At 31.9% G+C, this 57,671-nt stretch carries 57 protein-coding genes, 1 other RNA gene and 1 pseudogene (1 of these 59 running past the window's edge); 10 read left to right on the forward strand and 49 right to left on the reverse strand.

Translation table 11 applies throughout. The features are described from left to right. A partial coding sequence (cspA, locus tag ACF91D_RS19020) for a cold shock protein CspA (protein ID WP_392437545.1) occupies positions 1 to 190 on the reverse strand: 190 nt, incomplete at its 3' end. A 182-nt stretch (positions 191 to 372) separates the two neighbouring features. After that, the gene (gene msaA / locus ACF91D_RS19025) at positions 373 to 681 is read right to left on the reverse strand and encodes a regulatory protein MsaA (RefSeq protein WP_069793083.1); all 309 of its coding nucleotides are present in this window, start codon (positions 679 to 681) and stop codon (positions 373 to 375) included. Positions 682 to 1,040: 359 nt separating this feature from the next. Between msaA and ACF91D_RS19030 the strand changes: the two genes are divergently transcribed. The 3 genes from ACF91D_RS19030 to ACF91D_RS19040 are packed head-to-tail and all read left to right on the forward strand — an operon-like array spanning position 1,041 to position 3,108. After that, the gene (locus ACF91D_RS19030) at positions 1,041 to 1,310 is read left to right on the forward strand and encodes an acylphosphatase (RefSeq protein ID WP_039066545.1); all 270 of its coding nucleotides are present in this window, start codon (positions 1,041 to 1,043) and stop codon (positions 1,308 to 1,310) included. A 13-nt stretch (positions 1,311 to 1,323) separates the two neighbouring features. Then, a complete protein-coding gene (locus ACF91D_RS19035; RefSeq protein WP_039066544.1) occupies positions 1,324 to 1,947 on the forward strand; it encodes a 5-bromo-4-chloroindolyl phosphate hydrolysis family protein in 624 nt (207 codons plus the stop codon). Between the two features lie 30 nt (positions 1,948 to 1,977). Beyond that, positions 1,978 to 3,108 carry a toxic anion resistance protein gene (locus tag ACF91D_RS19040; protein ID WP_069793082.1) on the forward strand — a complete coding sequence of 377 codons (1,131 nt, stop codon included), beginning with the start codon at positions 1,978 to 1,980 and terminating at the stop codon, positions 3,106 to 3,108. A gap of 281 nt (positions 3,109 to 3,389) precedes the next feature. Here ACF91D_RS19040 and ACF91D_RS19045 read toward each other — a convergent pair whose 3' ends face one another. The 6 genes from ACF91D_RS19045 to ACF91D_RS19070 form a co-directional block, all read right to left on the reverse strand. Further along, on the reverse strand, positions 3,390 to 4,979 hold the full coding sequence (locus ACF91D_RS19045; protein WP_327620700.1) for a BCCT family transporter: 1,590 nt from the start codon (positions 4,977 to 4,979) through the stop codon (positions 3,390 to 3,392). A 463-nt stretch (positions 4,980 to 5,442) separates the two neighbouring features. After that, on the reverse strand, positions 5,443 to 6,786 hold the full coding sequence (gene brnQ3, locus ACF91D_RS19050) for a branched-chain amino acid-like transporter carrier protein BrnQ3 (RefSeq protein ID WP_101093788.1): 1,344 nt from the start codon (positions 6,784 to 6,786) through the stop codon (positions 5,443 to 5,445). A 123-nt stretch (positions 6,787 to 6,909) separates the two neighbouring features. Beyond that, positions 6,910 to 8,799 (reverse strand): vWA domain-containing protein, encoded by a 1,890-nt coding sequence (locus tag ACF91D_RS19055; protein WP_101093787.1) that lies wholly within the window; start codon positions 8,797 to 8,799, stop codon positions 6,910 to 6,912. Positions 8,800 to 8,811: 12 nt separating this feature from the next. Continuing rightward, positions 8,812 to 9,603 carry an ATP-binding protein gene (locus tag ACF91D_RS19060; RefSeq protein ID WP_039066536.1) on the reverse strand — a complete coding sequence of 264 codons (792 nt, stop codon included), beginning with the start codon at positions 9,601 to 9,603 and terminating at the stop codon, positions 8,812 to 8,814. A gap of 163 nt (positions 9,604 to 9,766) precedes the next feature. Continuing rightward, positions 9,767 to 9,970, reverse strand: coding sequence for a DUF6501 family protein (locus tag ACF91D_RS19065; protein WP_039066534.1), 204 nt, complete (start codon positions 9,968 to 9,970; stop codon positions 9,767 to 9,769). Positions 9,971 to 9,988: 18 nt separating this feature from the next. Further along, positions 9,989 to 10,801, reverse strand: a complete 813-nt coding sequence (locus ACF91D_RS19070; RefSeq protein WP_069793080.1) for a VOC family protein — start codon at positions 10,799 to 10,801, stop codon at positions 9,989 to 9,991. A gap of 217 nt (positions 10,802 to 11,018) precedes the next feature. Between ACF91D_RS19070 and ACF91D_RS19075 the strand changes: the two genes are divergently transcribed. Then, positions 11,019 to 11,219 carry a hypothetical protein gene (locus tag ACF91D_RS19075; RefSeq protein WP_039066532.1) on the forward strand — a complete coding sequence of 67 codons (201 nt, stop codon included), beginning with the start codon at positions 11,019 to 11,021 and terminating at the stop codon, positions 11,217 to 11,219. A 103-nt stretch (positions 11,220 to 11,322) separates the two neighbouring features. Here the strand turns inward: ACF91D_RS19075 and ACF91D_RS19080 are convergent, their stop codons facing one another. From ACF91D_RS19080 to ACF91D_RS19110, 7 genes and pseudogenes are all read right to left on the reverse strand, one after another. Next, positions 11,323 to 12,024 carry an ABC transporter permease gene (locus tag ACF91D_RS19080; RefSeq protein ID WP_119605256.1) on the reverse strand — a complete coding sequence of 234 codons (702 nt, stop codon included), beginning with the start codon at positions 12,022 to 12,024 and terminating at the stop codon, positions 11,323 to 11,325. A gap of 1 nt (position 12,025) precedes the next feature. Beyond that, positions 12,026 to 12,844 carry an ATP-binding cassette domain-containing protein gene (locus ACF91D_RS19085; protein ID WP_039066529.1) on the reverse strand — a complete coding sequence of 273 codons (819 nt, stop codon included), beginning with the start codon at positions 12,842 to 12,844 and terminating at the stop codon, positions 12,026 to 12,028. A 33-nt stretch (positions 12,845 to 12,877) separates the two neighbouring features. Beyond that, positions 12,878 to 13,455: pseudogene (locus tag ACF91D_RS19090) on the reverse strand (dihydrofolate reductase family protein). Positions 13,456 to 13,588: 133 nt separating this feature from the next. Then, positions 13,589 to 14,596, reverse strand: coding sequence for a Gfo/Idh/MocA family protein (locus ACF91D_RS19095; RefSeq protein ID WP_039066527.1), 1,008 nt, complete (start codon positions 14,594 to 14,596; stop codon positions 13,589 to 13,591). A 26-nt stretch (positions 14,597 to 14,622) separates the two neighbouring features. Next, positions 14,623 to 15,768, reverse strand: a complete 1,146-nt coding sequence (locus tag ACF91D_RS19100; RefSeq protein ID WP_327620600.1) for a Gfo/Idh/MocA family protein — start codon at positions 15,766 to 15,768, stop codon at positions 14,623 to 14,625. Next, positions 15,768 to 16,658, reverse strand: a complete 891-nt coding sequence (locus ACF91D_RS19105; RefSeq protein WP_327620599.1) for a sugar phosphate isomerase/epimerase family protein — start codon at positions 16,656 to 16,658, stop codon at positions 15,768 to 15,770. The genes ACF91D_RS19100 and ACF91D_RS19105 overlap by 1 nt, the downstream gene beginning before the upstream one ends. Positions 16,659 to 16,736: 78 nt before the next feature. Then, complete coding sequence (locus tag ACF91D_RS19110) at positions 16,737 to 17,603, reverse strand: sugar phosphate isomerase/epimerase family protein (RefSeq protein ID WP_039066524.1); 867 nt, start codon at positions 17,601 to 17,603, stop codon at positions 16,737 to 16,739. 120 nt (positions 17,604 to 17,723) lie between these two features. Here ACF91D_RS19110 and ACF91D_RS19115 point away from each other — a divergent pair, with 120 nt between their 5' ends. Further along, positions 17,724 to 18,602 carry an AraC family transcriptional regulator gene (locus ACF91D_RS19115; protein WP_039066522.1) on the forward strand — a complete coding sequence of 293 codons (879 nt, stop codon included), beginning with the start codon at positions 17,724 to 17,726 and terminating at the stop codon, positions 18,600 to 18,602. 255 nt (positions 18,603 to 18,857) lie between these two features. Further along, positions 18,858 to 19,406 (forward strand): helix-turn-helix domain-containing protein, encoded by a 549-nt coding sequence (locus ACF91D_RS19120; protein ID WP_039066521.1) that lies wholly within the window; start codon positions 18,858 to 18,860, stop codon positions 19,404 to 19,406. Positions 19,407 to 19,644: 238 nt separating this feature from the next. Here the strand turns inward: ACF91D_RS19120 and arsB are convergent, their stop codons facing one another. The 20 genes from arsB to ACF91D_RS19220 form a co-directional block, all read right to left on the reverse strand. Then, the gene (gene arsB, locus ACF91D_RS19125) at positions 19,645 to 20,934 is read right to left on the reverse strand and encodes an arsenite efflux transporter membrane subunit ArsB (RefSeq protein WP_039066519.1); all 1,290 of its coding nucleotides are present in this window, start codon (positions 20,932 to 20,934) and stop codon (positions 19,645 to 19,647) included. A gap of 1,528 nt (positions 20,935 to 22,462) precedes the next feature. After that, positions 22,463 to 23,734 (reverse strand): dihydrolipoyllysine-residue succinyltransferase, encoded by a 1,272-nt coding sequence (gene sucB / locus ACF91D_RS19130; protein WP_039066515.1) that lies wholly within the window; start codon positions 23,732 to 23,734, stop codon positions 22,463 to 22,465. Positions 23,735 to 23,747: 13 nt separating this feature from the next. After that, positions 23,748 to 26,549: a 2-oxoglutarate dehydrogenase E1 component gene (locus ACF91D_RS19135; RefSeq protein ID WP_069793072.1), complete on the reverse strand. Its 2,802-nt coding sequence runs from the start codon at positions 26,547 to 26,549 to the stop codon at positions 23,748 to 23,750. 315 nt (positions 26,550 to 26,864) lie between these two features. After that, complete coding sequence (locus tag ACF91D_RS19140) at positions 26,865 to 28,220, reverse strand: HAMP domain-containing sensor histidine kinase (protein WP_039066512.1); 1,356 nt, start codon at positions 28,218 to 28,220, stop codon at positions 26,865 to 26,867. Continuing rightward, a complete protein-coding gene (locus tag ACF91D_RS19145; protein WP_039066511.1) occupies positions 28,217 to 28,879 on the reverse strand; it encodes a response regulator transcription factor in 663 nt (220 codons plus the stop codon). Before ACF91D_RS19145 ends, ACF91D_RS19140 begins: the two co-directional genes overlap by 4 nt. A 530-nt stretch (positions 28,880 to 29,409) precedes the next feature. Next, complete coding sequence (locus tag ACF91D_RS19150; RefSeq protein WP_039066510.1) at positions 29,410 to 30,024, reverse strand: phosphatase PAP2 family protein; 615 nt, start codon at positions 30,022 to 30,024, stop codon at positions 29,410 to 29,412. 14 nt (positions 30,025 to 30,038) lie between these two features. Continuing rightward, entirely contained in the window at positions 30,039 to 31,112 is a 1,074-nt protein-coding gene (locus tag ACF91D_RS19155; RefSeq protein WP_107549101.1) for an undecaprenyldiphospho-muramoylpentapeptide beta-N-acetylglucosaminyltransferase, read from the reverse strand. A gap of 10 nt (positions 31,113 to 31,122) precedes the next feature. Further along, the gene (locus ACF91D_RS19160; protein WP_069793070.1) at positions 31,123 to 31,632 is read right to left on the reverse strand and encodes a GNAT family N-acetyltransferase; all 510 of its coding nucleotides are present in this window, start codon (positions 31,630 to 31,632) and stop codon (positions 31,123 to 31,125) included. A gap of 21 nt (positions 31,633 to 31,653) precedes the next feature. Beyond that, positions 31,654 to 33,129: a S41 family peptidase gene (locus ACF91D_RS19165; RefSeq protein ID WP_039066506.1), complete on the reverse strand. Its 1,476-nt coding sequence runs from the start codon at positions 33,127 to 33,129 to the stop codon at positions 31,654 to 31,656. A gap of 156 nt (positions 33,130 to 33,285) precedes the next feature. Further along, a complete protein-coding gene (locus ACF91D_RS19170; RefSeq protein WP_029377293.1) occupies positions 33,286 to 33,507 on the reverse strand; it encodes a YozE family protein in 222 nt (73 codons plus the stop codon). After that, positions 33,507 to 34,007, reverse strand: a complete 501-nt coding sequence (locus ACF91D_RS19175; protein ID WP_039066504.1) for a PTS sugar transporter subunit IIA — start codon at positions 34,005 to 34,007, stop codon at positions 33,507 to 33,509. Before ACF91D_RS19175 ends, ACF91D_RS19170 begins: the two co-directional genes overlap by 1 nt. A gap of 14 nt (positions 34,008 to 34,021) precedes the next feature. Continuing rightward, on the reverse strand, positions 34,022 to 34,450 hold the full coding sequence (gene msrB, locus ACF91D_RS19180; RefSeq protein WP_069793068.1) for a peptide-methionine (R)-S-oxide reductase MsrB: 429 nt from the start codon (positions 34,448 to 34,450) through the stop codon (positions 34,022 to 34,024). Continuing rightward, positions 34,443 to 34,970 carry a peptide-methionine (S)-S-oxide reductase MsrA gene (gene msrA, locus ACF91D_RS19185; RefSeq protein ID WP_039066502.1) on the reverse strand — a complete coding sequence of 176 codons (528 nt, stop codon included), beginning with the start codon at positions 34,968 to 34,970 and terminating at the stop codon, positions 34,443 to 34,445. Before msrA ends, msrB begins: the two co-directional genes overlap by 8 nt. 126 nt (positions 34,971 to 35,096) lie before the next feature. Beyond that, complete coding sequence (locus ACF91D_RS19190; protein WP_039066501.1) at positions 35,097 to 35,936, reverse strand: DegV family protein; 840 nt, start codon at positions 35,934 to 35,936, stop codon at positions 35,097 to 35,099. Positions 35,937 to 35,945: 9 nt separating this feature from the next. Continuing rightward, positions 35,946 to 36,431 carry a dihydrofolate reductase gene (locus tag ACF91D_RS19195; RefSeq protein ID WP_039066500.1) on the reverse strand — a complete coding sequence of 162 codons (486 nt, stop codon included), beginning with the start codon at positions 36,429 to 36,431 and terminating at the stop codon, positions 35,946 to 35,948. 100 nt (positions 36,432 to 36,531) lie between these two features. Then, positions 36,532 to 37,488 carry a thymidylate synthase gene (locus ACF91D_RS19200; protein WP_039066498.1) on the reverse strand — a complete coding sequence of 319 codons (957 nt, stop codon included), beginning with the start codon at positions 37,486 to 37,488 and terminating at the stop codon, positions 36,532 to 36,534. Positions 37,489 to 37,757: 269 nt separating this feature from the next. Then, entirely contained in the window at positions 37,758 to 38,192 is a 435-nt protein-coding gene (brxA, locus tag ACF91D_RS19205; protein ID WP_039066497.1) for a bacilliredoxin BrxA, read from the reverse strand. 42 nt (positions 38,193 to 38,234) lie between these two features. Further along, positions 38,235 to 39,353: a conserved virulence factor C family protein gene (locus ACF91D_RS19210; RefSeq protein ID WP_107549087.1), complete on the reverse strand. Its 1,119-nt coding sequence runs from the start codon at positions 39,351 to 39,353 to the stop codon at positions 38,235 to 38,237. Between the two features lie 17 nt (positions 39,354 to 39,370). Further along, complete coding sequence (locus ACF91D_RS19215) at positions 39,371 to 39,628, reverse strand: NifU N-terminal domain-containing protein (RefSeq protein ID WP_039066494.1); 258 nt, start codon at positions 39,626 to 39,628, stop codon at positions 39,371 to 39,373. 16 nt (positions 39,629 to 39,644) lie between these two features. After that, complete coding sequence (locus tag ACF91D_RS19220) at positions 39,645 to 39,839, reverse strand: zinc-finger domain-containing protein (RefSeq protein ID WP_080750252.1); 195 nt, start codon at positions 39,837 to 39,839, stop codon at positions 39,645 to 39,647. Positions 39,840 to 40,093: 254 nt separating this feature from the next. Here ACF91D_RS19220 and ACF91D_RS19225 point away from each other — a divergent pair, with 254 nt between their 5' ends. Beyond that, complete coding sequence (locus ACF91D_RS19225) at positions 40,094 to 40,798, forward strand: queuosine precursor transporter (protein ID WP_039066492.1); 705 nt, start codon at positions 40,094 to 40,096, stop codon at positions 40,796 to 40,798. A 16-nt stretch (positions 40,799 to 40,814) separates the two neighbouring features. Here the strand turns inward: ACF91D_RS19225 and ACF91D_RS19230 are convergent, their stop codons facing one another. Then, positions 40,815 to 41,387, reverse strand: coding sequence for an RBBP9/YdeN family alpha/beta hydrolase (locus ACF91D_RS19230; protein ID WP_327620597.1), 573 nt, complete (start codon positions 41,385 to 41,387; stop codon positions 40,815 to 40,817). Positions 41,388 to 41,559: 172 nt separating this feature from the next. Here ACF91D_RS19230 and ACF91D_RS19235 point away from each other — a divergent pair, with 172 nt between their 5' ends. Then, complete coding sequence (locus ACF91D_RS19235) at positions 41,560 to 41,964, forward strand: ribonuclease HI family protein (protein ID WP_039066489.1); 405 nt, start codon at positions 41,560 to 41,562, stop codon at positions 41,962 to 41,964. 120 nt (positions 41,965 to 42,084) lie between these two features. Here the strand turns inward: ACF91D_RS19235 and ACF91D_RS19240 are convergent, their stop codons facing one another. The 9 genes from ACF91D_RS19240 to ACF91D_RS19280 form a co-directional block, all read right to left on the reverse strand. Further along, positions 42,085 to 42,966 (reverse strand): 5'-3' exonuclease, encoded by an 882-nt coding sequence (locus ACF91D_RS19240; RefSeq protein ID WP_039066487.1) that lies wholly within the window; start codon positions 42,964 to 42,966, stop codon positions 42,085 to 42,087. 20 nt (positions 42,967 to 42,986) lie between these two features. Beyond that, positions 42,987 to 46,427 carry a dynamin family protein gene (locus tag ACF91D_RS19245; RefSeq protein ID WP_101093778.1) on the reverse strand — a complete coding sequence of 1,147 codons (3,441 nt, stop codon included), beginning with the start codon at positions 46,425 to 46,427 and terminating at the stop codon, positions 42,987 to 42,989. 323 nt (positions 46,428 to 46,750) lie between these two features. After that, the gene (locus ACF91D_RS19250; protein WP_039066485.1) at positions 46,751 to 47,386 is read right to left on the reverse strand and encodes an SDR family oxidoreductase; all 636 of its coding nucleotides are present in this window, start codon (positions 47,384 to 47,386) and stop codon (positions 46,751 to 46,753) included. A gap of 285 nt (positions 47,387 to 47,671) precedes the next feature. Then, entirely contained in the window at positions 47,672 to 48,577 is a 906-nt protein-coding gene (gene rarD, locus ACF91D_RS19255; RefSeq protein ID WP_069793061.1) for an EamA family transporter RarD, read from the reverse strand. A gap of 38 nt (positions 48,578 to 48,615) precedes the next feature. Then, on the reverse strand, positions 48,616 to 49,749 hold the full coding sequence (locus tag ACF91D_RS19260) for a THUMP domain-containing class I SAM-dependent RNA methyltransferase (protein ID WP_039066482.1): 1,134 nt from the start codon (positions 49,747 to 49,749) through the stop codon (positions 48,616 to 48,618). Positions 49,750 to 49,916: 167 nt separating this feature from the next. After that, positions 49,917 to 50,291: RNase P RNA component class B (rnpB, locus tag ACF91D_RS19265), an RNA gene on the reverse strand. A gap of 139 nt (positions 50,292 to 50,430) precedes the next feature. Next, complete coding sequence (gene gpsB / locus ACF91D_RS19270) at positions 50,431 to 50,787, reverse strand: cell division regulator GpsB (RefSeq protein WP_039066480.1); 357 nt, start codon at positions 50,785 to 50,787, stop codon at positions 50,431 to 50,433. Between the two features lie 10 nt (positions 50,788 to 50,797). Continuing rightward, the gene (locus ACF91D_RS19275) at positions 50,798 to 51,364 is read right to left on the reverse strand and encodes an SLOG family protein (RefSeq protein ID WP_107549761.1); all 567 of its coding nucleotides are present in this window, start codon (positions 51,362 to 51,364) and stop codon (positions 50,798 to 50,800) included. Further along, positions 51,361 to 51,699, reverse strand: coding sequence for a DUF1798 family protein (locus tag ACF91D_RS19280; RefSeq protein ID WP_039066477.1), 339 nt, complete (start codon positions 51,697 to 51,699; stop codon positions 51,361 to 51,363). Before ACF91D_RS19280 ends, ACF91D_RS19275 begins: the two co-directional genes overlap by 4 nt. Before the next feature lie 250 nt (positions 51,700 to 51,949). Here ACF91D_RS19280 and recU point away from each other — a divergent pair, with 250 nt between their 5' ends. Both recU and ACF91D_RS19290 read left to right on the forward strand, forming a co-directional pair. Continuing rightward, positions 51,950 to 52,576, forward strand: a complete 627-nt coding sequence (gene recU, locus ACF91D_RS19285; RefSeq protein ID WP_039066476.1) for a Holliday junction resolvase RecU — start codon at positions 51,950 to 51,952, stop codon at positions 52,574 to 52,576. Further along, entirely contained in the window at positions 52,573 to 54,747 is a 2,175-nt protein-coding gene (locus ACF91D_RS19290) for a transglycosylase domain-containing protein (RefSeq protein ID WP_069793057.1), read from the forward strand. The genes recU and ACF91D_RS19290 overlap by 4 nt, the downstream gene beginning before the upstream one ends. 225 nt (positions 54,748 to 54,972) lie before the next feature. On the opposite strand, the gene ACF91D_RS19295 is transcribed toward ACF91D_RS19290, so the two are convergent. From ACF91D_RS19295 to asnS, 4 genes are all read right to left on the reverse strand, one after another. Beyond that, on the reverse strand, positions 54,973 to 55,302 hold the full coding sequence (locus ACF91D_RS19295; RefSeq protein WP_039066473.1) for a YpoC family protein: 330 nt from the start codon (positions 55,300 to 55,302) through the stop codon (positions 54,973 to 54,975). Between the two features lie 5 nt (positions 55,303 to 55,307). Beyond that, complete coding sequence (gene nth / locus ACF91D_RS19300) at positions 55,308 to 55,967, reverse strand: endonuclease III (protein ID WP_039066472.1); 660 nt, start codon at positions 55,965 to 55,967, stop codon at positions 55,308 to 55,310. Next, positions 55,957 to 56,643, reverse strand: coding sequence for a DnaD domain-containing protein (locus ACF91D_RS19305; protein WP_069793055.1), 687 nt, complete (start codon positions 56,641 to 56,643; stop codon positions 55,957 to 55,959). The genes nth and ACF91D_RS19305 overlap by 11 nt, the downstream gene beginning before the upstream one ends. 85 nt (positions 56,644 to 56,728) lie before the next feature. Continuing rightward, on the reverse strand, positions 56,729 to 57,671 hold the 3' portion of the coding sequence (asnS, locus tag ACF91D_RS19310; RefSeq protein ID WP_327620596.1) for an asparagine--tRNA ligase. It continues 350 nt past the right edge of the window; the window shows 943 of its 1,293 coding nt (coding positions 351-1,293); the start codon falls outside the window, past its right edge; its stop codon occupies positions 56,729 to 56,731.

The raw sequence follows: 57,671 nt of genomic DNA on the forward strand, positions 1-57,671 counted from the left end.
CAACGTTTGCAGCTTGAGGACCGCGGTCGCCTTCAACTACTTCAAATTCAACTGATTGACCTTCTTCTAATGATTTGTAACCTTCTTGGTTAATTGCTGAGAAGTGTACGAATACGTCGTTTTCTCCTTCAACTTCGATAAAACCAAATCCTTTTTCAGCGTTAAACCATTTTACTGTACCTTGTTTCATAAATGTGAAACCTCCAAGACTAATATTCATTCAATATGCGTTATTCGCATATTACAAAAAATACAATGAAACAGTATAAGCCTGTTAGTACAATATTCTTTGCAATATGGAATAAAACAATTGCTTGACTAATATTATAGGATATTTTCAGTTGAATTGCAAGGCAAACGTTAATTAATTGTTTATTCAATTATAGGTAAATTAAAATAAACTTCATTTTTATTTAAAACTATAAAACTATAGAATATTTGTAAATCTTCATCGCAATCTTCACAAAATCCTAATTCGCAATTGTTATAAAAAGCATGAATATTATGTTTTCCAACTAAATAATTATCAAACGTATTTTTGCTCTTTAAAATTAATGATGTATAAAATTTTAACATTTCGTCGTAAGTCTCGAAGTCATATTGTTCTACAATATGATCAGTCCAGTCACTAAATAACCACCAGCCTTCATAATCAGCTCGAATTTTTGCAACTGTCCACATTATAAATCTTCACCCTTTCATATATAGTCTAAATCACTTTTTTGGCGTAGCTAATTTCGCACCTCGCTATTTAGACCTATAGAACAAAGTGCTTATACTTATGTATGTATTTCGATCACACATATACTCTAAATTAAATCCCCCATGTTTATAAATAGATATAAATAAAACTAAATATAGACGTTCTTACTTTGATTTAGAGACGTACAATTTTTGCCTATGTGTAATATTTTAACGAGTTAAGATACAAAATCAAGTTATCTGGCTCATACTTTTGGCCGATAGACTATCAATTTATAAACTTAAATATTAGTTTTGTAGCGTTAAATTTCGTATAATGTTAATTAAGAGGTGATTTTATGAAACGCAAACACATTAAAGTATTTGGGATGGTACAAGGTGTAGGTTTTCGTTATTATACCCAAAAGATAGCGCAACAATATCATATTGTTGGTACCGTTGAAAATGTAGATAATTACGTTGATATATATGCTCAAGGTGATGAGCAATCTTTAACACAGTTTATTAACGCAGTTACTGAAGGTGCTTCCCCAGCATCTCATGTGGAAGACTTTACTACTGAAGAGATAGAAATTGAGCAATCATTGAAAGATTTTAAAACTATATAAAGGAAGATGAAGTTTGAGATATAATATTTCTCGTATTTTCGGGACAATTATTGCTTTACCAGCAGCAGTTATCGCATGGTTTGTTAGTATATTTGCCTTAGATATTTATTTTATTTTTGATTTGTTGATTTCTGTAGCAACATTTATAACGTTTTACTTTCCTACTCAACGTTTAACTTCTAGAAAATATTTAAAAGAAATTGGTTTAACTCGTCGAGATTATCACTTTGTCAATGGTCAATTGAATAATGCTCAAGATAAAATTAGACGTATATTTAAATCATTTGTCAATGTCAGATCTATCAAAGACTTTAGGCAAGTAAATGAAATTTATCGAATATCTCGAGCTATATTTTATGCAGTTAAACAACAACCAAGTTCATTTTTTAAAGTCGAAAGTTTCTTTTATTCACATATTGATAATGCATTAAATTTAATTGAAGCATATACAAGATTATCTAAATCACCTAAGAAAAGTAAAGAAGAAAAACAAAAATTAGAACAAACAAGAATTACTTTGGATGAAGTGAAAAGGACATTAGTAGCTGATTTAAGAAGAATTAATGACGAGGATTATAGTAAGTTAGATATAGAGATGGAACTAAACAAGATAGAACAAAGCCGAAATAAAAAATAGTAAATCACAATAAGAATGGAGAGAGATTTTATGGCAAGAGAACAAGACTATATAAATTCACATCCATTAGACAAATATATAGAAGAAAATTCTACAAGTGAATCTGAAGTCGTAAATTCTAGGCAATATAATCAAAAGGATCAACAAAAGATTAATGAATTAAGCGAAAAAATAAAACCAATGGATCATGATGCTTTATTAAATTATGGTACAGAAGCACAATCTCATATGTCCCAATTCTCACATCGTATATTAAATGAAGTTAAAACAACTGACGTTGGACCAGTCGGTGAATCATTGAATGGGCTAATGAGTAAACTGAAATCAGTAAACCCTGACGAGCTAAATTCAGAAAACCAATCAAAATTAAAACGTCTATTTAGAAGGACAAAAGCCTCTGTAAATGAAGTTTTTTCAAAGATGCAATCGGTTGGCTCGCAAATAGATCGTATATCAATTGAGTTAGATAAGCATAAAAATAACTTAGTAAAAGATGTAGATATGCTAGATGAATTATATAATATGAATAAAGACTATTTTGATGAATTATCACTGTATATAGAAGCAGCAAAAAAGAAACAGCATGATCTGCAACAAGAGGAAGTGCCTAAATTAAGAGCGCAGGCAAAATCAACAGGTAATCAAATGGATGTTCAAGCTGCATCGGATATGGAACAATTTATCGATCGATTAGACAAGCGTATTTATGATTTACAACTATCTAGGCAAATTGCTATACAAACGGCTCCTCAAATACGTATGATTCAAAATGTTAACCAAGCATTAGCAGAAAAAATACAAAGTTCGATTCTTACAAGTATTCCATTGTGGAAAAATCAAATGTCAATTGCATTAACTTTAATGAGGCAACGAAACGCAGTATCAGCTCAAAAAGCCGTTACTGATACGACAAATGATTTATTATTAAAAAACTCTGAACTATTGAAACAAAATGCTCTAGATACTGCTACTGAAAATGAACGTGGCGTCGTTGATATTGAGACTCTAAAAACAACGCAAAATGATATTATTGAAACAATAGAACAAACACTACAGATTCAAGAACAAGGTCGTAATAAACGTAAACAAGCTGAATCTGAATTAAATCAATTAGAATCTGAATTACAAAATCAACTTTTAGATATGAAACAAAATAAATAGTTTCTACATTTAATTAAGTAGTTATTTTGAGAAATGACTCCGGGACATAAGTAGATGTCTCGGTTTTTTTATGGAGTAGTAGATAAAGTAGTAAGTATCTGGTTATAAGCGTATTCTCAGATATAGTCGTTCTACGTCAAAAATAATTTGTTATAGGAAAAGGCGTATCCATTTTTTATATATGGATACGCCTTTTTTAAATTTAGTATAAGCTTACTTTTAACTTGATGTTATTTTAGTGTTAAACAAAAACACTTCTAGTACATGCTTATACTTTACTATTAGTTTATGTCATTATTAGAAGATTTTTCAGCTAGAATATTGTTTTCTGAAGTTTCTTTTTTAATTGCTATATTTTGTTCAATAGCTAATTTATGTGCAATTTTTGGTGCCGTCCAAACTGCTGGCAACATGATAATTGATATTGGAACTGCTGTAATAATTATGAAAGATTGAATAGCATTGATACTACCTTCTCCTATATTAATTAAAATAATTGATATAACGCCCATAATGACAACCCAAAAGAGCCTTATTATTTTTGGTGGATCGCCTTCTCCTGTAACAGACATCGAAATTGAATAAGACATCGTATCAGCAGTAGTGATAACAAATATTAATGTCAATAATAATAAAACAATGACCATTACAGTGCCTAATGGTAAATGAGATGCAATTGAAATAACTGCTGCTGGGAGTCCATTATCCGATAATGGACCACTGATTGTACCACTGTTTTTTGTCTCATAAAATAGGCCACTACCGCCAAGAATAGAAAACCATACATGAGAAACTACTGCAGCTACTATTGATACAAGTAAAAATATTTCTCTAATTGTACGACCTCTAGATACACGAGCAACTAACATTCCCATTAAAGGCCCATATCCTATAAACCAACCAAAGAAAAATAACATCCAAGCGCCAGCCCATTTATCATTGCCTCTAAATGTACTGATTTCTAGAAAATGAGTTATATAAACGCCATATGAAGAAATAAATGTATCTATAATAAAATGCCCAGGGCCTAACAATAATATAAATGCTGCAAGTGCTAGCGCTAGCCAGACATTTAATTTACTTAAAAATTGAATTCCCTTTTCGATACCGGTAGTTGCAGAAATCATTACAATAACCATTAAACCTGCGACAGATAATATTTGAGTAACTATGTTATCTGGTATACCAAAAATACTATGTAACCAGTAACTAAATTGAAAGCCGAAGAATCCAATTGTTCCAATAGTACCAGCAACAGCACCTAAAATACAAAAAACATCGATAAGCCATCCAATTTTATTTTTTTCTATTTTATTACCAAATATTGGATATAGTAGCGTTCGAGGACGCATTTTTAAATGTTTATTATAATGCGCATACATGATAATAATACCACTAATGGCCCCGTAAACTGCCCATGCCGTAAAACCCCAAGAGGTAAAACTTTGTGCCATAGCAGCTGATATGGCTGGAGTACTGGCATTTTTAATGTCGGAATCCATTGTTGGTGGTACATCAATAAAATAATACATCGGTTCTGCTGCAGCCCAGAAAATGGCCCCAGCGCCTAAGCCTGATGTTATTACAATAGCAGCCCATCTAAAATAACCCATTTCTGGTTTAGAAGCGTTACCTAGTCGAACACGACCATACTTTGAAAATGCTAAAAATGCACCTACTGCAAATGTTGCAAGAAGTAATATTTGCCAAAAAGCTCCGAAATAAGTAATGGAGATTTGGAATCCCTTTTGTACGAAATTCGAAGTTGCCTGCGTAAAAACAGAAGACAACAGTACAAATAAAACTAGGATGCCCCCACTAATTAGAAATACTGGCCAATCTAACTTATCTTTCCATTGTGAATATTTAATATTATTCGACCCCTCTATTATACGTGTTTTAAACAATATGCATATTGAGTATGTGATGTTATTTTCAATAATTTTGATAAGATACTTCTTGGTATATTAAATAGTAAAGATGAATCTAAAATATGAGAGGCATGAAGTCACAAATAATTTAATTAAGTTTAGTTTTATCTATATTAAAAAATCATATTCTATGAAATACACGATTTGGTACTTATGTAAATACAGGTTATCTATCACCATAAAACCCTTATATTGCTTTTTAATGAAACACTTGAAGTAAAGAGTATAGCTTACTTTTTAAAACTAATCAAATAGACTTTTGAAATTTATTTTAAGTTTTTAGATTTATAAATTATCTTCATCGATATATTAATGGCTAAATAGAAGCTTCTATTTAGCCATTAATTACATAAAAAAGCAAATCAACACTAATTTAAGCGCTGACTTGCTTTTATTTTAAATATTATTCTTTTTCATAAACAATTGGTTTTTGATTTTTAACCATTGTAGCTACAATGTAACCTATGATTGTTGTCACTACAGCGATTGGGAACCATTCAAGTGAATACTCTTTTAATGGCAAGCTATCAATGAAACTCAATTTTAGCCATCCTTGTGTATGAATGACACTTAAGATAGAAACGATTGTAACGATAGCAACAGGAATTTGTTGTGCAATTGGTTTTGTTGGTATAAAACGTGCTAATAAAATAAGTAACACTGATGTGATTGCTACTGGATATACAATACTCAACACTGGTACAGACATTGTGATGACCGAGTTAAGCCCTTGGTTAGCTAAAATAAAGCTAATTAGTGTAAAACCAATCACATATATTTTGTAAGAAATCCTTGGGAAAATTCTATGGAAATATTCTGATACGGACACAATCAAACCACAAGCTGTTGTGAGACAAGCAAGCGCCACAATAATACCTAATAAATATTTACCAAATGTCCCAAATCCAACACTGGCCATAGTTGTTAATAAATATGTACCGATGTTTTGATCGTTTGCAGTTAAGCTCGCTATTTTTTCTTGAGGTACTGCCATATGATTACCTATAAATCCTAAAGAAATATAAATAAACATTAAAGCTACAGCTGCAATTATACCTGCCATTAACGTTTGTTTGAAAATTTGATTGGCATGTGTAATACCAGTTGATTTCACTGCATTAACGACAATCATTGAGAAAGCTATAGCTGCAATAGCATCCATAGTAAGATAACCATTTGTGAACCCTTGTGAGAAACCTGCAAAGTTCGATGTAAATGCTTCAGCAGCTTGACTATGTGAATTGCTACCATAATCAACAAATCCTTTGATAATCATTGCTAAAATAGTAATCAATAATAAAGGTGTTAATAGCGAACCAATACGATCTACCATTTTAGTTGGGTTAATACATAAATATAGAACTATCAAGAAATATATAACAGTAAAGATAAGCAATGCTAAACTACTATTTGTGTGTGCAATCGGTGTCACTGTCATTTCAAACGATGTCGACGCTGTACGAGGAATCGCGAACAGTGGTCCAATTGTAAGATAAATGATGACTAGGAATATGATAGAGAACTTAGGTGAAATTTTATTTAATGACCCAATATAACCTTGTTTATCTAATGCGCCTACGATAACGCCTAATAGTGGTAGTCCAATACCTGTTAAAGCAAATGCTAAGATTGATGGCCAGAAATACTGTCCGCTATCTAAGCCTAGATTTGGTGGGAAAATAAGATTACCTGCTCCAAAGAACATTGCGAACAATGTAAAACCTATAATCCATGTATTTTTATTCATATGACTTACTCCTTCTAACCAATAAAATAATATTATCTATTCTATCACGGTTAATTAGATATCGTCTATATAAATTTCAGAATATTTAAATATATCGGTTATTATTTGTCAAAAATAGCCTATTTAAAACGATTTTAATAAAAGTTTTTTCAATAATGGTGATAATTGGGAAGGAAGATTTTCAACCCCTTCTACAAATAAAGCGTATTGCCCATAAATATTATGGATCGTTTGCTCAATATCTTCTGTAATAGGTTCTTGACTTAAAAATACATTGAATACTTCAATACCCATTTTACGAGCTGTTTCAACCGCTTCATAGGTATCTAATATACCATCTTGACTATAGTTATATGCAGAAGGTTCTCCATCTGAAAATACAATTAAGAAACGTTGATTGTGGGAGCGACGCATGAGTCTTTCGCTACCAATTCTAATAGCAACACCATCTCTGTTATCATCTTGTGGCTCTAACGCCATGATTCTTGGCCCATCTTTATCCATCATAGAACGATTGTATGTGATAATCTCATCTATAATGTTAGGTTGGTTTGCTTCGTCCGCATCGAAGGCATCTTCATTAAATGCTAATATTTCATGTTTTACATTGAGACTCTTTAAGGTTTCGTGAAATAAGACGACCCCTTTAATTGTTTCTTCCATTTTATCTTGCATACTAGCTGAAGCATCTACTAATAATGTGAACGTAGCATCGAATGACTGACTTAAGTCTTGTTTTTTATAAAACAACTTATATTGATCGTCTATAAACCAGTTGAGTAGATTTTTTTGTAATCTACCTTTTGTTAAATTATGTCGTTCATCTTGATATTCTCTATCAATCGTTTTTTGTATGATTTGAATTAAATCTTTAATTTCAAATTGTACATCAGATTCAACTTCGTGATATTCATGGAGATATTCAGGTTTGATTTCAGGGATGTTCCATTTAATTTCTACATTTTCGTTAATTCCTTTTAAGGCGAAAGCTTGATTATGTCCAACAGAACCGCCTTGATCGTCTTCTATATTATTAGATGAACCTTTACCTTTTTTGGTTTGCATATCAGTCATATCATCACCGGTATCACCTTCACGCGCATTATCATTATCACCCATGACTTCGCTATTTTCCCCTTCATGTAATTCCATTTCTAAATATGCACCACCTTGTGAAGCGCTATCTTGATTATTTGATTCCATCTCTTCACTTACTGAATCTTCATCTTTCTCTTCGTTTGAGGTACCATCAGTATTACTTGCGTCTGTTCTAGTCAAATCCTCGAATTGAAGTGCTTGTATAGACTCGTAAACTTTTTTAGGTAGATGGTAATATTCATTAAGCATATCTTCTTTTAATATATCATCAATTTGAAACATGATTCTCTCAGCTAAATACATATTATCTTCAGAAGTCGTGTTATAGAAAAAGTTCGGTAAGTACATATACATATTATTTAATACATCATCAATTTGCGGGTGTATTTGCGGTATATCATAAAAATTTTCTGTTATAAAAGATGCTTCTAGATATAAAAATAATAAATCTGTAAAAGTTGTTTTGGTTCTATATACATTTATTTGTGTCTTGGTGTAGTTTAGTCTAATTTCATTGCGCATCTGAATAGCAGATTTTGTTGATGGACGTTCTTTTGCTATCGTACTTAAAATGCGCTGATCTTCGAGTAGTTTGAAAAGCTGTTGATAAAATTTAGGGTGTTTGAACTCTTTATTCTGGATAACATGATTCACAATCTGTTCATCCATCATCTGGTAGCCATAAGCAGCGAGCATGACGTCAGTTTTTAATCCTGTAGTTTCAACTTGTTCCTCTCTATGTGACCAAAATGAACTGGTAATTAAAGTATTGTTAATTGGATCATAATAAGGGAATTTTTGAATTTTAACTTGTGTTTGCTCATTTTTCAGTAAAAGACGCGCTAAATCCTGAAGCATCATCACTTGTTTAGCATCTAGCTGTTCGTCATTAAATTTTATAAAACGATCACTCATGTTTATCCCTCACTAAAAATTTAATTCTACTGCGTTTAAAATAGCTTGCTGTTCTCGCTCGTCTTCCAATTTATCTATTATTGTTCGTTGAATTGCACGTTCGATTGGCATAATAGTAGCTAAATCACTTAAATCTATTAATGCACGAATACTAGCCGCTTCTTCTGAAATTTGACCCTGTTTTGTCATTGTACGTAAGTCTTCATTAAATTTAATGATTTTTTGTATTAACACAGTATCTGTTAACTGGCTTTGCTGTTTTATGACATCACTTAAAATATCGCCATCGATATAGTCTACTTGAATGACAACAAAGCGGTTTTTCAATGCTTCGTTCATTGGTAAAGTTCCTATATACCCAACGTTAATTGCTGCAATGACGTTGAATCCTGGTGCTGCATTAACGACTTCACCTGTAAATGGATTCGTCAGTTTTCTACGGTAGTCTAGCACACCGTTTAAAATAGGCAACGTTTCAGGTTTAGCCATATTAATTTCATCAATATATAATATATGGCCTTCTTTCATGGCTTTAATTACAGGTCCATCTATAAAGACAATTTCTTGCGTACCGTTATCGTTAGTTTGGATAGTTTTGAAACCAAGTAAGCTCTCTGCATCTAAATCAACTGAACAATTGATTTGGTGCATTGGTCGATTCATTGTTTCGCTTAGTGTTTCTGCCAATTTCGTCTTACCAGACCCTGTTGGCCCTTTTAATAAAATATTTTTGTTTAACTGCATCAATGCTTCTGCATCGTTAAAGACTGTTTCATCTCTATTAATATAGTTTGTTCTTGTCATTATGAATTGTCTCCTCTATATAAAGTATGGCTTATTTATTTATAAGAAATCATTAAAAATAGACTGGGGCATGAATACATCATCATATTTTGCCCTAGCCCTATTCGTTAAAAAATTATTTAAACACGCAACATAATATGAGCGTGTGATTTATCAATTAATTTTATACTTCTTTGAAATATTCTTTGTAATAACCACCAACAAGCCCAGAGTTATCAATAATTTGGTAATATTCTTCGGTTTCATTGATAACGTCATATTGTTTCCCAACAGTAAGCATATCAGAAACTGTAAATTTCTTTGCGTTTGTGTGAATAACTTCAACTTTTTTAACTGGTGTATTTTCTTTCCATGTTTCGTGTAACATAAATAAACATTCCTCTTTCTATGATTTAATTTCTAAAGTCAATATAAAAGTGATACCACTTTTTTCACTAATTCTTAAGGATTTTTCGCCTTCTTGATCTAACGATTGGTAAGGGATACCTATAGACTCAAGTTGTTGTAATGCATTTTGGAATTGAGCTTTGGATTCAGTTGCAAACTCAATTTGTTCTACAATACCATGTTTTGGCATTTTTAAATCTTCATCAGTAGCGTGTAAATGTAATTCTCCACCTAAACCGCCTTCTCCAATTCGGAAAACTTGTACTTTATAGTCAGCGTCATGGTATGGTGCATATTCTGCGAAATGTGTAAGACCAAACACTTTTGTCAAAATAGATTGAGTTAGTAGTATTTCATTTACTTTAAGCAGTACAGGGCCTAGCCCCTGAATTTGATGTAGTGGGTTAACAGTGCTATCAAATGTAGGCATTCCTAGAGGTGCACCCGTATTATGTTCATTTGAATAAATATTGAATATCTGATGATTATGGTCTTTAAATTCAAAATACTTATGCCCATTTAAATCAGTAATTTCACTATGATCAATTTGATGGTCATCTAAGATAGTTTGATATTCATCTAAACCTTCGTCACTTGGTAAACGTAAGCCAATATTTTCAATATGATTTTCTTGGTTCGTATAGTTTGGTATTTCTACAAAATGAATACGTGTGCCAGAGTTTAGTTCTGCATCACCAAAACGGAGAGCCTGTCCTTTATCTGCAACATTTAGACCTAATACATCTTTAAATAAAGTTTTAGTTTTTTCTAAATTATCTGTCCCTGTGGTTACACTTCTAAGACCATTCATTATATTAACCCCTTTATTCATAGCTTTTCAATCATTATAACTTATTTTACGTGTTATTTATACGATGAAGTTTACTGCAAATGTGTATATTAATTAAATTTTTAGAATATACATTGGATGAACTAAAAAAATGTATTAATATAGGTATATATCATGATTTTAATCTTATGAAATAGATTAGTAGTATATTGATTATTAATAAAGGAGGTTTGTCATTATGGGTGGTATATGGTTTGTGTTTGGTATAACCGTACTTATTGCAGTTTATTCTGGTATTACCTTCTTCACTAACGTAAACAATAAAGCGAAACAAAAATCTCAAAATGCAAAAAGCGCTAAAAAGAATAATATTTACGGCGTGGTATTTTTGGTATTTTTAATTATTGCTATTATTGAACTATTTGTTTATATTGCTTAATTGTGATTTAAGTTATATTTTAACTATTTAAATCAATAAAAAGAGACCCTTGCAAGTTTGTAATACACTCTAACTTGTAGGGGTCTCTTATATAGTAAATTGTTTAGGTCTTTTTGAATAGAATAATAAGTAATTTAAGTGTTATTAAAATATAAATTACAGCAAATAAACATAAGAGTAGGAAATTGGTATTAAGAAATGACAAATAATCACTATTCATTTGATTTAAAAGATTACTAATTGGTGGTAACACCCAGAGAAACCATTTGGTAAATGGAAAAGTTGTAATAAGTACATCTTTAGTGAAAATGATGAGCATAATAAATATTGTTAATAACCATCTATAAGATTTAGTGGCGATTTTCGTATTAGTAATAAAAGCCCCTAATACAATGCCAAACATACTTAACAATAAATGTACAATTACACCAATTAAAACAAGATTAAATGAAACAGTTTTATCAAACACATTAAGTAAAAGTGGGTAGATTAATGAGAAAATAATGAACAATGTACTAAGTAAATATAAATATAGTATTTTTATTAACAAATAAGTAGTCTTTGATTTTAATTGTATATAGAAAATATGACGCTCATTTAAAGTATCACGTCCGAAATTAATAATGGTCAGCCATGTCATGATTATAAATAAACCAATCGCAGTAGAACCATAACTTGATAAGACTGGCATATCTCTATAGATATAAATGCCAATGACCCACAGTAAGTATGTAAATACTGGTGCAATAAATTGATATGATGTTAAAAATTTTAGGTGTTCGTATTTTAAAAAAGAATATAGCATTTTAAAGATCCTTTACTTCGATGATTTCGCAATTATGCTTTAATAAATGTTGTAAAACGATATTTAAATTTTGTTTGTCAACTTGCAAAGTTATATATTGGGGATTAGAAGTTATTTTAGCCCATACCCATGACGTCAGCTCATGTTCAATAATTTCATTAACATGTTGTTGGTTAGTAATCGTAATCGATTTTAACACACGGTACTTAGATTGTGGCATAAATGTATAATCATCTAAACTCAATATATGAGTCGCAATGGTTTGTTCAATATTAGAATCATGATCTGTAATAATTATTGTTTTAGTTTTCGATAAATGTTGTAAACGAGTTAAAAATTGTGCTTTTGACATTTTATCTAAACCTGAAAATGGTTCGTCAAATACTAATATATCTGCATCCGTTAATAGGGTTTGGATGATATTCACTTTTTGTAAAGAGCCTTTTGAAAGATGATGTAATTTAGTGTTTTGAAGTGAAGATAGATTTAATAGTGCTAAATAATCATCGACTGTATGGTTGTCAGATTTCCGCTTCATATTTAAATTTTGAATCGTTGTTAGAAATGACTTTGTTGTTAGTTTTATGTTTTTAGGGAAACTATCAGGCGCATAACTTGTATAGCCAGAAACATTAATGACACCAGAATTTGGTGTTATTAGTTGTGTCATCAATTTGAGTGTCAAACTTTTACCGACGCCATTCTTCCCTTTTAATAAAGTGATTGAACCTTTGGGTATTTGAAATGATAAATTATTGATGATTGTTTTATTGTTAAGTTTTAAGGTTACCTGATCCATTGCTACTGCTATTTCAGCCATATACATACTCCTTTATACAATACTCAGCTATCATTATTTGTTTTTATTATATATAAGTTGCACGACGCCACTTTGATATGTATTAGTTTTTATATGTATCAGGTTAACTCTATCTACTAAATATTCAAATAAAGGTTTTCCCGAACCTAACACAACCGGGTGTATAGATAAGCGATATTCATCTATTAAGTTATTATTTATAAAAGAAGTTATAATACTTGAACCGCCATATAACCAAACATCTTTAGTTTTTTGTGCTTTGACTTTATCTATACTTATTAGCATATCCTCTGAATGTATATATTCGGCGTTTGCAGGAACAAGATTTTTTGGTGCGTAAATACATATTTTTGTTTACTATGAATCTCTTCCCACATAGCATCGTCTCCGTTTTGTCGATTACCTTATTGAGGTGTATAATTCCCCTACGAATCATAGCTTTTTCGCCCATATATGATAGCGCTAACCTGTTTTAAAAAAGCACTGAAATTCATTTTTGGGTCCATAATACGCCAATCAATTTCACCAATTGGTCCTTCAATATAACCATCTAAACTTACAGCGAGGTCTAAAATCACTTTCGACCGATTATCCACATTAACACCTACCATTATTTATATTATATTTAGTATATGGAAATATATGTATAAATTCAATTGATAATAATTTTAATATAAATATATTAGAATTAAAAATGCACAACGATAAAAAATCGATGTGCAATAAAAATGAATAAAAAAATTTTTAATTACTTGTAAAATGAATAACGCTGTTTGATTTGGAAGATTTCTGTATAGCATCAATCATGGCAATAGATGCTAATGCGTCTCTAGGTTCTATATAGTCATCAGTATCTTCAATAATACAATTGTAGAATTGGTTAATTAGTTTACTATGGCTAGGTCCATAATACGATTTATCACCAGCTAGTTTTTCATCTTCCTCAATTTGAATCTTATAACCCTGTTTATTCATACGCGTAAGTATATTATCTTTAATAGTTAATTTTTCATTTTCAAATATAACCTGTAACTCTACGCTTGAATTTCCAAAATTGGCATTAGTAGCAAAGAACATACCGTTTGCATTATTTGCAAATTTAATATGTGCAGATGCTGTATCTTCTACTTCAATATCATAATCCAATAATTGTGATACGGTTCCTTTAATAGATGCTATATCCCCACAAAGTAATTGCATTAAGTCTAATGTATGAATAGATTGGTTAATTAGAACACCGCCGCCTGCCAAAGCCATTTGTCCACGCCAAGGTTTTTCTGTGTAATAAGATTCAGGCCTAAACCATGTAACTAGTCCTTTTACACCAATGACCTCGCCGTACTGTCCGCTTCTAACAATGTGTTGTAATGTTTGAAAGGTATCGTTATATCTATTTTGAAAACAAATCCCAATCTTGGTTTTTGGATACTGGCGTTTTAACGTGACTAATTCAAGTCCTTCTTTGGCGTTAATAGCTAAAGGCTTTTCTTGTAATACATGGACGCCTTTTTTAACACATGTTGTAGTAGCTGGCACATGTAAATGGTGAGGCAAACATATATGAACACAATCTAACATTTCTGAATCTAACATACTATTTAAATCATTATAAAAATTGCCGTAAGGCGCCTTGTTTTTTAATGATGCATCTTCATCACAAACCGCGATTAATTCTGCTTTAGGATTTTGTTGTATTGCGTGTATGTGAATTTGTGATATATCGCCTAAACCGACTACACCAACTTTCAGCATTTGACCATCTCCTATTATAGGTGGGTTTATTTATCTTCTGAATTAATTTTATGTTGTAAAGCATTTTTGAATTCTGTTGGATCTACAGGAACTGTTACTTCTTTGCCTAACCAACTAGAAAGATAAATTGCATTTACGAAGTTAACGCCATTAATACCATCACAGCCAGGCGCTATAAGTGGTGTATCATCAATAATATTTGCGGCGAAGTTTTCAAGTACACTGATATGTTGTTCGCCCCATACACTATTAAATTCGAAAGTATCTGTCTCGTAGATGTCTCCTATACCGTCACCTTTGAAGATTTCTGCTACATCAGCCCAAGTCATCGTTTGATTCATTTCGTTTTCTGATTGTTTTAAGCGTTTAATAGTTATTTTCTTACTATCTTCGACTAAAATTTTTCCTTTATCGCCTGTGATTTCTAGTCGGTCAGTGCCGATAACGTCATGCGTACACGTGATGAAAACACCTGTCGCTCCGTTACCGTAATCTAATACTGTTGTCACATCGTCATCAACATTTAACTTTCTCTGATAGCCATATTTTACGTTGGCATACACTTTTTCTGGTAATCCGCATAACCATTGCAATAAATCAATTTGATGTGGTGCTTGGTTAACTAACACACCGCCACCTTCTCCATCCCAAGTTGCACGCCATGAACTTTGATCATAATATGCTTGTGGACGCCACCAAGTAGTAATGATCCAATTTGTACGTCTAATTTGTCCAATTTCTCCATTATCAATTAAGGATTTAACTTTTTGATAAAGCGGGTTAGTTCTTTGATTAAAGAAAATACCAAATGTTAATTCGGGTTTAGAAGCGGCTAAGTCACTAATTTCTTTTACTTTTTCGGCATAGATATCAGCTGGTTTCTCTAATAGTGCATGTATATTTCTATTTAATGCAGCTTTACCTATTTCAGTGTGTAAATAATGTGGCACAGTCGTCACAACAGCATCAACGTCTCCACTTTCTAATAAATCAATATAGTCATTATAAAAAGGAATATCTGGATAGTTTTCGGTAGCAAGTGCTTTTTTATCAGGATCGATATCACAAATGGCTCCTATAACTACATTTTTCACTTTATTTTCATTAATAAAGTTAGCATAAGTATTTCCTTGCGCTCCTAATCCAATTATGCCTAAACGAATATTTGTCATTATACATTCTCCTTATTTTCAATATTTTTTAAAATTTCTAAAAGTGCTTCATACTGAATTTGATATCCTTCAGCGCCATCTTTTGCAGCTGTATTTTGGATAGTTTCAGTAGAATGCTCTATTTCTAAGTCTTTAATTGCATCAAATACGACCAGGTGAGGTTCTAATGTTAAGAAACCTTTATAGCCATGATTTATCGCCTGTTTAAGAATAGACTCAATTTGGCCATCGCCTGTACCACAAACAACGTTAATACTGTCTTTATAGACCGCATCTTTGATGTGGATGTATTCAATGTCAGGTTCTAAGAGTTCATAACATGCTTGCGTATCTTCCCCACATTGAACGAAATTGGCAAAATCGAAAATCGCTTTAAAATGGTCAGACCCTACTTCATCAAGGATGACTTTACAACGACGAGCAATATCACCGAAAATATCTTTTTCATTTTCATGCAGTAAAACGACGTTATATTGCTTTGCTATTTTTGCAAATGCTTTTAATTTTTTAATGACTAAATGTTGATAGTCATCAAAATCTTGTTCTTTAGGTATATAAAAGCTGAAAATCCTAATATACTTACAAGACAATGCATTAGCGATTTCACACATGTTTTTTAAGACGACTAATTGCTTTTCAAATGCTTCTTCATCTTGGACATAAATTTTGCCGATTGGAGAACCGATAGATGAGACTGAGATATTCCATTCATTTAATTTTGGAATAACATAATTCTTTATTTTTTCGACTGTATAATCCCCTATATTTTCGTCGTCAATACCACGTAATGAAATGTAACGCATACCTAATTCTGATACCTTTTGCAATTGTGTGTCTAAATCTGATGAAATTTCATCAGAAAAACCTGATATAGCAATGTTATTTAACATGAATTTTCCTCCATTTGTTTTAAAATTAACGAACATAATTGTAATCGCTTACATATTGTCTGTAATTGTAATCAGATATTAGAACCAATGTTTATAACCTAATTCGAATAAATGATCTCGGCTTGTTACTAAACAATCATAAGGGTCGGCACCATACAGTTCATCTTGTTCTACGAAGAAGTATTCACTACCACTTTCTAACCCAACTTCAATAATGTCTTTTAGTGGTAAAGTACCTTCTCCTAGTTCTGCAAATTGAGTGATCATATGTAGCATATAGTATATCTTTTCATGACCTTCGCCGGGATATTGATTCATATCTATTTCACCTACACGAAAATCTTTTAAATGGATTGCACGAATACGTTGTGCATAATTTGGTATAACGTCTATAGGGTTAAGCCCAGCTCTCCATATCCAGTGCACATCTAATTCGAAACCTAGATTTGATGTATTATCACGCATTAGATCAAGCATAAATTGCCCGTCATAGCGAACAAATTCAAGATTATGTGCATGATAATATAAATCAATGCCTTCCGCTTTTAGTCGTCGTGCATAGTCATCGCAAATTTTTGCAAAGTTAAGTATGCTGTCCTTTGAGCCCATGTAATTCATCGGCAACATACCAATTCTTAAAATATTACAGTTAACTGCCTTACAATCCGCAACAATCTTTTCAAAATCATTTTGTAAAGTGTCACCAGGATATTTTTGTTCGGACGAAATATCTTCTACCCCACATGACATAGCTGCAATATTCATATCAAAGTCTTCGATGGCTTTTTGCATTTCAGCAATGTTATGAGCGGTCATTTCTATTTGTGAAACCTCTACAGCGTGGTACCCAAGTTCATGAATCGTTCGCAATACATTGTAGATGCCATCTTCTTCTACTTTTTGCTTTAACATCATCATCTGTACGCCAATTTGTGGTTTAACCATATAAATCATCCTTTCATAATAAACAAATTTAAGTGTTATAATGTGAGTATAAATTATTAGAAAATTTTAAACATTGTAAAAAAAGATAAAAATATTGTATTTTGAGCGGGAGGCATATCAATGTTAGACGATGAAACATTTAAACTAAAATTTGATACTATTTCACTACCATTCGAGGGAGAATATGCAGTGTGGCATAAAATTAGTGATGGCCACTTTGGTAATGAGCTACACTATCATGACCATTACGAAATTTTCTTTTCATTATCCGGAAATATGCTGTACACGATTGAAGCAGAGCAATATCAATTAGACGTTGGTTCCATGTTGATAATAACACCGTACGAATTTCATCAGTTGAATGAACAGATGGATGGACATGCTGAACGTATTGGTCTGAGGTTCGATGCGCAGTTATTAGAGTCGCTTTCCACTCCTGAATGTAATTTAATGCAATGTTTTGATACCAAATCACCTAACTTTAAACACTCACTACAGTTAACAGAAGTACAAAAGCGTGAGCTTTATTATTTATTACAAGGTCTTTTGAATGAGCAAGAAAATAATAAATATGGTAAGAAGCTTGCTGAAGAATCAATGTTGACTCAATTTTTTGTGCTCCTCAACAGAGTGTCGATAGAAAATGCTGAAATAAAAATGGACGATGATCCACAAATGCAGTTAGTGAGACAGGTATTAGACTATATGGAGTTACACTATGCTGATCAGATTTCTCTAGAAGACTTAGAAAGGAAATTCTATGTTAGCCGTTATAAAATAACACAGTATTTTACACGAATAGTAGGGTATCCACCATATCGCTATTTATTACAAATAAGGTTACAAAATGCACAAAGAATGTTAAAAAAAGGAGAAAGCCCTCAACAAGTAGCAGTTTTATGTGGTTTTAGTGATTACTCGAATTTTTATAGACGTTTTAAAACAATATATGGATGTAGCCCTAAAAATTATTATCAACAACATTTAACTAATGGTTAAGTAAACTTAAAAATATAATACATTTCATAAATATAACAAGCTGTACTTTAAATAAAATATATTAAGATGGTACGAAGTTTTGTATGAGTTACGTAATTTTACAAAAAACCTTAAAACATTGTTATGACAGCTTATACACAAATATACACTACCTCCCCTACCTGTTACTACGTTATAACGTCTGAATAGACGTTGATAAACAAAACTTTATATTGTAGTTTTTATACGTTATATTGTATGTTGAGGTGTTTTTAAATGAAAGAAATCAATGATATTATCGCAGAAAATCTAAAATTATTTAGAAAGCAAAATGGTTATTCATTAGAGTATTTATCAGTCCTTACAGAGGTTAGCAAAACGATGTTAGGACAAATAGAACGTAAAGAGTCAATACCATCAATTACTACATTGTGGAAAATTGCTAACGGACTAAAAGTATCTTTTGCAGAACTGACACAAGATAATGAGGAATTTGTAAAAAAAATTACAATTCATGACATACAACCATTAACATCTTCAGAAGATAAATATAGCGTTTACCCTTATTTCAAATTTGATATTGCTAAAAAGTTTGAAAGTCATATGGTTATAATAGAGCCTGGGGGCACCGTGAATGGAGAACCACGTGGCTCTAGTGCAAATGAATATATTACTGTATTTGATGGGACATTGACGCTTGTATTAGGCGACGAACGAGTTGTTGTAAAAAAGGATGAATCAATAAAATTTAATGGGAACCTGTTTCATAAATATTTAAATGAGCATGATTCAACATTGAGACTTAACATGATCATTCATTATTAAATCAAAAAGTGCCTACGCAATTTTATGTGTAGGCACTTTTTTAAAAACAAAAATATTAAAAACCATACATATAGTGTATAGTAAAGACTGTCGACAGGTTTTTGTGGGCGTTTTCCGTGGGCACTGCCTTAACATGTAGTGTTCGGCTAGTCCGCTTCCCGCTGGAGTCGGAACAAATCATTGCCTATTTTACACTGAAAAATAAAGAAAGATATTAGAATAATATTGCGACAGTTGGTTAAAAAACAAGGTAAGTTAGATACAAACCTAAAAGTGTGAAGAATAAAACAGGTAAAGTAATTATAATACCTGTTTTAAAGTAAGTACCCCATGATATTTTTACACCTTTGTTTGTGAGTACATGAAGCCACAATAACGTAGCTAACGACCCGATTGGTGTTATTTTAGGCCCTAAATCTGACCCTATTATATTGGCATAAATCATACTTTCCTTAATTATACCAGTAGCGCTCGATTGACTGATAGCGAGTGCGTCAATTAAAACTGTAGGCAAATTATTCATAATTGAAGATAATATAGCAGCTATAAAGCCCATCCCCATAATACTACTAAACAAACCAAAACTTGAAATATGAGTTAAAATATCAGCAAGTATTATTGTGATGCCTACGTTTTTGAGACCAAACACAACAAGATACATCCCTATAGAGAATACCACGATGTTCCAAGGTGCTTCTTTTATTACTTTTTTTGTGTGTACTGCTTTTGATTTTCGAGCAAGTATAATAAATATTAATGCTACTAAACCAGCAATAATTGAAACCGGTATGGCAATAAATTCACTAATTAAATAGCCTATAACTAAAATAGCAAGCACTATCCATGAAAGTTTGAAAAGTCGTTTATCCTTTATTGCCGTATGCGGTTCTTTTAAATTATCAGAATTGAATTTATTTGGTATTGAACTTTTAAAATATAGCCAAAGTACAACTATACTGGCTAGCAATGAAAAAATATTTGGTAGAAACATTCTTAAAAAGTACTCTAAAAATCCAATGTTGAAATAATCTGCAGAAACGATATTGACCAAATTACTCACAACAAGTGGTATAGAAGTTGTATCGGCAATGAAACCACTGGCAATGACAAACGGGAAAATCACTTTCTTACTAAAACCTAAATGACGTACCATAGCAAGTACTATAGGAGTTAGTATAAGGGCAGCTCCATCATTTGCGAAAAATGCTGCAACTATTGATCCTAATATCATGATATAGATAAACATTTTTAATCCATTACCATGTGAAGCTTTAACCATATGTATAGCAGACCACTCAAAGAATCCAATTTCATCTAAAATCAGTGAAATTAATATAATAGCAACGAACGTTAATGTCGCATTCCAAACAATCCCTGTAACTTCTATTACATCAGCATAGCTAACGACACCAGTTACTATTGCTAAAATCGCACCAATACAAGCAGATATGCCTATATCTAAGCCCTTTGGTTGCCAAATAACAAAAATTAAAGTAATAACAAAAATACTAATTGCTAATATTGTCATAGCGGCACACTCCTCGTTTTATTAGATGGTTCGTTATAGCAGAGCTTGGTTTGAAAATTAGTGTGAGGTCAAGCTCTAAAATTGTTATATATTTTGTTTTATGATGATACATCGTTTTATCCCTACTTTCCTGTTTTTGCAATTCAATGCGCAATACAATTTTCTTATAGAGATATGTATTGATTAATATAGTTTGATATTAATATCTACGATATTATTCTTATATAAAGCAAATAATGCTTATGATTATCTGACTTTTCATTTCTAAGCGCTAAATACAATTTATTAACCTATACAGAGTAACATCAACATAACTAAATAGCTATATTGTTATAGCTATTTAGTTATGAAATTGGTTGGTAATTTATTAACAAATTCAAACCTTTTTGTTATCTTACTGTTGTAATGAATTACTATTAGAGGATATTAATTCTCATTAAATATGTTTGATTCGGGATAAACTTTTTAACAATAAGGGGTTTTTAAATGCAGCAAAGGTTTAATAAAATTGAAAAAGTATTATTGTCTGTGTCTTTAATATCAATCTTCCTTAATGTTTTAATAGTCTTTAATTTTATATATGTTAGTAAGGGTGTATCGACGTTTATTTTATCAGTAAATTTATTTATACTTAGTTATATTTATTTTAAAAAGCAAAATAAAATAGTTGGATGTATGTTGTTAATCATTGCGATTTTTTATTTATTAAATCCTTTATTTCTTTAATTTATTGGAACAAAAAATATTTGATTTAACTGAACTGTGCGGTCCGGCTATAAGTCAGTTGCTTACATTATCATCATTAAGGCAGTGACAATTTAATTGTCACTGCCTCTAACTTTATCGCCCGTTTTTTGTACATGTTTTCGTTGAGCGTCTCCTTATCTTTTATTTTTGGGCTCGTGTGCTTCCCTATGGAGCTGACTATTACACAAAGATAATAAAATATTAGATTTAGAATTTGTTTATGAACTTTCAGTATTATCTTTTTTCATGTTTTCTTTGCCTATTATAAAATAAACTAGTAATAAACCTATGCATGTAGTAATTAATGAATAAACTATTTTCCCTAAAATGTGTTCAGGTGGCGGGATAATATAAAATGCTGTGCACATGACTAATGACATAATGATACCGAATTTCAAAGCGCTTTTAAAAGTCATAAAATCATTCCTTTTTTATAGATAATTTTAAACCTATATCTTACGTTACATAATAACAATTTTATATTGTGAATGTTTTATAATTCCAAAAGTGTCTGTTTTAAATTCCTAAGTGTTATATATTTAGAATTTGCTTTTTAAAGGCCTTTTGAACGTAATATTAGTATTTCTGACTTTGATCCCTATGAATTTGAAAATTATGCTTATATGATACTTCCTTTTGTTTTCTATGCATTTTTAATATATGGCTCTATGTAATTTTGATAGTTTTTTATTAGGTGTTTTTTAAATTATATATAAACATAAAAATACAACGACGATAAACGCCGTTGTATTAGGGTTAGTAAACTATTTTGTGTTGTGGATTAAGATTCTAGTAGTAAATCTTCTGGATTTTCAATTAATTCTTTAATTGTTTTTAAGAAACCTACAGCTTCTTTACCATCAATGATTCTGTGGTCATAGCTTAGAGCGATGTACATCATTGGACGGTTTTCAATTGTATCTGCATCGATAGCAATTGGACGAGTGATAATTGAATGCATACCTAAAATTGCGGCTTGGCTACCGTTAATGATAGGTGTAGACATCATTGAACCAAAGATACCGCCATTTGTGATTGTAAATGATCCGTTAACCATATCATCTAAACCAAGTTTTTTGTCACGCGCTTTTTTAGCTAAGTTACCAATTTCATCTTCAATTTCAGCAAAGTTTTTCTTGTCGCAATCTCTAACAAATGGTACAAGTAAACCGTCTTCTGTAGAAACTGCAACCCCGATATCATAATATTGTTTAGTAATCATGTCATCGCCATCAATTTCAGCATTTACTTCTGGATATTTTTTCAACGCTGCTACAGCTGCTTTTGTAAAGAATGACATGAAACCAAGTTTTGTACCATCATGGTCTTTGATGAATTGTTCTTTCTTACGTTTACGTAAGTCCATAACATTTGTCATATCGATTTCGTTAAAAGTAGTTAACATAGCTGTATTATTAGATACTTCTAATAATTTTTTGGCAGCTGTTTTCTTACGACGAGACATTTTTTCTCTAATAACTGGTTTTGATGGGTTTTGTTGCGCTGGTTTTTTAGTTTCTTCTTTAGCAGCTGGTTGTGATTGTTGAGTATTTGATTGTTTTTGACTTTGATCAACATGAGATTTTCTCACCACATCGTTAGAAGATGGTGATACTTCAGATAAGTCAATACCTTTTTCACGGGCGTATTTACGCGCAGATGGTGTAGCATTTACTCGTTGTCCGTTATCTTGTGATGACGCTTCTGATTTACTTCCAGTTGATTCAGATGATTCAGATGATTGTTGTTCTTTATTTGAATTGTCAGTTGCTTTAGTATCTTCTTGTTTTGTTGATGACTCGGAAGTATTATTACCGCTTCCTTCCCCAACTACTGCAATTGCTTGGCCAACTTCTACTGTGTCACCTTCGTCAGCTAATAATTCTTGAAGCACGCCTGCTTCTTCTGAGACAACTTCAACGTTTACTTTGTCTGTTTCTAATTCAACAATAGCTTCACCTTTATCTACGCTATCACCGACTTGTTTTAACCATTCTGCAATGGTACCTTCTGTTATGGATTCTGCTAATTCTGGAACTTTTACCTCTGGCATGCTTAACTTCCCCCTAGTTAATGTTTGTACTTTGTTCGATTATCATATTTTGTACGAGTTTGTGAATTTCACCATCACCTTCAGCAGGAGCTGAACGTTGGATACGACCGTGATAACTTAAATCGTATTTATCAGTTGTTAATTCTTTTAGATAAGGATAAACGAATGACCATGCACCTTGGTTCTTAGGTTCTTCTTGTACCCAAGCTACATTTTCTAAATTAGGTAATTCGTTTAATAATGCATTAATTTCATCGGCAGGGAAAGGATAAAGTCTTTCTACTGCTACGATTAAAATAGAATCTTTTGGGTTTTTTGCCAAATATTCTTTTAAATCAATAAACATTTTACCTGATGCTAAAATAACCTTTTTCACTGCTGATTTATCGTGATCTTCTGGTAAAATTGGTTCGAATTTACCGGAAGTGAATTTACTTATAGGATCTGCAACAGTCTTATTACGTAATAAGCTCTTAGGTGACATAACCACTAATGGTCTCATAGACTGTGTACCTAAATTCGCTGCTTGTGCACGTAATAAATGGAAGTAGTTGCTTGAACTAGATAAATTAACGATAGTTGAATTATTTTCACCAGCTAATTGTAAAAATCTTTCTAAACGTGCAGATGAGTGTTCTGGACCTTGACCTTCAAATGAATGAGGCAAGAATAAAGTTAATCCTGAACGTTCTCCCCATTTAGCGCGAGAACTAAATAAGAAGTTGTCGAAAATCATTTGAGCCATATTTGAAAAGTCCCCGTATTGTGCTTCCCAAATTGTCATACATGATTTATTTTGCACATTATAGCCATATTCAAAACCTACAACTGCAGCTTCTGATAATGGAGAGTTACGTACTTCAAAGGTTGCTTTTTGATCAGGTACGTTGTGTAATGGTACATATTGTTCGCCGGTTTCTGGATCGTGCAACACAGCGTGACGGTGACTGAATGTGCCACGTTCACTGTCTTGACCAGTCAAACGTATTGGTGTTCCATTTTGAGTGATAGTTGCAAAAGCTAATTGTTCTGCTTGAGCCCAGTCAACTAATCCATCTTCACTTTCAAATGGTTCCTTACGTTTCTCTAGCACTTTATTTAGCTTTTTCAATACATTGAAGTTCGAAGGATAAGTAAGCATTGCGTCATTAATTTCTTTTAATTGCTCAAAGCTTAACTCAGAATCGTCGTTTTGTATTGGTTCAGCTAAACTTTCAGGTCTTTGCATTTCTGGGTTGTCCATTTTGTCGTTTTTATCAATTTTATCATGAGCAGCTCTTAAAGTTTTTTGGACATCGTCAATGATATTATTCATTTCATCTTCTGAAATGATATTTTCGCTGACAAGTTGTTTTCCGTATAAGATTTCAACTGACTCATGTTTACGTATTTCATGATATGGTAGTGGGTTTGTGATTGATGGTTCATCCATTTCATTGTGTCCGTATCGACGATAACCTACTAAATCGATGACTACATCTTTATTGAACTCTTTTCTGAACGCCATAGCAATTTCAATTGCTTCAATTGTTGCTTCAACATTATCAGCATTTACATGCATGATTGGAACGTCATATCCTTTTGCAACATCTGAAGAATATGTTGTAGAACGTCCGTCTTGAGGTTCGGTTGTAAAGCCAATACGGTTATTTGTAATAATGTGAAGTGAACCACCTGTTGAATAACCATCTAAATTACCTAAGTTCATAGCTTCAAAGTTAATACCTTGACCAGGATAAGCGGCGTCACCATGAATTAATATAGGCATAGATTTTTTAAATTCGGTAGTTATTGAGCCTGGTTTATCAGTTGTATCTTGATTAGCACGTGTTTTACCAAGGACTACTGGTGATACGATTTCTAAATGACTTGGGTTGTTTGCCAATGAGATTTTTTGTTCAATACCATATGATTGCGTTGTTTTCACTCCGCCAAGATGATATTTAACATCACCAGACCAACCGGATGTTAATTCTAAACTGCCATCTTCAGGCAAGAATTTCATTGGATCTGTGTGCATAAATTCAGAAATCATCATTTCATATGGCTTTTCTAGAACATGTGTTAAAACATTTAATCTTCCACGATGGGCCATACCGATTTGGATATTTTGAATGCCTTCGTCGCTCGCAATTCTTAATGTTTGTTGTAGCATAGGCACAAGAGTATCTACACCTTCGATGGAGAAGCGTTTAGCTCCAACAAAGTTTTTGTGTAAATATTTTTCAAAACCTTCTACGTGGGCTAAGTTTTTAAATAGTTCAATTTTTTGATTATCATTTAATGTTGCTTTGTATGGAGTTTCAATTCTACGTTTTAACCATACACGTTCTCTATTATTATTAATATGTGTGTATTCAAAGGCAATTGGACCTTTGTAACGCTTTTCCATACGCACAATTGCTTCGTATGCATTATCATAGATGTCTTTAAAATGGTCAGAAACAATTCCAGCTGAAATAGATTCAAGTGTTTCTTTGTCCAAATTAAAATCTTCGATTGTTAACTTGGGAACATTTTCTCTTTCAGGTCTATTAACAGGATAAATATCTGCCAACAAATGCCCATATTGACGAATATTATCGATAAGGCGCATAACACGTTTGATTGTGCTATCCCCTTTAGTTATGTTACTCTGACCTTCATTATTTGTTGTGATGTTTGCTTCACCGTTTTTAATTGTACTAAAAAGGACTTGCAAATCTTCAGGAACTGCACTAGGATCATTTAGATATATATCATATAAATCTAAAACATATCCAAGATTTGCTCCGAAATTTACAGGTGCCTCGGAAACCTGACTTTCGTTGCTCATATTACACCCTCCACAAAATAGTTGAAACGCTTACAAATCAATAATAGCATTAAATATATACAAATTAAAGTACCAATAACTCACTTATCTGAAAAAAGGAGGTGCCATAGAAATCTAATTATAATAATAAGACTTCTATGGCATCTCCAGTTAATATTTACGACAGTGAAAAACTACTTCATAAGTGTATTTTGTTGTTTGAAAAGCGCCATTAACATATTTTTAACTAGCAATAGATTAGCATGATCCAGTCTAAAGTTAATATTAGATATTATTGTTAATGACTATATTATTTTAAACGCTAAACAAGCATTGCTAAAATATAATTTTGAAAGTTGTATGTTGACCTACTACACTATCTACGTGAATCTTACCGTGATTTAATTCTATAATTTTTTTGGCGATTGATAATCCTAAACCATTACCACCTAGTTTACGTGAACGTGATTTATCAACCCTGTAAAATCTATCAAAGATAAATTCGATATCTTCTTTAGGAATCCCAACACCATGATCTGTAATTTCTATAGATATTTGTTTATTCCGTAACTTCGTCTGAATATGAATATGTTTGTTAACTTGATCATATTTCATTGCGTTATCGATAAAAATAATCAAAACTTGTTCTAATTGATAACGGTCAATTTTTATATTTAGTGGCTTAGGATAAGCATCAAATTCAAAAGTATAATCTTCATGAAGTTGTTTTAAGGATTTGATTCGTGACGTGATTTCTGCGTTGATTTCTACATTTTCAATGTCTCCATCTCGACTATTACTATTTTCTTTGGTTAGTAATAACAATTCTTCAACCAATTTTGTGATTCTAGACATTTCTTCTAATGAGATATCTAAAGACTCTTCTAAAATAGCAGGGTCTTTTTTGCCCCAGCGATTAATTAAATTCAAATGACCTTGTATGATTTGCAAAGGTGTTCGAAGTTCATGAGAAGCATCTTCGACGAACTGTCTTTGCTGATTAAAAGATTCCTCTAATTGAAACATCATTTCGTTGAAGGTAGCGATTAAGTTATCAGTTTCTTCGTAGTTTGTAGACAACTCAACTTTTTCTTGGAAACCATCTCGACGTATTTGTTGCATTTTATTAGACATTAATATTAATGGTTTTGTAATTTGTGATGAAAAGAAATAACTAATGATTGCTGTAATAAATGTTGCGATTATACCAAATATTAATGCAATAAAGTAAAGTGAGTTAACGAGTGCGTTGTAATCTTCTAAAGAATGTACAATCACACTATAGCCCTTGAATTTAGGCGAATCTATATGATCGGTTATAATTAAATAGTCTGTATTTTGATGTTTCTTAATAACAATATTATTCCTATCTTTAGGAACTACTTCTGGTGAGAAAGTAATCGACTCATCATTTGAAGTTTCAATCAATTTTTTTTCATCATCGTTATAAAGTATTACTTTTTGAAAATTTCCCAATGAAGCATTTAAATCTAATGGCGTTATATGATTAATGTTTTTAGATTCAAATAATTGAACAATATCTTCAGAACTGCGATTAGCTTCACTTAATTCATTATGTCTGAGTGAGCTACTTAAAAAGAATATTATAATTAGGCTAAATATGAATATAGTTAAAAATGTGATGGTTGTAGTAATCATCATCCATTTTGTTTTTAGTTTACGCTGCTTCATTGTCTAATCACATACCCAACGCCACGTACAGTCTCTATGCATTTATCTTTACTAAAAGGTTTAAGTTTATTTCTTAAATATCGTATATAAACATCAACGACATTCGTTTCTACTTCTGTATCGTATCCCCATACATCTGTGATAATTTGTTCTCTTTGTAGCACGTGATTTTTATTATTTGCTAATAGATATAACAAATCATATTCTGTTTTAGTTAAATCTAAAGGATGGCCATCGACAGTCACTTTAAATGCATCTTTATCAATGATAATACCTTTGATATTAATTACATTCTTTTGTGGCTGGCGGCGTAACATAGCACGGATTCTAGCTAATAATTCTTCTATATCAAACGGTTTTACAATGTAATCATCTGCGCCATAATCTAGTCCAGCTACTTTATCATAGGTATCGCTTTTTGCTGTAATAATGATAATGGGTGTTGTTTGTTGTTGACGAATTTGTCTACATATTTCGAGACCATTTATGTTTGGTAACATTAAATCTAATAGGATTAAATCATAATCATTAGTTAATGCTTTGTTTAAACCAGGTTGTCCATCGTATTCGATGTCGACTTCATAGTTTTCATGCTCGAGTTCAAGTTCAATAAAGCGAGCTAGGTTTTGTTCGTCTTCCACTATTAAAATTTTTGTCATAAGTAGCACCTCAAGTTATATATTAAATGAAATAGTCAATTGTAGAAAGTCATACTAAAAATAATTATATATTAAAAGTACTCGTGAATTAATACGATTGACGCTAGTTTATAAAGTTTTCTTAAGAAATAAAAAAATTTTGGATTTTTAATTGACAATCATTCTCAGTATTGTATAATGTAATTGAAAATGATTATCAATTCCAAAAGTAAGACATTCCCCCCCACACATATTTCGTTCTTATTTGGATTGATCATTTTCAAAAATATCCCCTTTTATATGCCCGTAAAAGACTAACGTTGCGAGACAACGTGAATATAAAAACCGGTTTTACTTAGTAAAATCGGTTTTTATAATAAATTTTGACACATATTAGGCAGTTAAATGATTTCATTATCATTTAACTGTCTTTTTATGTTGAGAATATCTCAGTTTATATTACTTGGACTATTTGAGCTTTTGTTTTATTAGGATAACACAAAAAGGCTCTCACAAAGTTAGCACTTCGGAGAGCATTTGATAAAAAAGATTTAAATTTTTAATTTGTGACGTAATATTAATGATGATAGAACTACGCAGAATGCGCCACCGATGATACCTGCGATAATATCGGTAGGATAATGAACTCCAAGGTACACGCGCGAAGTTGAGATCATAATAATAAATAAAGCAGATAATCCGATCATGAAAGCCTTTGATTTTCCTCTCATTGTTCGATTGGCAATATACATGGTACTTCCAAAGAATGCTGCAGAGCCCATAGCATGTCCACTTGGGAAACTGAAACCAGAGATATCGATAAGTCTAAGTAAAGTTGGACGTTCTCTATCAAAGATATTTTTTAACAGTGGATTAAGTGTACTTGATAAGCTCATAGCAATTGCAAAAAATAACGCTTCAATATTTAGGCGTTTTAACATTAAATAGGCTATTAATAAAAGCGATAAACATATCATTGCCCATACTTCTCCGATTTTAGTAACACCAAGAAACATAGTTGTAGTGATAAAACTTTCAGAAGAATATATAAACTCATAAACTTCGTTGTCAATCCACTTTCCTAATCTGGATTCGTGAAAGAATGCAATGATGCCAAATATTAATGTGAAAATGATGAGTAATGATATTCTTTTCCAACGACTCATTGCATAAACCTCCATTAACTTAATGCGTCTTTAATTATTTTTCTAAATAAATCTTGTCGTGTAAAACTTTCTTTATACGTTTGCATTTGATTAATTATTACATCGCGATTTGCTTCGATGTTATTTAATTGATCTATTAATTTTTGTTCTGTTAAATCATTTTCAGGAATCGTCTTACCGAAACCTTTAGCTTCAAAGTTTTCAGCGTTATCAATTTGGTCGCCACGTGATTGCTCAAGTCCTAATGGTATTAGAAGCATTGGTATACGAAGTGCTAGAAATTCATAAATTGCATTTGACCCAGCGCGACTAATCACTGTATCAGTAATAGCGAGTAAATCAGTTAAATCATCTTTAACAAAGTCAAATTGAATATAATCTTTTTGATTCGAATATTGTTCATCGATTAGGCCTTTACCAGTTAAATGTATAATCTGATAAGTAGCTTGTAAAGCTTCGAGATTCTCTCTAATAATACTATTAAGTTTTTTACTACCTAAACTACCACCCATAACTAACAATACTTTCTTGTTATCATTGAACTCTGTAAGTTGATAACCTCTTTTTTTATCTCCAGTTTTAAGGTCTTCTCTAACAGTGGCCCCTACAAAATCTGCTTTATCTTTAGGTAAATATTGTAAGGTATCTTCAAATGTGGTGTAAATCTTCTTCGCAAACTTGAGTGAAATTTTATTTGCAAGACCTGGTGTTAAATCAGATTCATGTATAATAGTAGGAATCTTTAATGATTTAGCAGCTATAACTACAGGTACAGAGACGAAACCACCTTTAGAAAATAATAAATCAGGTTTTTCTTTTTTTAATACACGTCTTGCGTCTAATATACCTTTTAAAACTTTAAATACATCTTTGATATTGTCCCATGATATATACCGTCTCAATTTACCGCTTGATATCGAATGATATTTAATAGATGGTAATTGAGATTCTATCATTTCACGTTCAATACCTTTTTTTGAACCGATATAAAAAGCTTCGTAATCTTCTTCAAGTGCAGTTGGGATTAAACTTAAATTAACGGATACATGGCCAACTGTGCCTCCACCAGTAAATGCGATTTTCGTCATATTATTACCTCTATTCTTCTAATTTTTTATAATAGGCATAAAATGGTTCTCCTTTATTAAAAGGATGGTAATCAATTTCTACTTCGCCTACTTTGCTAAATCCAAACTTATTAAATAGACCTTGCGCACGTTTGTTTAATGCAAAAGTATCTGTCAACAACACATGAATATCATGGTCAAGCGCAAGATTAACAGCGAAATTAAATAGTTGTGTTGCAGCACCCTTATAGCTCACCGAACTTGCAAGCCTATGTATGACATATGCACCTTGTCTATTTACAGGCCATTCTAAATTATCATACCATTCTGCTTGATCTTGGTCGACAACAATAAACGCATAAATTTCATTATTTTCTTCTAGTACATAGAGTGACTCTTTCTCTATATCTACTGCAAAATGTTCTTTTAAAGGGTAATGTTCATCCCATTGGTTGTTGTTATCTTGTTGCATTATTACTTTAGCTTCTCCAACAATATTTAATATGCTTAACAAATCATTTTTATTAGCGATTCTAATCATGAAACTTATACCTCTCTAATATTAATTTATTATTTTTAAAAGTTTATTGAGAACAGTGTCTTCTTCATTTGCCTTATTTACTAATTGTTGTGTGAACTTCTCATTTGTCTCTTTATTAAAAGTGCCATTCACTTTTAAGTCGTTTTCTTTTTGGAAAGATTTAATCGCATTTTCTAATGAGCTATCAAATTCAGTTGATTCATTAGACGTTTCATGGCCTAAAGCAGTTAAACCTATCTTTATTGTTTTAACGTTTTTATCATTATCACCCAATTGGTATACTTTATCGTTGGGAATTACATTTAAAGATTGGTACGCAGGTTCATTTAGCTTAGTGTCAGGTTCAATACCTTTACCGTGAATATAATGAGATTTTGGTGTTAACCATTTCATATTAGTAAATTTTAATAAAGAACCATCATCAAATTCGTGTGTGGTTTGTACAATACCTTTACCGAATGTTTTAGAACCATACACTTTTGCCTTATCATAGTCTTTCATAGCACCAGTAAACACTTCTGAAGCACTGGCTGACCCTTTATTAACTAAAATAGATACGTCCATATCTTTAGCTTCTTTCAAAGCGTCATTTGAAGTTTGTATTTCTTCTTTGTGTTTGCCTTTTTCAAGTTGAACTACAGTTTCTCCTTTATCTATAAAAATATTAGCCATTTTAACAGCTTCATCTAAGAGACCGCCAGGATTATTGCGTAAATCAAGAACGATTTTACGTACACCATCTTTATGTGCTTTAATAAGTGCTGATTTTAGTTCGCCAGAAGTGCTATTTTGGAATTTATTAATTGTGAAGACACCAACGTTTTTATGTTTTTCATATTCAACACTTTTTACATGAATTTTATCACGTTTAATTGTAATGTCATGTGTTTGCTTAGCTCTTTCAATAGTTAAAGTAACTTCTGTACCTTGTTTACCTCTTACTTTTTTAACAATAGCTTCTAAAGGCTGACCTTTTATTGATTTGCCATCTACTTTTTTAACTACGTCTTTTGGTTGTATACCTGCTTTTTCTGCTGGAGATTGTTTCATTGGGCTTGTGATTTCAATTTTATCACCTTTTTTTTGCATTTCTGCTCCGATACCAACAAAGTCTCCAGAAACATCTTCATTAAATGATTTTGTCTCATCTTTAGTCATATAATCTGAATAAGGATCATCTAAATCTTTAACCATACCATCGATTGCTGCAGAAGAAAGCTTTTCGGGGTTTGTATCTTTGTAGTATTCATTGTTTAAAGTTTTATATACTTCTTCTATTTTTTGTACTTCGTGCCTTTGGTTATCCGTTAAGCCACTATTCCAATTGCTGATTCCAATTGTAGCGAAAACAGCAATCACAGCTGTGATAAGCATTGTGCCCAACAACAGTAAAATGAAATGGCTACGCTTGAATTTAAAGGTTTTTGAAGTAGATTGTTGAACTTTATCTTCGTTATCGCTAATATTTTGTTCGTTTATGTCCTTATGCTCTGACATTTAATCACTTCCAATACATATGTAAAAATAAAAATATTATCCATTTGCTATAAAATAAAATTAGCTGGGATTGAACCATTTAGTTTAATCCCAGCCCTGTAAATGATACTTAAATATTTTAATATACTTCACTATATTTTCTCAATTATTTAAGTATTAAAATTTTAGCCACTCTGTATATTCTTCATATAAATCATCAAATACGGCTAATGAAACTGTATAATCTCCTCGAGTTTCAATATATTCAGAAAGTATATGAAAATCTTTTTCTTGTCTAGGGAAAGATAAGTCATCAAAAATCTCTTCTGCTAATTCACCTTTTGCATCTCTACGACCTCGTGCTGTTAGTGCAAATTGATAAAAAGAATGGTCTTTCATTAGTTCATTGTTACATCAACAATTTTAGTTTCACCTTTTGTAACTGTAGTTACATCAGAAACAGAAATTGAAGATGTATTATCAGAATTTGTAATAATTATTGGAGAAATAACAGATTTAGCATGTTCTTTAATGTAGTCTAAATCAAATTTCAGTAGTGGGTCTCCAACATTTACGGTATCTCCACTTTCGACAAGGATATCAAACCCTTGACCATCTAATTGAACAGTATCTAAACCAATGTGAACAAGTAATTCTAAGCCATTCTCAGCTTTAAGACCAATAGCATGTTTTGTAGGAAAAACATTGTCTACCTTACCATCAATTGGTGAAACAACTTCTCCATTTGTTGGATTAATGCCAAAACCTTCGCCCATCATTTTTTGAGCAAATACTGGATCTGGTATATCCTCAATTTTTACATATTCTCCAGAAAGTGGTGCATAAATAGCGCTATCTTTATTTACTTCTTTACCTTTACCGAATAATTTTTTAAACATATCTAGTTCGCTCCTTATTTTTCAAAATGTGGTATTAAATCTGCATAGCCTAGTTCTTCTAGTTTATCATATGGTATAAATTGTACTGCTGCAGAGTTAATGCAATATCTCAGACCACCACTTTCTTTTGGTCCATCATTAAAAACATGACCTAAATGACTATTCGCATCTTCTGAACGTACTTCCGTTCTTACCATGCCGAATGTTTTATCTACAAGTTCAATAATTTCTTCATCATCAATTGCTTTTGAAAAACTTGGCCAACCACAATCTGACTCAAATTTTTCTTCTGAAGTGAATAATGGTTTTCCAGAAATTTTGTCTACATAGATACCTTTATCAAAGTGATTCCAATATTCGTTTTGAAATGGAGGTTCGGTTCCATTTTCTTGTGTAACTAAGTACTCCATTTCATTTAAATCATTTTTACTCTTTTTAATCATTTTGTTTCCCCCAATGCTTTTCTATAAAACCTTTGCGTCCTGAACCCCGTTGATACTGTTCATAATGTAACGGATTTTTTTTGTAATAATCTTGATGATAAGATTCTGCAGGGTAAAAGTTTTTATACGGTTTAATGGGCGTGATAACTGGGTTATCAAAAATTGCTTGTTCATTTAGTTGTTGTATTTTTGCTTCGGCAGCCTTTTTTTGTGTTTCATCATGATAAAAAATTACTGGCTCATAATGTTCGCCTCTATCAAAAAATTGACCGCCATTGTCTGTTGGATCAAATGTTTTAAAATAAACATCTAGTACATTTTCGAAGGAAGTAATTTCCGGATTATAGGTGATTTGAACTGCTTCTACGTGACCTGTTTGATTCGTACTTACACTTTCATAAGTAGGATTATCAGTATGACCACCACTGTATCCAGAAACAACACTCTCGATACCTGGGTAAGAAGTAAATGGTTTAACTAAACACCAAAAACAACCTCCAGCTAATGTCGCATAAGCCATAATATACCTCCTAAGTCTATTTTGTCATAAAGTTACCATTATTTTAAGAGATACGCTATAAAATTGTTTATTTATTAACTAAGACATATTGCTTCAAGTATATTCATAGCAATCTTTTAATGGCTTTTATGACCTTAACACAACGAGACCAATTGCACCTTGACCTGTATGAGTACTAATCACAGGTGTTGTTACGTTTGTGTCGAACTGTGTAAAATTGAATTCTTCTGAAAAATGTTTTTTTACTTTATCTACGAATTCAATAATATTTGCATGGGCAATACCAATGGATTTGATATTTCTGTCGCCTATAAATGCACTAATTTCTTTCTTTAAAAATTGTACACTTGCATTTTGGGTTCTGGAATTGTGGATTAATTCGATTTTACCATCTTCAAGTGTACCTATTGGTTTGATTTTCATCATATTACCTATTAAGCCTTTAGTTTTACTAATACGGCCACCTTTGATTAGTTGATTTAATTGTCCTATTACAACATAAAGTTTTATATTCTTTTGTAGTTCGGCAATTTTAGTAACGATATCTTCTGTGGTATATCCTTCATTATTCCAGTCTACAATATGTTGTACTTGATAGCCTAACCCAAAGGAAATAGATTTAGAATCAATGACTGTCACCTTACTATCACTCATTTGACTTGCTTGTAGTGCTGTTTGGTATGTGCCACTTAAACCTGAAGTCATATGGATACTTATAATTTCAGAACCATCTGCACCTAGTTTGTCATACATTTCAATAAATTTACCAATTGCTGGTTGGCTAGTTTTAACATCTGCATCTTCTTGCATTTTTTGAATGTAAGCTTCAGAAGAGATATCTACTTGGTCAACATAGGCTTCGCCATTGATTGTTAAATTAAGCGGTATCACATGTATATCATTATCAGATAAATACGCGTGCGATAAATCAGATGTTGAATCGGTAACAATTTTCTTTTGCATCATAATTTCCTCCTATGAAGTTTTCTTACGCGTCAAATGTAAAAAAGTGTGAGGAATTGTATTCTTGTCATCAATTTCCCCTTTGACTGATGATTCAACTTCCCAATCTTTAAAGGTATATGGCGGGAAAAATGTATCGCCATTATATTTATCTTCTATCACAGTGATATACATATCATCAACTTTATCGATCATTTCTTCAAAAAGAGACTGACCACCAAAAATGAATACGTGTCCCGGTAAATCGTCAATTTCTTCCATGGAATGTATAACATCTACACCTTCATGATGGAATGCTTTGTTTCTTGTTAAAACAACATTACGTCTATTAGGAAGCGGCTTCCCAATAGAATCAAATGTTGCGCGCCCCATGACAAGCGTATTGCCTGTGGTTAATGCTTTAACATGTTTTAAATCACTAGGTAAGTGCCAAGGTAATTGATTATTTACGCCGATGACACGTTGCTGATCATGAGCTACTAGTATTGACAGTGTCATAATTTTCCTCCTAATAGTGAAATTCTAAATAAGAATCTATAAATTCCATGATTTTAATTATATAGCAAAAGGCTTATTAATTTAAACAATAGCTTATGTTTTAAACTGCAATTGGTGCTTTAATAGCAGGATGAGATTCATAATCTACAATTTCTAAATCTTCATAATTTATATCGAAAATCGAGGCATCGGAATTGATTTTAAGTTTAGGTGGTTCAAAACTATCGCGTGATAATTGCGTTTCTATTGCATCGATATGATTTGAGTAAATATGCGCATCGCCAAAAGTATGCACAAATTCTCCAACTTCTAAACCACATTCTTTTGCTATTAAGTGTGTTAACAGACTATAACTAGCAATGTTAAATGGTACGCCTAAAAATATATCAGCACTTCTCTGATATAATTGGCAACTTAACTTTCCATCTTGAACGTAAAATTGGAACATTGTATGACATGGTGGTAAAGCCATTGTATCAATTTCAGTCGGATTCCACGCAGAAATGATATGTCTACGTGAATTAGGGTTACTCTTAATTTGATCAATAACTGTTCTTAACTGATCAAAATGATTCCCTTGTTTATCTTCCCAATCACGCCATTGTTTCCCATAAACGTTACCTAAATCACCGTATTTTGCGGCAAAATCATTATTATTTAATATTTGTTGTTTAAATTTCTGCATTTCTTCTTTATATATTGCATTAAAAGCATCATCAGTTTGTGCTTTATGACCAAAATTGGTCATGTCTGGTCCGTGATAATCAGATGAATTCACATAGTTTTCGAATGCCCATTCATTCCAAATATTATTGTTGTATTGGAGTAAATATTTGATATTCGTATCACCTTTTATAAACCATAATAATTCAGTAGCAATTAATTTAAATGAAACTTTTTTTGTTGTTAGTAAAGGAAACCCTTTTGCTAAATCAAATCTAAGCTGATGTCCGAATTTAGAAATTGTGCCTGTATTTGTGCGATCGTTTTTCTGCTTACCTATCTCTAGAATTTCTTCACACAGATTATGATAAGATTGGTCAAAACTATTTAACATAGTAGCACACTCCTTTCAATTATATTTTTATTTAATCTTATTGGATATTAGCAACAATTAAAAGAATTTACTATAGATTGTGTAAAAATATCGTATGTTATGTAAATTATACAACATTTCAGTGTAAACGTTATAAAAGTCGCATTATTTTTAAAAATAAACGCCAACTTAGTCATATCTCAATATTAAAAAATAGATATGTCGTAAGTTGGCATTTTAATAGGATTAATTAGTGTACTCTGTACACTGTATGAAAATTTTTCTCCACTTTAACAGTGTTCATCAAATGAATCTTTGATATCCATACATATATCTTGAATATCTCTACCTTCGATATGTTCGCGAGGGATAAAGTGTTTCAATTCTTGGCCTTTAAACAATGCATACGATGGGCTTGATGGCACTTGTTGAATATAATTACGCATCGTCTCAGTAGCTTCTTTATCTTGGCCAGCGAAAACAGTTACTTTATTTGTTGGTTTTTTTTCATTTTGCTCTACTACAGTTACAGCTGCTGGTCTAGCTAAACCGGCAGCACACCCACATGTTGAGTTAATTACAACGAATGTAGTATCTTCTGCAGAAATATTATTCATATAGTTCGTTACGTCATCTGAAGTTTCTAAACTTTCAAAGCCACGCCCTGTTAATTCGCTACGCATCTGTGTAGCAAGTTCATTCATGTATGCTTCATATGCATTCATTTCAAACACTCCTTAAAAATCTGATAATAAATATTTTAACAATCATACTTTATTTCTGTTAGCAATTTGTTTCCAAACTGATCCTAGGGCTTGGTCTCCATTTTCGATTCTTTCAATTGCCATTTCAATTTGGAGTTTAACTTCATAAGCTGGATCGTTTTCATGTGCGAGTAGAGCATCTAATTGTTCTGGACCACCTTCATCAAAGATAAACATAGCTGCTCTCCATCTAACAATTTTTTGCGGGTCATCTAATGCTTTTTCCATCTCTGGTAATGCTTGTTTAAACCCTAAATCACTCAAGCAATCACCAGCAGTCCGTCTTACTGCTGGACTTTTGTCGCGTAAACCTTTGAATAAGTATGGTAATACAGCTTTATCTTCTACCATACCAAGTAAGACGATAGCTTCACGTCTTAAAGGCGTTTTTTCTTCCTCGCTAACAGCGTCACCTAATAATGGAAAGTCTTGTTCTGTCGGTGTAGGAAAAGACTTTAACATTCTTAAGCGTTCTTTCCAATCCTCCGTAGCCTGATAGGTTTCAAGGGATACATGTTGATAATGCTTTTCGGGAATCACTACATCCGTATTTAATGCATCTTTGACAAGTGTTTCTAATTTGTCAGCAGGATAAACAGCTAATATCTCTTCAAACACTTCTGACATAATCTCATCGAATTCGCCGTAACGAATTCCTAAGTCTTCCCACTTACGTTGAAAGACAATATTATCGTCCTCTTTTTGGGCTGCAAGCATACTATCTATAAAAATTTCTGGTAGTTGCTTGCGTTTTTCCTCTGCATTAGTTGTAAGTTTCACTTGGTAAGGTATGCCTTTGAATTTTAAAACTTCAGCCTTAACTTCTCCAAAATGTTCATCTGGCATAGGTTCTTCTACTTCGGATACGTCATTATTTAATGTAGCAGTGACTTTAGGCAATAATGATTCCCAGTCGTATTTCGGCTTTTTATCTATTGCAAGAAAATCCATAACGTAAAATATCGATTTGATACCTTCTACCTCTAATACGTCATTGATAAAATTTGGCTGGTCATCTTGGATAGTAGTATACGTATTTGATTTATTATCTTTTCTTTTTTCGTTTAATACAATTTTCATCGTGTTAGGACTTGGCGTAGGTTCAACACGTACGATTTCCATTTAAGAACCTCTCCTTATTAAATATTTTCTAATGTTTCAGTTACTCTTGGTAATAAGTCGTCCCAATTGAAATCAGATTTTTTATCTACTGAAATAAAATTCATAGCCTGAAAAATAGACTTGATGCCTTCTAATTCAAGTATCGCGTTGATAAAATCAGGTTGTCCATCTTTAACAGAAGTATAAGTACTAGGTTTATAGTCTTCACCTGATAATTGTAAAACGATTTTCATTGTATTTGGATTTGGTGTTTGTGCTACCTCTACGATTTCCATTTGAAATTCCTCCTAATTATTGCAGCTCATTGCCTAATTGTTTAATTTCTTTCCCTACCGAACATTCTGATATGCAAAAATGGTGGGCATGTGTTTTTCCTTGAGTTTTGTTAATGTGGTGTTTAAGTAAGCATTTATTGCAATACGTATTCGTTAAATGATCAATTGCTTTAATTGCTTCTCTTTCAGAATAAGTTAGAATACTCGTCACTCTCCTGTTATTCTATAAATAAAATGTCCCTAATAAATACATTAAAATTACAAGGTTTTGACACTTAGGGTCATTATATCATTTGTGACAATGTTTGTTTAATCTTAAAATTTATACACAAATTTTTATCTACTAATGTTCATAAAATTTATTAAAGTCACTTGTATTTTTAGTTTTATTTGGTAAAATTATTTAGTTGTTTATTTTTGCGGTTTCTAAACACCCGCATCAACAAAATTTAGGAGGAAAATAAATTGTTTAATGAAATATTTGGAGTAGTAACATTTTTAGTAACATTTCTTTTATTAGTAGCCATGTATAGATTATTTGGTAAACATGGCCTGATTGCGTGGGTTGCAATAGGTACGATTATTGCAAACATTCAAGTAATTAAAACTGTAGATATATTTACGATTTCTGCAACTTTGGGTAATGTCATGTTCGCTTCTATTTACCTTGCAACTGACATATTAAACGATATTTATGGTAGGAAAGTTGCAAAACGTGCAATTTGGATAGGTTTCAGTTCTACATTGGTTATGATTATCGTTATGCAAATGTCTTTGCATTTCACACCATCACCAATTGATAGTTCACAACAAGCATTAGAAACTATTTTTAATGTTGTGCCGAGAATCGCATTGGGCTCTGTGATAGCTTATATTATCGGGCAGCATTTAGACGTATTACTATTTACTTTAATTAAAAAGCTTTTTAGTTCAGATAAAACATTTATTATTAGGGCTTACGGTAGTACAATCATTAGTAATATTATTGATACTGCATTATTTGTATCAATTGCATTTATCGGAACTATGCCAAATGCTGCAGTTTTCGAAATTTTTATAACTACTTATTTATTGAAAGTAATTTCAACAATATTTAACGTTCCTTTTGGTTATTGGGCTAAATCAATGTACCGTAAAGGTAAAATAAACAAATTAGATGAAGGTTACTAAAAACCTCTAGAATTGGTTAACTACCAATTCTAGAGGTTTTTTTAGTTAATGAATAAGTGATTTGGTCTTTTAGAAAATCGAAAGTTTTATATCCATCACTATCAAGGAAATGACCTTCGTGTGACACATGCAATGTTTCCGTATTTAATTCACGAGATAATCTGTCGGTTGCTTCAATATTGACAATTGGGTCATGGCTGCCAGCAATCGTTACGATGTTTTGTGCATTAATATTATGGAAATCAATCTGAGTTTGTGATATATAGTGATTAAGTTCCGGCAAATTTTTTAGTTGCTCATTAAAACCAGAAACAAGGTATAGCCCTTTAATAGTCGGACCATGTTGTAGCCTAGACAAATAATCAAGTATAGTTATAACACCCAAACTATGTGCAACAATAATTGTTTCTGAATCTAACTTATTTTTTAAGTTATTTTGTATAGCTGTAATCCATGCTTTTAAATTAGGTTGATTCGCATTTGGTAAATAAACAATTTCTGTAGAATAACCAAATTGTTTCATTTCATTAGCTAACCACTCAAACCAATGACTTTCAGTAGTCGCTTGATAACCGTGTATAATAAACATATTTTTCAAATATATCAACTTCCTTCGAAATCCGACTTTTTGAGTAGGAATAAATATATATTAAGTATAAGCCATATTATATACTTTCACAAACATTTAATTACCACGTAAATAGTATAAATATGCTTGTTTTGATAAAATAAATACAAATTGAAAGATAAAGGTGGAAATTATGGCAAAAATTTATTTTGATGCTGCTACGGCTGGTAACCCTGGCGTAAGCGCATGTGCGGTCGTTTTAGTAATTGACAACGAGCGTTTTCACTATACAAAAGATTTAGGTGTCATGGATAATCATAGTGCTGAATGGGCTACTTTAATATTTGCTTTGGAATGTGCTACTAAACATGATATATCTACAGCATTAGTATTTACAGATTCGAAACTTATCGAAGATAGTATTAATAAAGGCAGTGTTAAAAATGAAAAATTCAAACTTTATTACGATAAGATGTTGCAATTAGAACAGAATTTTGAATTATTTTTTGTTAGATGGGTACCTAGAAATCAAAATAAAGAGGCAAATCATCACGCTAAAAATGAACTTTATAAAATAACAAAACAAAATAAAAAATAAGTTTTTCGTTTGTAATTTATTCATAATGAAGAGAGCGGGCAAATGAGTTCTAAGTTTTCACTTAATCTCATTTGCCCGCTCTGTTTATAGTTTATAAGTCTTTGTTGTAAGTATTAGATTTTAACTAAAATGTGTAGCTAGATATTTACCAGATACATATAATTCGTGTTCGTTACATATATTTAAAACTTTTGATAATTCGGTACCAAATGCCATATCATCCAGTAATTCATTAGTATTTAAAGGAACTTGCGTATGGATTTTTGCTAAGGTTTTTGAAAGTTTAAGATTGTTCATATCAGTTTCTATTTTATTACGTTGGCCTGGTGTTAATTGATCTAATGCATCAATAACAGATTCAACTGAGCCATAGCTTTGAATTAGTTTGATTGCTGTTTTTTCCCCGATGCCTTTCACACCTGAATAACCGTCCGCCGTGTCGCCCATAAATGCTTTTACATCTACAAGTTGCGTTGGGTTCAAACCATATTCGTTTTGGAATCTATTTAATGTATAGCGATTATAGATATTAAACCCTTTTTTAGTTAACCAAATCTCAACATTTGGGTTAATACATTGTAATATATCTTTATCCCCTGTCACGATATAGACTTGGTTTTGATCAGAATAGGCTTCTGCTAAAGTGCCAATAACATCATCTGCTTCAAAATTTTGAACGCCTATATTAACAAAACCGAATTGGTTAGAGACTTCTTTAACATAGTCAAATTGGGGTATCAGTTCGTCTGGTGGTGCAGGACGATTTTGTTTGTAACCATCAAACATGTCGTTTCTGAAAGTAGATTTACCCATATCCCAACACACAGCTACATGTGTGGGTTGAATTTCATTTATTGCAGTAAAAACATGACGCACAAACCCTTGAACACCGTTTGTAGGTGTGCCTAAAGAGTTTCTCATAAATTGTTTGTGGAGACTTGTGGCAAAGAAATGACGAAATAGTAAAGCCATGCCATCAATTAATAATATTTTTTTGGACATAAAAGTACCTCTTCCTCTAATTACATATATGGTTTTAAATTTTCATTAGTTTCTTGTAATTGTTGAATGAATGCATCATCTACTTCAAAAGATAAAAGTTCCTTAATTTGACTATGTGCATCATTTTCAAACTGATTAAATTTATTTTCAGCATTATTTAGCATTTGTATCACTGTTTCATTAACAGCTTGCCTTAAATTAGCAATACAAGGCGCTAATAAATTAATTGTTTCTTGTGCAATTTGTTCTTGAATAGTGCTTTGCGTTTTAGGTTGTAAAATATTCCTTTTAGAAAGTGACTTTGGTAATGCATCAATCATATGAGTTAAATCGATTTTTAAGTAAGGGTCGTCTAACTCAATTTCACTGTTATCAAATTCAGGTTCTATAAACACATGCAACTGTTGTAATTTTTGCTTTAATGGTGCAATTTCAGTGTGTAATTGTTCATGGAAATATTTTTTAATACGTTCTACTAGCAATGATTGCTCCAAATATAAACGCTGATGAATTTGATCTAAATACAATTTTGTCGATTGGCGTTTTTCTTCGTTGAAATTCGCATTTTTAGTCATTTGACCATTGTAGATAGATTTTACTTCGTCTAGTAATTGTAATTTTAGACGTTCATTTAAATGATAAATTTGGTCATCTACCTCGTTTGATGTTCGTTGTTCAGCAATTTGAAGTAGATTATTTTTGAAAATTGTTGTTTTATCATAATTTTTTAACTTTTGATTACGTTGTTTAATTTCTGCTTTATCATTATGAAACGCTTCAATCATTTGTTCGTATGCTTCAGAAATATGTTTAAGTTGACCTATCATTTGTTTTTGTAAAATGTTTTTGGATTCTATTTTAACAAAATGCTCAATGCTCTTCTTAAGTCTTTCGATGCCTATGTCACTTGTTTTTAATGCTTCTCTACTTGAAACAGCAAAGATATCTGAATCCATATTAACTTGGGTTAATGCATCACCTACGTATTCGATGACCGCATTTAAATCATCTTCTGTTTCTGCTAAGTCGGTTGCATTAATTATCATTTTAAACGCTTGATTTTCGTTTAACTGGTTCATTGCTTTCATATGTTCAATAAAGCGCTTATCATTATCTGTAAATGAATGATTAAAATAACTAACATATAATATTAAATCAGCAGATGTTAATACTTTTTCAGTTTCGTTAGTATGACGTTGATTATTAGAGTGCAACCCAAGTGAATCTACTATAATTTTATCTTTTAACCAATCTATCGGTAGTTTTAAGTGAACAGTATTAACAAATGTAGCATATTCATCTTCTGCGCTCCATTTTTTAATTTCGTCTTGACTGATTGTGTGTGTTAAACCATATTTTAACATGTCTTGATACATGTCATAATGATTTTCTACAGCATTTACAAAAGCTAATTTATTTTTTTCTAATGATGCTTTTAATTTATTTGTATTTTTATTTAAAAGCGCCTCAATACTATCAAACGTAATATTTTCCACTTCAAAAACTTGATTGATTTCTTCTAAAAGTTGTTCAGCTGATTTTAACGTGATTTGGCTATCGTGGCCATATGTTAACTCTGTCATAGCAGCTGTTGTCGGGTTTGGTGAACTCACTAAATAATTATCACCTAACAAAGCATTAATTAAGCTACTTTTACCAGCACTAAATGTTCCGAATACACCTATTTTGACGATTTTGTTATCTAATCGAACCAGTGTATCATCTATATTTTGTTTGGTTTGTTCGAATAACGGAACATCTTGAATGATTTCAAGCGCATGTTTAATATTTTGTGTTTTATCTTCATGGTTTGGTTCTGTAGAAGTTTTTGACTTTGAATGATGAACGGATTTTACTTTATTTGCTTTTGGTGTATATGTGATCTCTTTTCGGTCGATAAGTTTATCAAGTGAGTCATCGATATGGATGTAATAATGTAAGTAATTTTGAGTTTCAAGTGATTCTCTTAAATTACGCATTTCCATAAATTTTTCATAATCATTATAATCATCTTCTTGCTCTATTCCAATGTCATCTGCCTGAGCATGATTTATAGCTTCTTTGAATAAAGGATCAGATGTTTTACCGATATATTGTTTCAATGATTTCATTAAGTCATCACAAAATGTTAATACATACTGATTACTAATAGTAATCTGTGTTTGATACAAATCAGTTATTAATGATGCTGGAAGTTCATAATGTTGATTTAATATAGCTTCATTTATTTCAGAATCATTTATAAAACGAGTTAAAAAGGACATATCTTCTCTAAGTGGTTGCCTAATTTCCTGGTTAACTTTTTCTTGTAATTGTTCGAGAGCCTGATTTAATCTGCGATGTTGTTCTTCCTGTGTTTTTTTCTTTTTATTAAACAAACCACCAACTGTGAAATCTTTGGTGCGACTTTCTAAATAAACTCGAATAGTTTCTCTTGTATCATGTGTCATAATATAAGCATTATCGATAATTGCTTTTCTTTTTTGTTTTAAAAATTCATATAATTCTTCAGGATTGTTTAATAGTTTTGCTTCTTCACTGACCTGTTGATGTTGCTTGAAATTGATATAAGCTTGTTCAAAGTCCGCTTCAAAGATATCCAATTTATCTAAAAGGTCTTGGATTTCATATTTAATATATGATAGTTGTTCTTCTGTGATGAATTTAACGATACGACTAACATAATCCTCCATCGATTCACGATTTTTATCTTTTTCTACAAGGTAATCTGAAAGTGCTTCAATTTCATTATGTTCGTGATTAAATTTAGAAACATAAAAGGTTTTATCTAAGTCGATTTCCCATTCTGTTATAGATTTTTCAACACGTGATTTAAACGTGTCGAAACTGATTTCATCTTCATTATGCTTATCAATTTGGTTAATTACAAATACGACAGGGACACCTGCTTGATTCAGTTGCTTCATAAATTGAAAATTTAAAGCAGATTGCACGTGATTATAATCTACTGTATAGAAGAGTACATTGCTCGTATACATAAACTCTTCTGTACTTGATTGGTGGCTAGATACATTAGAGTCAACACCAGGTGTATCTTGTAATGTGAATCCTTTTCGAAATTTATCAGACGGGAATTTAATTTCTACCGATTCCACATCGAAATTTTCGCGATTCATTTTTTTAACATCAGCATAATTATTTAATAATGTATATTGTTGGTTACTTAGATTTGCAATAATTCCTGGATTCTCTGCGACAGAGACTATTGCGGTATTACTAGTAGTAGGCACAGGAGAACTTGGTAATATATTTTCTTCTAGTAGTAAATTGATTAATGTGGATTTTCCAGCTGAAAAATGGCCTACAAAAGTAGCGGTATATTGTTCTAAAAACACCTTTTTGATTACTTGATTGATAATATGCACCAATCTAGCATTTTTAGATTTTTCTACTTCTTTTTTTAATTTATATAAAATATCGAGTTGCTTAGTATTAGACATGTTTCGTATCCCCTTTATTACTTATGTGTAATTAATACTTATTGTATAACAAATCGTTACTTGTCTAAAGTGAGTATTTTAGAATAAGTTGCTTTAAATTGAAAATACTACTATTTAATTAAAGTTGTTATAGGTAGAAGGCACAAAAACTCTTATTGATTTTATAAAAATCCTAAAAAGGATACGATAATTTTTTATAATAATTAATTTATTGAGTTAATTTGCTTAATATAACATTTTAAAAGACTGAATATTTACAAAAGCCAGCCCAAGACAACTATTTGTGTCTTAGACTGGCTTTTAATTGAATAGTTTTAAAGTAACTATTTCCATCTTGGTTTATCGAAATTTGTATTTGGTTTATTGATACCAATGTTTTCGTTTAAATAAAGTTCTGGGTTTTTGGCAATTTGTACAGCCACCGCAGCAACGCTTTTTCTAGATACTTCAGTTCCATTAAATGGTTGGTCTTTTTTAGTGATTTCGTAATCAATCTCATTGATATCAGTTAACCAAGCTGGTCTAAATATTGTGTAATCAAGTCCAGATTGTTCAATTATGTCTGCAGCTTTTTTGTAGACTGGTAATGATTCACTAATTTGAGTTTGCACCCATGTGCCAAAATTACCTGGAATCTCATTATATATACCAAGTGATGTAACGAATACAAGTCGTTTTACTTTATTTACTTTCATGGCGTCGACAATAGTTTGTGCTTCTTGATCTAAATCACCTGATAAAGAAGCGAAAACAATATCAACATCTTCCATTGCATTAGTAACGTCATCTAAATTTGTTGCATCGCCTTCACGAACGCGTATACGGTCTGACGCATAGTCAGGTAATCTATTTGCGTCTCTTAAAAATAATCTTAAGGTATATGTTGTATTTTCTAAAAATGAGTTGATAGCTGCTTTAGAAATCGCACCATTAGCGCCTAGTATCAATACTCTTGTCATCTAATCACTCCTGTCAATTTTAGTTATTAAACGAGACCTTATTTTTCTCTTATTATTTTATAGTGTTATGTATATTATAATAATTATTTCTAAATAATTCACTTCTTATGATTACACTCACAATATTATAGTTATCCTATTTTTAATTAAATAAACGTTAAAATAAGGTTATTAAAAGGTATGAATTATATTTTTGGATAAATAAAATCTCTAGTTCAAGGACGATTTACACACATAAATGTAATAAGTTGCCCTTGTGCTAGAGATATTGCTTTAGTTGAGTTTTTAATTAATTACTGGGTTTTTATCTTTTTTGATTTTTACGTATTGAGAAATACTATAGATTATAATACCGACCCAAATAAAGATAAATGTAATGAGTTGATCTAAATCAAATGGTTCTTTGAATAGGAATATACCGATTAAGAACATTAAAGTAGGTCCAACATATTGTATGAAGCCAGTTAATGATAACGGTATGCGTTTGGCGCCAGCTGAGAACAATATAAGTGGAATTGCTGTAACGGCTCCTGAGAATATCAACCAAAAAGAAGAAACATTCATACCAAATGTAAGGCTACCATGGTGCCATATATACCATAAATAGATAAAACCAGCAGGTGCTGTTACAATACACTCGATTGTGATGCTGCTTATGGCATCAATTGGAACAAGTTTTTTAATCAATCCATAGACTCCAAATGAACCTGCTAACAACAATGAAATACCAGGGAATTCACCGATTTTTAATGTCATATATAACACGCCTATAACGGCAAGTCCTATGGCAATCCATTCAAGTTTGTTAAACCGTTCTTTTAAAAATATTAAGGCAAGTAAAATACTTACAAGTGGGTTTATGTAGTAACCTAAACTAGATTGTAACACATGTCCGTTTGTTACTGCCCATATAAAAGTACCCCAATTTATAGTGATTACATAGCCTGCTACTATAATCGCAACGAGTTGTATTGGATTCGTAAATAACCGTTGAATATCATGCTTGAATGGTGTTGTATTTTTAGTGAAAACAACGATGAGTAACATGAAAATCATTGATAATACAATTCGAAACGCTAATATTTCAAATGCCCCTATATCGTCTATTAATCCCCAATAAATCGGTAATATACCCCACAAGAAGTATGCCCCAAATGCAAAGATAATTCCTTTTTTGAATTCTGTATTCAATTGTAACACCTCTTTCTAATGGTTAAACTATGCGGGGGTTACTTGCGAGGTTTCTTATCTCCCCAATATTGATAATATGTGCATTCAATATAACCATTAAATAATTTTCTACGTTTTGTTGCTTTCTTATTAACTAAAAATTCGAATTCAGTATTGCTTGTAAGTACATAAGTTGATATTTGTGGATGCTTTTGCATAAGTGAACCAATATAACGGTACATTTCTTCTACTTTATCTCTATCCCCTATACGTTCACCGTATGGTGGGTTACCAATTAAAGCGTATGGTTTTTCATCATCTAATGTTAATGTGTTAACGTCCTTAACCTTAAATTGTATAATATCAGCGAGCCCGACTTCTTCAGCGTTTCTACGAGCAATTTCAATCATTTCAGGATCTATGTCATAAGCATATATTTCCAACTCGCGATCATAATTTGCTTGTTGATCTGCTTCGTCTCTCATTTCATCATATAAACTATCTGGCATAATGTCCCATTTTTCTGATACAAAATCACGGTTGAAACCAGGAGCGATATTTTGCGCGATTAAACAAGCTTCAATTGCGATTGTACCTGACCCACAAAATGGATCGACTAAAGGTGTATCGCCTGTCCAATTAGCTAGACGTATTAAACTTGCTGCTAGCGTTTCTTTAATTGGAGCTTCACCTTGTGCTAAACGATAACCACGTTTATTTAAACCCGAACCAGAAGTATCTATCGTTAAAAGTGCATCATCTTTTAAAATAGATACTTCAACTGGATACTTTGCTCCATTTTCACTTAACCATCCACGTTCTTGATAAGCATATTTTAAGCGCTCAACAATTGCTTTCTTAACAATTGCTTGGCAGTCAGGAACACTGTATAAAGTTGATTTAACACTACGACCTTGTACAGGGAAGTTACCACTTTGTTCAATCAATGTTTCCCAAGGCAGCGCTTTTGTTTTTTCGAATAGTTCATCAAAAGTCGTAGCTTTAAATTGTCCAACTACTATTTTGATTCTGTCGGCTGTGCGTAACCATAAGTTACATTTAACAATTGCAGTTTCGTCACCTTCAAAGAAGATTTTGCCATTTTCAACAGTAGTTTCATAACCTAATTCTTGAATTTCTTTGGCTACAACTGCTTCTAATCCCATTGGACATACAGCTAATAATTGATACATTGTTTTGCTCCTTCTTATTAAAGATTTTATTTTATTTTATCAAAAGTTATTTTAAATAGATATGGCATCGCATTAAGTTCTATAGTGACTTAATAATTATTTCAGTTTACTTTAATCAATTAAAAAAGCTCTCCTATATTGGGAGAGCTTGGGTCTAGTGATGATATTTCTGTAAGCCATGTTTTGTACCGTTGTACTGCGATCGTGTACTAGAAACACTCGTACGCTGGTGGTAACCATCTGTCTACATACTCTCTAAAGTATGCCTTAAATATGCGTTGAATTCCGCTAAATAAGTGCTCCTACCTAATTTGGATTGCTCACTCGAGGGGTTTACCGCGTTCCACCTTTTATATTTCTATAAAAGCTACGTCACTGTGGCACTTTCAAACTAATTTAACCGTATCCTAAAACTTAGGTTATTTCATTGCCGTCAACTTAATGCCTTGACTTATTGTTTCATCAAGCACGAACACTACAATCATCTCAGATTGTGTGAGCATGGACTTTCCTCTATATCGCTATAGCGATTACCCGAAACACCATCCCAAGAAGTATATCATTATTTTAGATGTTAAACAAATAAAATAAGATAAGTTTTGATTTTTTCAAAACTTATCTTTATGTAGATGACATAAAATCTACGCTAATAACATTTCATCAGCTTGATGCATGTATATGTTATTTTCCAAAAACTGCTTTTTCTAGGTTAGATATCCGTTTTAGAATATCAACATTGTTATTGTTGTTATTATTTTTGTTAGTAGTTGCATTACTGTTTGAAGAGAAATTTTTATTTTCTTGTGGTCTCGATGTAGCAACACGTAAACGTAACTCTTCTAATTCTTTTTTAAGTTTATTGTTTTCTTCTGAAAGTTTTACAACTTCATTATCTAAATCTGCCATTTTTTGATAATCTGCTATAATATCGTCTAAAAAAGCATCTACTTCTTCTCTTCTATAGCCGCGAGTCATAGTTTTTTCAAAATCTTTTTCATAAATATCTTTTGCTGATAATTTTAATGAAACATCTGACATTTTTTCCACCTCATTCAAAACTTTGTTCTTGAGACCACTGTAAGTCGTTGATAAACTCAGTCAATTCATCAAACGTCACAATATCACAAGTATAATTTGTTTTTTCCATAAAATCAACTAACATGTGCTTAAAGAACTTAGGACTAGCTTCTTGCTCTTCATCATAAATTAAAAGTGTTTGATCTGTATGATCTAACATGAATTGGTCCGTTTGTTTAAACTGATATGGGCCTTCATATGGAGCATGGAACACGCTATCAACGAAATCTGCTTTTTGTATAATATTATTATACTTAGCTTGATTTTGTTCGTTCCATCTTTCGCTATGTCCATAAAATGGCGTTATTATACCTAATTTTAAATCAGGGTGGCTCGTCTTCAACTCAAGCACCACCTCTGCCGTCCATAATTCTACACCCATCTGTCCTTGTATTAATACCCACTCTAATCCTTCTTCAATCAACTGATTTAATTTATGTTTGATAAATTTTTTTAAATAGGTAACTTCTGGCGCATCATCTTTGAATATATTGAGCTCAAAAGATTTATAACCAGTCACATATACCGTTTTTATCATAACGAAAACCCATTTCTTTGAATATAACTTAAATCATATTGTACAGCTTTTACTTTTTCTGTAAATAATTTACGGCTTGTGCGTTTAAAATGACACTCAACAGAAAGTGATTCGATATTTGAAATTAAAAGATCAAATTTCTTTTTGTTCATATACTGTAATTGAAGGATTTGTGTTTCTCGATTTAAAAGAGTGTTTAAGCGTTGGTCTATCTTAGTGGTAAACGGAACAACAGTAGAATAAAAGTCGTAATCTTCTCCTGATGCTTTCACGGATTCATATCTTTCTTGCATTATCAAAACATCATTTAATAGTTGCGTAACAATTTGTTGCATTGAGACTTCCCCCTACTATTCAAATTTACCATAAAATTAATTTTCAGTCATTTTTAAAGTGTAGCCTAACATTTACCTTATATTACTATAATATTTTGTTTCAAATATTGTTTAATTGGTCAAAGCGCGTTAAAATGTATTTGATGTATTTGTAAATACATTGGTTCAAATTTCATAGTTTGGAAAAAATTGCCGTACACATGTACAATGAAGCAAGTTTTCTATTACCAAACTAAAGTGGTGAAAATAAATGAATTACCCAAATGGAAAGCCATTTAATGGAAATAAGTCTCAAGACGGACGAACTCATCGGGGTCAAACTAGTAAAATTGACTATGGTGGCAGAGGTATGTCGCTAGAAAACGATATAGAATTGTCGAATACTTATTATTTGAATCATGGTATGGCTGTAATACATAAGAAACCCACCCCTGTTCAAATAGTAAATGTTCACTATCCGATGAGAAGTAAAGCTGTTATTAATGAGGCTTATTTCAGAACGCCGTCGACTACCGATTATAACGGTATTTATAATGGCCGATATCTAGACTTTGAAGCGAAAGAAACGAAAAATAAAACTTCTTTTCCTTTAAACAACATGCACGATCACCAAGTGAAGCATATGGATGCATGTTATAGACAAAATGGAATTGTTTTTTTATTAATTCGTTTTAAAACGCTCGATGAAGTTTATTTGCTTCCATATTCTAATTTCAAAATGTTTTGGGAAAGACACATTAACGAAATTAAAAAGTCGATAACGGTTGAAGAAATAAGAAAAAATGGTTACTATATTCCTTATCAGTATCAACCACGATTGAATTATCTCAAAACAGTTGATAAGTTGATATTAGATGAAAGTGAGGACCGCGTATGACGGAGAAAAAGAAGACTTCCCAGTCTAACAATAAGAATGGAAAGTCTGAGCAAAAACAGAATAGGAATATAAAACGAACGATAATTAAGATAATTGGGTTTCTAATTATTGCATTTATCGTTTTAGCATTAATTGGTATCTTGTTATTTGCGTATTATGCTTGGAAAGCACCGGCATTTACGGAATCAAAATTACAAGACCCTATTCCAGCAAAGATTTATGATAAAGACGGTGACTTGGTTAAGACGTTAGATAACGGACAACGACGAGAACACGTTGATTTAAATGAGGTGCCAAAAACAATGAAAGAAGCGGTATTAGCTACAGAAGATAACCGTTTCTATGATCATGGGGCACTAGACTATAAACGACTGTTCGGTGCAGTTGCAAAAAACGTAACTGGTGGTTTTGGAGCTGAAGGTGCTTCGACACTGACACAACAAGTTGTCAAACGTTCATTTTTAACTGATCAAAAATCAATAGCACGTAAAGCGCAAGAAGCATACTTGTCTTATAGATTAGAACAAGAGTACAGTAAAGATGAAATATTCGAAATGTACTTAAACAAAATCTACTATTCTGACGGTGTGTATGGTGTTAAGGCCGCTGCTAAATATTATTTCGACAAAGATTTGAAAGATTTAAATTTAGCTGAATCTGCTTATCTTGCTGGTTTACCACAGGTACCAAACACTTATAACATCTACGACCATCCAAAAGAAGCAGAATCACGTAAAAACACTGTTCTTTATTTAATGGAATACCATAATAGAATTACAAAAGAACAGAAAGAAAAAGCACAAAATACTTCTGTTGAAGATAATCTAGTTCAACGTTCTTCTGAAGAACGTGAGGTAAGTGAAGATAACTCAAATCCAGAATATGATTCATATATTAACTTTGTAAAATCTGAACTTATGAACAACAAAGAGTTTAAAGATCAAGATTTAGGATCTGTATTAAACAGTGGTATTAAGATTTATACTAATATGGATAAAAATGTTCAACAAACATTACAAGACCGGATTAACAACGGTAGCTATTACAAAAATGATGATCAACAAGTAGGATCTTCTATAGTAGATAGTGAAAATGGTGGCCTAGTAGCTATATCAGGTGGCAGAAATTATAAAGATATCGTAGATAGAAACTTAGCGACTGACGCCCACCCTACTGGTTCATCACTTAAACCATTCTTAGCATATGGCCCGGCAATTGAGAACATGTCGTGGGCAACAAACCATGCAATTCAAGATGAGGATGCATATCAAGTAGATGGTGTTACTTTCAGAAACTATGATACTGAGAGCCATGGCAAAGTCAAACTTTATGATGCATTGCGTCAAAGTTTCAACATACCAGCACTTAAAGCATGGCAGTCAACAAAAGAAAACGCTGGTAATGATGCACCTAAAGACTTTGCTAAAAATGTAGGTCTAGATTATGAAGGAGATATCGGTCCATCTGAAGTTCTAGGTGGTTCATCTTCAGAATTCTCTCCTACTCAATTAGCTTCTGCCTTTGCAGCAATTGCAAACGGCGGTGAATACAACAATGCTCATTCAATTAAAAAAGTTGAAAAAGAAAATGGCGAAACGATTCAATATGACCATACAAGTAAAAAAGCAATGAAAGATTCAACTTCTTATATGTTGGCAGAAGTATTAAAAGGCACATTTGAAGCTTACGGCTCAGCTTATGGGCATAATATTTCTGGCGTTAACATAGCTGCAAAAACTGGTACAGGTACTTATGGTGAACAAACTTACCAACAATACAACCTACCAGACGATGCTGCTAAAGATGTTTGGATTAACGGTTTTACTCCAAAATACAGTATGTCTGTATGGATGGGATTCAGTGAAGTTAAACAAGGTGGTACAAACTCCTTTGTTGGCCATGAAGAACAAGAATATCCACAATATCTATTAGAAGATGTTATGGATAACATTTCACCAAAAGATGGTAAAGACTTTAATAAACCTGATTCAGTAAGTGGAGATTCGAAAGACTCATTATCTGTTAAAGGTAGTCCGGACGATAATACAACATCGAATAAACCTCAAGGACAAGGTGGAGACAGTAGTTCTTCATCAAGCTCAAATAGCAGTGATAGCGATAGTTCTAGTAGTTCTTCAAATAGTACAAACCGCCAAAGTGCTGCAAGATAGTACTTAATTAAATATAATTAGCCTAGGGTAAAGGTGGATTAGCGAAATCGTTTAAAAAATGATTACTTTCCACCCCTCCTTAGATTTTAAGCACACTCGACGCTAAGTTTAGCGTTAAGTGTGCTTTTTATTTTGAGTACTTATTTACCATACTTTTTTAAGAAAAAAATGCATGGAGTTTTCAAAGGAAATTAAGCATTTCCTTATAGACTCCATGCAAACTAATTATTTTTTATTTTGACTGCGAATTTGATAGGATGCATTCATTTTAATAAGTTCTGACTTTAATGTTTTCATTTGACTGTAACCCATAAAATGATATTTTCTTGCAATCATATAATTATAGCGTTCTTCAAAATTCATCGGCACCACAGGATAATTTTCCAATTCTTGAAATTGAAGATTGTCAATATTATTTATTTGCTTAAAATAATGTTCAATTAAATCAAAATAATCATCCAATAATGCTTTCGCTTCATTTGATTTTAGTTGTTTCATTTTTGCAAAATAATCAAGTTGTTCTTCTAAACTTGTAAAATCTTCTTTTGTAATCATTATATTTACGCCTCTTTCACATTGGCTTTATAGCGTTTTTGTCCTTCTCTACACACTTCAAATAATGGACAGACATCACATTTAGGGCTTCTTGCTAGGCAATGATAACGTCCAAAAAAGATGAGTTGATGATGTGTTTTATTCCAACGCTCTCTTGGAACTACTTTACACAATTTATCTTCTACTTGTCTGACATTGTCTTTCCATCTGCAGATACCTAAACGTTTGGAAATACGTTCAACATGAGTGTCAACAGCTAAAGATGGTTCACCAAAAGCAACACTCATAACCACATTGGCTGTTTTTCTACCGACGCCAGCTAAACTTTCTAATTCTCTATGTGTTTGTGGAACTTCACCGTTAAATTTATCTAAAAGTGACTTACATAATTTTTGTATATTTTTAGCTTTATTTCTATATAAACCGATTGTGCGTATATCATTTTCTAATTCTGAAATATTAACATTTAAATAATCTTCAGGTGTTTTGTATTTTTGAAAAAGTTTATCTGTTAATTTATTTACAGAAATATCTGTTGTTTGAGCAGATAATAATACTGCAATGGTTAACTCAAATGGATTATCATGCTTTAGTTCACATTCAGCATTTGGAAACATCTCAGCAATAACATCCACCATTTCTAATGCTTTTTTGTTACTTATCATTTGGGTTCTCTCCATTCAACCAATCAAATTTGGGTACGTTTGTTACAGTGTGCTTCATTTTAGGTTGATTAAATTGCCGGCTAATTTTTTTTGAGTCTTCTATCGTTTTGACATTATTCTTCTTCCAATTGAGCAGAATACGATCCATGTATTTAAAACTTAATTTGTTTTGGCTAATTGCTTCATCTAGTGCTGCTTGAATCACACTTAAATCATGTTTATCAACATCTAACCATTGATTTAAAGTTTCCATTTCAAACGGTGATAACGGTCTTGCAAAAGCTTGTTCAATTTGTTGGAATAGTGTATTAAAATCTACTTTAGATTTTTCTTTGTCTTGTTGAACTTCCATTTTTTCCATGATTTCGCTTAATTTATTATAAAATGGATCCAGGTTCATATATTCAGTGAATTTACCTTCTTCGTCTTTATTCACTTTAAGTTCGAGCAAATCGGTTTGAATTAAACTTTGAATGACAGAAGTAATTGCTCTGGAATCTAGCGATGTCCCTTGTTGTAGCGATTCAATGGAAGGCTGTTTGTTAGATATTTCTGAAGCATGTATAAGTTTAATTAAAATCACTAATTCAGTTTCATTTATACCTAATTGGTCATAATGATTTAATAGTTCTTGTCTAATAACCACTGGTCTAACTTTAAGTTGTTCACTGTTCAAACATAAGCCCTCCTTTTCATAAATTGCGTTATAAAAACGTCCAGCCATAAATATTAGACTGGACGAATATTGAGATATATAATGCTTATGGATATAAACGATTTAATAGACGTGGGAATGGAGCAGTTTCACGAACATGCTCTACACCTGATAACCAAGCTACAGTTCTTTCTAAGCCTAAGCCAAATCCACTATGAGGCACACTGCCATAACGACGTAAATCTAAATAGTAGCTGTAGCTTTCAGCATCTAATTCAAATTCACTTAAGCGTTGTTCAAGTAGTTCAAGATCGTTAATACGCTCTGAACCTCCGATAATTTCCCCATAACCTTCTGGTGCGATTAAATCAGCACATAAGACAGTGTCTTCATTTTCAGGGTTTGGTTGCATATAGAATGGTTTAATTTTCGTTGGATAATTTGTGATAAATACTGGTAAATCATAATGATTAGCAATTGCAGTTTCATGTGGGGCACCGAAATCTTCCCCCCATTCAATATCATCAAAACCTTGTTCTTTTAAGAAAACAACAGCATCATCATATGTGATACGTGGGAATGGTGTTGCTACTTTTTCTAGTTTTGAAATATCGCGCTCTAATGCATTTAATTCTAATTTACAGTTATTTAAGACAGATTTAACAACGTGTGTAACATATTGTTCTTGTATTTCTAAACTTTGAAAATGTTCACAAAATGCCATTTCTGGTTCAATCATCCAAAATTCAATAAGATGGCGACGTGTTTTTGATTTTTCAGCACGGAATGTTGGTCCAAAAGAAAATACTCTTCCATGAGCCATAGCAGCTGCCTCCATATAAAGCTGGCCACTTTGAGATAAAAATGCATCTTGATCAAAATATTTCGTATGGAACAACTCACTTGTACCTTCAGGCGCACTTGCAGTTAATATTGGTGGATCAATTTTTGTGAAACCATTATCGTTAAAGAATTCATAAGTTGCACGAATAATTTCGTTTCTTATTTTCATAACTGCGTGTTGTTTTTTTGAACGTAACCATAAGTGA

Source organism: Staphylococcus sp. 231237_7MaSpsaltlick (assembly GCF_043107035.1).

Coding starts and splice junctions, on each gene's coding strand:
- msrA (WP_039066502.1), bottom strand. CDS start 34,970: ATGGCTTATGCGACATTAGCTGGAGGTTGTTTTTGGTGTTTAGTTAAA.
- ACF91D_RS19060 (WP_039066536.1), bottom strand. CDS start 9,603: ATGACAAGAACAAACTATATTAATAGAGATGAAACAGTCTTTAACGAT.
- ACF91D_RS19200 (WP_039066498.1), bottom strand. CDS start 37,488: ATGTTAAATAGTTTTGACCAATCTTATCATAATCTGTGTGAAGAAATT.
- ACF91D_RS19190 (WP_039066501.1), bottom strand. CDS start 35,936: ATGATGCAAAAGAAAATTGTTACCGATTCAACATCTGATTTATCGCAC.
- ACF91D_RS19150 (WP_039066510.1), bottom strand. CDS start 30,024: ATGAGTCGTTGGAAAAGAATATCATTACTCATCATTTTCACATTAATA.
- ACF91D_RS19140 (WP_039066512.1), bottom strand. CDS start 28,220: ATGAAGCAGCGTAAACTAAAAACAAAATGGATGATGATTACTACAACC.
- ACF91D_RS19160 (WP_069793070.1), bottom strand. CDS start 31,632: ATGATTAGAATCGCTAATAAAAATGATTTGTTAAGCATATTAAATATT.
- ACF91D_RS19290 (WP_069793057.1), top strand. CDS start 52,573: ATGACGGAGAAAAAGAAGACTTCCCAGTCTAACAATAAGAATGGAAAG.
- ACF91D_RS19065 (WP_039066534.1), bottom strand. CDS start 9,970: ATGTTACACGAAACATGGAAAGAAAATACACCAGTTAAAAAAGTTGAA.
- msrB (WP_069793068.1), bottom strand. CDS start 34,450: ATGATTAAAAAGAGTAAAAATGATTTAAATGAAATGGAGTACTTAGTT.
- ACF91D_RS19165 (WP_039066506.1), bottom strand. CDS start 33,129: ATGTCAGAGCATAAGGACATAAACGAACAAAATATTAGCGATAACGAA.
- ACF91D_RS19155 (WP_107549101.1), bottom strand. CDS start 31,112: ATGACGAAAATCGCATTTACTGGTGGAGGCACAGTTGGCCATGTATCC.
- ACF91D_RS19275 (WP_107549761.1), bottom strand. CDS start 51,364: ATGATAAAAACGGTATATGTGACTGGTTATAAATCTTTTGAGCTCAAT.
- ACF91D_RS19115 (WP_039066522.1), top strand. CDS start 17,724: ATGTTAGACGATGAAACATTTAAACTAAAATTTGATACTATTTCACTA.
- ACF91D_RS19075 (WP_039066532.1), top strand. CDS start 11,019: ATGGGTGGTATATGGTTTGTGTTTGGTATAACCGTACTTATTGCAGTT.
- ACF91D_RS19070 (WP_069793080.1), bottom strand. CDS start 10,801: ATGAATGGTCTTAGAAGTGTAACCACAGGGACAGATAATTTAGAAAAA.
- ACF91D_RS19195 (WP_039066500.1), bottom strand. CDS start 36,431: ATGACACTGTCAATACTAGTAGCTCATGATCAGCAACGTGTCATCGGC.
- arsB (WP_039066519.1), bottom strand. CDS start 20,934: ATGACAATATTAGCAATTAGTATTTTTGTTATTACTTTAATTTTTGTT.
- ACF91D_RS19135 (WP_069793072.1), bottom strand. CDS start 26,549: ATGAGCAACGAAAGTCAGGTTTCCGAGGCACCTGTAAATTTCGGAGCA.
- ACF91D_RS19040 (WP_069793082.1), top strand. CDS start 1,978: ATGGCAAGAGAACAAGACTATATAAATTCACATCCATTAGACAAATAT.
- brxA (WP_039066497.1), bottom strand. CDS start 38,192: ATGAATGCATATGAAGCATACATGAATGAACTTGCTACACAGATGCGT.
- gpsB (WP_039066480.1), bottom strand. CDS start 50,787: ATGTCAGATGTTTCATTAAAATTATCAGCAAAAGATATTTATGAAAAA.
- ACF91D_RS19095 (WP_039066527.1), bottom strand. CDS start 14,596: ATGCTGAAAGTTGGTGTAGTCGGTTTAGGCGATATATCACAAATTCAC.
- ACF91D_RS19295 (WP_039066473.1), bottom strand. CDS start 55,302: ATGATTACAAAAGAAGATTTTACAAGTTTAGAAGAACAACTTGATTAT.
- ACF91D_RS19175 (WP_039066504.1), bottom strand. CDS start 34,007: ATGTTTAAAAAATTATTCGGTAAAGGTAAAGAAGTAAATAAAGATAGC.
- ACF91D_RS19250 (WP_039066485.1), bottom strand. CDS start 47,386: ATGACAAGAGTATTGATACTAGGCGCTAATGGTGCGATTTCTAAAGCA.
- ACF91D_RS19215 (WP_039066494.1), bottom strand. CDS start 39,628: ATGGAAATCGTAGAGGTAGCACAAACACCAAATCCAAATACAATGAAA.
- ACF91D_RS19080 (WP_119605256.1), bottom strand. CDS start 12,024: ATGCTATATTCTTTTTTAAAATACGAACACCTAAAATTTTTAACATCA.
- ACF91D_RS19055 (WP_101093787.1), bottom strand. CDS start 8,799: ATGAGTGATCGTTTTATAAAATTTAATGACGAACAGCTAGATGCTAAA.
- ACF91D_RS19105 (WP_327620599.1), bottom strand. CDS start 16,658: ATGTTAAATAACATTGCTATATCAGGTTTTTCTGATGAAATTTCATCA.
- ACF91D_RS19230 (WP_327620597.1), bottom strand. CDS start 41,387: ATGTTTATTATACACGGTTATCAAGCGACTACTGAAAGTCATTGGTTT.
- ACF91D_RS19100 (WP_327620600.1), bottom strand. CDS start 15,768: ATGACAAATATTCGTTTAGGCATAATTGGATTAGGAGCGCAAGGAAAT.
- sucB (WP_039066515.1), bottom strand. CDS start 23,734: ATGCCAGAGGTAAAAGTTCCAGAATTAGCAGAATCCATAACAGAAGGT.
- ACF91D_RS19085 (WP_039066529.1), bottom strand. CDS start 12,844: ATGGCTGAAATAGCAGTAGCAATGGATCAGGTAACCTTAAAACTTAAC.
- ACF91D_RS19030 (WP_039066545.1), top strand. CDS start 1,041: ATGAAACGCAAACACATTAAAGTATTTGGGATGGTACAAGGTGTAGGT.
- ACF91D_RS19145 (WP_039066511.1), bottom strand. CDS start 28,879: ATGACAAAAATTTTAATAGTGGAAGACGAACAAAACCTAGCTCGCTTT.
- ACF91D_RS19170 (WP_029377293.1), bottom strand. CDS start 33,507: ATGAAAGACCATTCTTTTTATCAATTTGCACTAACAGCACGAGGTCGT.
- ACF91D_RS19260 (WP_039066482.1), bottom strand. CDS start 49,749: ATGTATCAATTATTAGCTGTATGTCCAATGGGATTAGAAGCAGTTGTA.
- ACF91D_RS19210 (WP_107549087.1), bottom strand. CDS start 39,353: ATGGAAATCGTACGTGTTGAACCTACGCCAAGTCCTAACACGATGAAA.
- brnQ3 (WP_101093788.1), bottom strand. CDS start 6,786: ATGAATAAAAATACATGGATTATAGGTTTTACATTGTTCGCAATGTTC.
- ACF91D_RS19110 (WP_039066524.1), bottom strand. CDS start 17,603: ATGGTTAAACCACAAATTGGCGTACAGATGATGATGTTAAAGCAAAAA.
- ACF91D_RS19240 (WP_039066487.1), bottom strand. CDS start 42,966: ATGTCCAAAAAAATATTATTAATTGATGGCATGGCTTTACTATTTCGT.
- ACF91D_RS19245 (WP_101093778.1), bottom strand. CDS start 46,427: ATGTCTAATACTAAGCAACTCGATATTTTATATAAATTAAAAAAAGAA.
- recU (WP_039066476.1), top strand. CDS start 51,950: ATGAATTACCCAAATGGAAAGCCATTTAATGGAAATAAGTCTCAAGAC.
- msaA (WP_069793083.1), bottom strand. CDS start 681: ATGTGGACAGTTGCAAAAATTCGAGCTGATTATGAAGGCTGGTGGTTA.
- ACF91D_RS19280 (WP_039066477.1), bottom strand. CDS start 51,699: ATGCAACAAATTGTTACGCAACTATTAAATGATGTTTTGATAATGCAA.
- ACF91D_RS19120 (WP_039066521.1), top strand. CDS start 18,858: ATGAAAGAAATCAATGATATTATCGCAGAAAATCTAAAATTATTTAGA.
- ACF91D_RS19235 (WP_039066489.1), top strand. CDS start 41,560: ATGGCAAAAATTTATTTTGATGCTGCTACGGCTGGTAACCCTGGCGTA.
- nth (WP_039066472.1), bottom strand. CDS start 55,967: ATGATAAGTAACAAAAAAGCATTAGAAATGGTGGATGTTATTGCTGAG.